General features: G+C 47.8%; 46 protein-coding genes, 1 tRNA gene and 2 pseudogenes (1 of these 49 running past the window's edge). 13 read left to right on the plus strand and 36 right to left on the minus strand.

Going from position 1 to position 57,671, the window contains the following annotated elements; all coding sequences use genetic code 11:
* Positions 1-16 precede the first annotated feature (16 nt).
* Positions 17-108, plus strand: a tRNA-OTHER gene (locus tag ACFOET_RS05595).
* Positions 109-167: 59 nt separating this feature from the next.
* On the opposite strand, the gene ACFOET_RS05600 is transcribed toward ACFOET_RS05595, so the two are convergent.
* The 7 genes from ACFOET_RS05600 to glmS all read right to left on the minus strand — a co-directional run bounded on the left by ACFOET_RS05600 (position 168) and on the right by glmS (position 9,149).
* Positions 168-764 carry an alpha-ketoglutarate-dependent dioxygenase AlkB family protein gene (locus tag ACFOET_RS05600; protein WP_379020433.1) on the minus strand — a complete coding sequence of 199 codons (597 nt, stop codon included), beginning with the start codon at positions 762-764 and terminating at the stop codon, positions 168-170.
* Between the two features lie 12 nt (positions 765-776).
* Complete coding sequence (locus ACFOET_RS05605; protein WP_379020435.1) at positions 777-1,490, minus strand: 2OG-Fe(II) oxygenase; 714 nt, start codon at positions 1,488-1,490, stop codon at positions 777-779.
* Between the two features lie 10 nt (positions 1,491-1,500).
* Complete coding sequence (locus ACFOET_RS05610) at positions 1,501-2,346, minus strand: bifunctional helix-turn-helix domain-containing protein/methylated-DNA--[protein]-cysteine S-methyltransferase (protein WP_379020437.1); 846 nt, start codon at positions 2,344-2,346, stop codon at positions 1,501-1,503.
* A gap of 119 nt (positions 2,347-2,465) precedes the next feature.
* A complete protein-coding gene (locus ACFOET_RS05615) occupies positions 2,466-4,259 on the minus strand; it encodes a chloride channel protein (RefSeq protein WP_379020439.1) in 1,794 nt (597 codons plus the stop codon).
* A 146-nt stretch (positions 4,260-4,405) separates the two neighbouring features.
* On the minus strand, positions 4,406-5,032 hold the full coding sequence (locus tag ACFOET_RS05620; protein WP_379020441.1) for a DinB family protein: 627 nt from the start codon (positions 5,030-5,032) through the stop codon (positions 4,406-4,408).
* An 84-nt stretch (positions 5,033-5,116) separates the two neighbouring features.
* Positions 5,117-7,297, minus strand: a complete 2,181-nt coding sequence (locus tag ACFOET_RS05625) for a DUF4954 family protein (RefSeq protein WP_379020443.1) — start codon at positions 7,295-7,297, stop codon at positions 5,117-5,119.
* 10 nt (positions 7,298-7,307) lie between these two features.
* Positions 7,308-9,149 (minus strand): glutamine--fructose-6-phosphate transaminase (isomerizing), encoded by a 1,842-nt coding sequence (glmS, locus tag ACFOET_RS05630; RefSeq protein WP_379020445.1) that lies wholly within the window; start codon positions 9,147-9,149, stop codon positions 7,308-7,310.
* A gap of 259 nt (positions 9,150-9,408) precedes the next feature.
* Between glmS and ACFOET_RS05635 the strand changes: the two genes are divergently transcribed.
* Positions 9,409-10,371, plus strand: a complete 963-nt coding sequence (locus ACFOET_RS05635) for an MraY family glycosyltransferase (RefSeq protein WP_379020447.1) — start codon at positions 9,409-9,411, stop codon at positions 10,369-10,371.
* A gap of 25 nt (positions 10,372-10,396) precedes the next feature.
* Here the strand turns inward: ACFOET_RS05635 and ACFOET_RS05640 are convergent, their stop codons facing one another.
* From ACFOET_RS05640 to ACFOET_RS05650, 3 genes are all read right to left on the minus strand, one after another.
* Positions 10,397-12,061 carry a capsule assembly Wzi family protein gene (locus ACFOET_RS05640; RefSeq protein WP_379020449.1) on the minus strand — a complete coding sequence of 555 codons (1,665 nt, stop codon included), beginning with the start codon at positions 12,059-12,061 and terminating at the stop codon, positions 10,397-10,399.
* A gap of 82 nt (positions 12,062-12,143) precedes the next feature.
* The gene (locus ACFOET_RS05645; RefSeq protein WP_379020451.1) at positions 12,144-13,055 is read right to left on the minus strand and encodes an NAD-dependent epimerase/dehydratase family protein; all 912 of its coding nucleotides are present in this window, start codon (positions 13,053-13,055) and stop codon (positions 12,144-12,146) included.
* Positions 13,056-13,059: 4 nt separating this feature from the next.
* Positions 13,060-14,307, minus strand: coding sequence for a glycosyltransferase family 4 protein (locus ACFOET_RS05650; RefSeq protein WP_379020453.1), 1,248 nt, complete (start codon positions 14,305-14,307; stop codon positions 13,060-13,062).
* A 130-nt stretch (positions 14,308-14,437) separates the two neighbouring features.
* Here ACFOET_RS05650 and ACFOET_RS05655 point away from each other — a divergent pair, with 130 nt between their 5' ends.
* Positions 14,438-16,408, plus strand: coding sequence for a right-handed parallel beta-helix repeat-containing protein (locus ACFOET_RS05655; RefSeq protein ID WP_379020455.1), 1,971 nt, complete (start codon positions 14,438-14,440; stop codon positions 16,406-16,408).
* A gap of 2 nt (positions 16,409-16,410) precedes the next feature.
* Here ACFOET_RS05655 and wecB read toward each other — a convergent pair whose 3' ends face one another.
* From wecB to ACFOET_RS05730, 15 genes and pseudogenes are all read right to left on the minus strand, one after another.
* Positions 16,411-17,481, minus strand: coding sequence for a non-hydrolyzing UDP-N-acetylglucosamine 2-epimerase (gene wecB / locus ACFOET_RS05660; protein WP_379020457.1), 1,071 nt, complete (start codon positions 17,479-17,481; stop codon positions 16,411-16,413).
* The gene (locus ACFOET_RS05665; protein ID WP_379020459.1) at positions 17,481-18,581 is read right to left on the minus strand and encodes a glycosyltransferase; all 1,101 of its coding nucleotides are present in this window, start codon (positions 18,579-18,581) and stop codon (positions 17,481-17,483) included. Before ACFOET_RS05665 ends, wecB begins: the two co-directional genes overlap by 1 nt.
* 21 nt (positions 18,582-18,602) lie before the next feature.
* Positions 18,603-19,730, minus strand: coding sequence for a glycosyltransferase family protein (locus tag ACFOET_RS05670; protein ID WP_379020461.1), 1,128 nt, complete (start codon positions 19,728-19,730; stop codon positions 18,603-18,605).
* Entirely contained in the window at positions 19,681-20,640 is a 960-nt protein-coding gene (locus ACFOET_RS05675; protein ID WP_379020463.1) for a hypothetical protein, read from the minus strand. The genes ACFOET_RS05670 and ACFOET_RS05675 overlap by 50 nt, the downstream gene beginning before the upstream one ends.
* Positions 20,641-21,094: 454 nt before the next feature.
* Positions 21,095-22,501, minus strand: a complete 1,407-nt coding sequence (locus tag ACFOET_RS05680; protein WP_379020465.1) for a polysaccharide deacetylase family protein — start codon at positions 22,499-22,501, stop codon at positions 21,095-21,097.
* Positions 22,498-22,659: pseudogene (locus ACFOET_RS05685) on the minus strand (DapH/DapD/GlmU-related protein); the annotation flags it as partial. The pseudogene ACFOET_RS05685 and the gene ACFOET_RS05680, both read right to left, overlap by 4 nt.
* Positions 22,660-22,746: 87 nt before the next feature.
* Positions 22,747-22,992 (minus strand): annotated as a pseudogene (locus tag ACFOET_RS05690) (hypothetical protein); the annotation flags it as partial.
* Positions 22,993-22,996: 4 nt separating this feature from the next.
* Positions 22,997-24,241 (minus strand): carboxylate--amine ligase, encoded by a 1,245-nt coding sequence (locus tag ACFOET_RS05695; protein ID WP_379020467.1) that lies wholly within the window; start codon positions 24,239-24,241, stop codon positions 22,997-22,999.
* A gap of 221 nt (positions 24,242-24,462) precedes the next feature.
* Complete coding sequence (locus ACFOET_RS05700; RefSeq protein WP_379020469.1) at positions 24,463-25,725, minus strand: lipopolysaccharide biosynthesis protein; 1,263 nt, start codon at positions 25,723-25,725, stop codon at positions 24,463-24,465.
* Positions 25,722-26,744 carry a Gfo/Idh/MocA family protein gene (locus tag ACFOET_RS05705; RefSeq protein ID WP_379020471.1) on the minus strand — a complete coding sequence of 341 codons (1,023 nt, stop codon included), beginning with the start codon at positions 26,742-26,744 and terminating at the stop codon, positions 25,722-25,724. Before ACFOET_RS05705 ends, ACFOET_RS05700 begins: the two co-directional genes overlap by 4 nt.
* The gene (locus ACFOET_RS05710; protein ID WP_379020473.1) at positions 26,745-27,329 is read right to left on the minus strand and encodes an acyltransferase; all 585 of its coding nucleotides are present in this window, start codon (positions 27,327-27,329) and stop codon (positions 26,745-26,747) included. It abuts the gene before it with no gap.
* Positions 27,313-28,458, minus strand: a complete 1,146-nt coding sequence (locus ACFOET_RS05715; RefSeq protein WP_379020475.1) for a DegT/DnrJ/EryC1/StrS family aminotransferase — start codon at positions 28,456-28,458, stop codon at positions 27,313-27,315. Before ACFOET_RS05715 ends, ACFOET_RS05710 begins: the two co-directional genes overlap by 17 nt.
* Positions 28,459-28,464: 6 nt before the next feature.
* The gene (lhgO, locus tag ACFOET_RS05720) at positions 28,465-29,667 is read right to left on the minus strand and encodes an L-2-hydroxyglutarate oxidase (protein ID WP_379020477.1); all 1,203 of its coding nucleotides are present in this window, start codon (positions 29,665-29,667) and stop codon (positions 28,465-28,467) included.
* Positions 29,668-29,684: 17 nt separating this feature from the next.
* Positions 29,685-31,004, minus strand: a complete 1,320-nt coding sequence (locus tag ACFOET_RS05725) for a nucleotide sugar dehydrogenase (protein ID WP_379020479.1) — start codon at positions 31,002-31,004, stop codon at positions 29,685-29,687.
* 152 nt (positions 31,005-31,156) lie between these two features.
* Positions 31,157-31,660, minus strand: coding sequence for an ArsR family transcriptional regulator (locus ACFOET_RS05730; RefSeq protein ID WP_379020481.1), 504 nt, complete (start codon positions 31,658-31,660; stop codon positions 31,157-31,159).
* Between the two features lie 149 nt (positions 31,661-31,809).
* On the opposite strand from ACFOET_RS05730, the gene ACFOET_RS05735 reads away from it, so the two are divergent.
* The 4 genes from ACFOET_RS05735 (at position 31,810) to ACFOET_RS05750 (ending at position 34,791) form a co-directional block, all read left to right on the plus strand.
* A complete protein-coding gene (locus tag ACFOET_RS05735) occupies positions 31,810-32,175 on the plus strand; it encodes a hypothetical protein (protein ID WP_379020483.1) in 366 nt (121 codons plus the stop codon).
* Between the two features lie 365 nt (positions 32,176-32,540).
* Complete coding sequence (locus ACFOET_RS05740; RefSeq protein ID WP_379020485.1) at positions 32,541-33,077, plus strand: cyclic nucleotide-binding domain-containing protein; 537 nt, start codon at positions 32,541-32,543, stop codon at positions 33,075-33,077.
* A gap of 227 nt (positions 33,078-33,304) precedes the next feature.
* Complete coding sequence (locus ACFOET_RS05745) at positions 33,305-34,291, plus strand: helix-turn-helix domain-containing protein (protein ID WP_379020487.1); 987 nt, start codon at positions 33,305-33,307, stop codon at positions 34,289-34,291.
* A gap of 161 nt (positions 34,292-34,452) precedes the next feature.
* Complete coding sequence (locus ACFOET_RS05750; RefSeq protein ID WP_379020488.1) at positions 34,453-34,791, plus strand: hypothetical protein; 339 nt, start codon at positions 34,453-34,455, stop codon at positions 34,789-34,791.
* A 66-nt stretch (positions 34,792-34,857) separates the two neighbouring features.
* Here the strand turns inward: ACFOET_RS05750 and ACFOET_RS05755 are convergent, their stop codons facing one another.
* The 4 genes from ACFOET_RS05755 to ACFOET_RS05770 form a co-directional block, all read right to left on the minus strand.
* Positions 34,858-36,156: a TlpA family protein disulfide reductase gene (locus ACFOET_RS05755; protein ID WP_379020490.1), complete on the minus strand. Its 1,299-nt coding sequence runs from the start codon at positions 36,154-36,156 to the stop codon at positions 34,858-34,860.
* Positions 36,156-36,650: a RagB/SusD family nutrient uptake outer membrane protein gene (locus tag ACFOET_RS05760; protein WP_379020492.1), complete on the minus strand. Its 495-nt coding sequence runs from the start codon at positions 36,648-36,650 to the stop codon at positions 36,156-36,158. Before ACFOET_RS05760 ends, ACFOET_RS05755 begins: the two co-directional genes overlap by 1 nt.
* 81 nt (positions 36,651-36,731) lie before the next feature.
* On the minus strand, positions 36,732-37,517 hold the full coding sequence (locus ACFOET_RS05765) for a RagB/SusD family nutrient uptake outer membrane protein (RefSeq protein ID WP_379020494.1): 786 nt from the start codon (positions 37,515-37,517) through the stop codon (positions 36,732-36,734).
* A gap of 11 nt (positions 37,518-37,528) precedes the next feature.
* Complete coding sequence (locus tag ACFOET_RS05770) at positions 37,529-40,438, minus strand: SusC/RagA family TonB-linked outer membrane protein (protein WP_379020496.1); 2,910 nt, start codon at positions 40,436-40,438, stop codon at positions 37,529-37,531.
* Between the two features lie 583 nt (positions 40,439-41,021).
* On the opposite strand from ACFOET_RS05770, the gene ACFOET_RS05775 reads away from it, so the two are divergent.
* A complete protein-coding gene (locus ACFOET_RS05775; RefSeq protein ID WP_379020498.1) occupies positions 41,022-41,675 on the plus strand; it encodes a hypothetical protein in 654 nt (217 codons plus the stop codon).
* Between the two features lie 431 nt (positions 41,676-42,106).
* Here the strand turns inward: ACFOET_RS05775 and ACFOET_RS05780 are convergent, their stop codons facing one another.
* The 5 genes from ACFOET_RS05780 to ACFOET_RS05800 form a co-directional block, all read right to left on the minus strand.
* Positions 42,107-43,801, minus strand: a complete 1,695-nt coding sequence (locus ACFOET_RS05780) for a glycoside hydrolase family 5 protein (RefSeq protein ID WP_379020500.1) — start codon at positions 43,799-43,801, stop codon at positions 42,107-42,109.
* Positions 43,802-43,821: 20 nt separating this feature from the next.
* Positions 43,822-45,309 (minus strand): RagB/SusD family nutrient uptake outer membrane protein, encoded by a 1,488-nt coding sequence (locus ACFOET_RS05785; protein ID WP_379020502.1) that lies wholly within the window; start codon positions 45,307-45,309, stop codon positions 43,822-43,824.
* 12 nt (positions 45,310-45,321) lie between these two features.
* On the minus strand, positions 45,322-48,729 hold the full coding sequence (locus tag ACFOET_RS05790; protein ID WP_379020504.1) for a TonB-dependent receptor: 3,408 nt from the start codon (positions 48,727-48,729) through the stop codon (positions 45,322-45,324).
* A 235-nt stretch (positions 48,730-48,964) separates the two neighbouring features.
* Entirely contained in the window at positions 48,965-50,152 is a 1,188-nt protein-coding gene (locus ACFOET_RS05795) for a FecR family protein (protein WP_379020506.1), read from the minus strand.
* A gap of 68 nt (positions 50,153-50,220) precedes the next feature.
* The gene (locus ACFOET_RS05800; RefSeq protein ID WP_379020508.1) at positions 50,221-50,817 is read right to left on the minus strand and encodes an RNA polymerase sigma factor; all 597 of its coding nucleotides are present in this window, start codon (positions 50,815-50,817) and stop codon (positions 50,221-50,223) included.
* Between the two features lie 452 nt (positions 50,818-51,269).
* Between ACFOET_RS05800 and ACFOET_RS05805 the strand changes: the two genes are divergently transcribed.
* From ACFOET_RS05805 to ACFOET_RS05825, 5 genes are read left to right on the plus strand one after another with little or no spacing between them, the layout of a single operon-like run.
* Positions 51,270-51,842: a hypothetical protein gene (locus ACFOET_RS05805; RefSeq protein WP_379020510.1), complete on the plus strand. Its 573-nt coding sequence runs from the start codon at positions 51,270-51,272 to the stop codon at positions 51,840-51,842.
* Entirely contained in the window at positions 51,839-52,516 is a 678-nt protein-coding gene (locus ACFOET_RS05810) for a hypothetical protein (RefSeq protein WP_379020512.1), read from the plus strand. The genes ACFOET_RS05805 and ACFOET_RS05810 overlap by 4 nt, the downstream gene beginning before the upstream one ends.
* On the plus strand, positions 52,456-53,307 hold the full coding sequence (locus ACFOET_RS05815) for a sensor histidine kinase (protein WP_379020514.1): 852 nt from the start codon (positions 52,456-52,458) through the stop codon (positions 53,305-53,307). The genes ACFOET_RS05810 and ACFOET_RS05815 overlap by 61 nt, the downstream gene beginning before the upstream one ends.
* Positions 53,283-53,996, plus strand: a complete 714-nt coding sequence (locus ACFOET_RS05820; RefSeq protein ID WP_379020516.1) for a response regulator — start codon at positions 53,283-53,285, stop codon at positions 53,994-53,996. Before ACFOET_RS05815 ends, ACFOET_RS05820 begins: the two co-directional genes overlap by 25 nt.
* A gap of 23 nt (positions 53,997-54,019) precedes the next feature.
* Positions 54,020-54,601 carry a Crp/Fnr family transcriptional regulator gene (locus ACFOET_RS05825; RefSeq protein ID WP_379020518.1) on the plus strand — a complete coding sequence of 194 codons (582 nt, stop codon included), beginning with the start codon at positions 54,020-54,022 and terminating at the stop codon, positions 54,599-54,601.
* Positions 54,602-54,737: 136 nt separating this feature from the next.
* On the opposite strand, the gene ACFOET_RS05830 is transcribed toward ACFOET_RS05825, so the two are convergent.
* Together ACFOET_RS05830 and ACFOET_RS05835 are read right to left on the minus strand one after the other, a co-directional pair.
* Complete coding sequence (locus tag ACFOET_RS05830) at positions 54,738-55,631, minus strand: PorP/SprF family type IX secretion system membrane protein (protein WP_379020520.1); 894 nt, start codon at positions 55,629-55,631, stop codon at positions 54,738-54,740.
* 161 nt (positions 55,632-55,792) lie between these two features.
* Positions 55,793-57,671, minus strand: partial view of an MBG domain-containing protein gene (locus tag ACFOET_RS05835; RefSeq protein WP_379020522.1) — the 3' portion only. The gene runs 6,056 nt beyond the window's last position; 1,879 of the gene's 7,935 nt are visible here — the last part of the coding sequence; its start codon lies off the right edge, out of view; the stop codon is at positions 55,793-55,795.

Below are 57,671 nucleotides of genomic sequence, written 5' to 3' on the forward strand. Positions count from 1 at the left end.
AATAAGTCGCTTTAATGGCCCTGTAGTTCAACGGATAGAATACCTGCCTGCCGGCAGGCAGGGAAGTTTCCTAAACTTTAGATATGGGTTCGATTCCCGTCGGGGTTAATAAAACAGGAAAAGCGATCTTAATCGCTTTTCCTGTTTTATTAGCGGCTAACCAACACTCACCTTTCCACAATCGTCCTGAATGTCAGGTTCACTCGCGGTGCGCTTATTTTTTTGGTCGGGGGCAATCTGTGGAGCCAATGCGTTTGTGTAGTGCCTTTCATTACCAACAGGCTTCCGTGCTCTAATAGCAGGTCAATCCGTTCTTTGCGCTGCTTGTGCTTAAAGGCAAACTTCCGTTGCGCTCCGAAACTCAACGAACCTATTGCGCCATCCTTTTTCAAATCGGTTTCTCCGTCGCTATGCCAAGCCATTCCCTCATCTCCGCTATGATAGAGATTAAGCAAACAGGAATTAAAGGTTTCGCCCGTTTCATTTTCGATCACCGTCTTTAGCTCAAGCAACTCATCGGTCCAGGGCAAAGCATACTTTGTCGTATTGGAATAGGTATATTCGTAAGGCTTTTCGCCATACCACGCGACTTTCCTTTTGGTAATTATCTTTCTACCGAAGATAATGGCTTCATCATTCCGCCAGTCGATCGTTTCCAGCAGCCTCTTCAGGTAAAAATCTGCCTGTTCGTTGGAGAATAGCTTGCCGTAATAATTTACAGTCCCATCATAAGGAAGCCAATTACTGTGTCTGTTACCGCTCATCGTATCATACCCTTAACTAATCGCATCGTGGAAGATAATACCCAACGTATGGCGCTCGCCCGATTTGACTTCACTCACTCCGTGTTTCATATTTACGCGGTAATAGCCTTTCGTTCCCCTTTCGGGTTTAAAGTTGGTTGTAAACATCAGCACATCGCCCTTCTTCGGCTTTAAAACAATTGCTTTGGATTGTGCCCTCGGAATTTGCTGTGTCAGCACCATTTCACCGCCTTCAAAGTCTTTGTCAGGCTCATTCAGCATTAAAACGATCTGGATTGGGAAAAAAACATCTCCGTATAAATCTTGGTGCAACATATTGAAACCACCTTGTCCATATTTCAAAATTAAAACAGTTGCTTTTTGCTGTCCGTTATTGTGGCACTGCTGCAATAATTCTGCGTGTTCCAATGGAAACTGCGTGTCCAAACCCAAGGCGCTGAACCAAGCGTTTGCAATCGGCGCAAGGTATGGATAGATGCCTGTTCTTATTGCCTGAATCAGGTCCGGAAGCGGATAGTCGAAATATTTGTATTCTCCCAGGCCAAACCGATACCGTGCCATCACTACCGTTTTCCGATATAGGCTTGAATTGCCGTAGTTGGCTATCAACGTTTCACAATGTTTGTCTGATAGCAAATTAGGTATACTGGCATAACCATGTTGGTGCATTCTTTCGGTAATGCTTTGCCAATCCGCACATGCTATCTTTTGGATTACATCTTGCATAGTTTTACGTTTAATTGCCGGAATGCATTTTTGCCCCCTCCCAACCAATGATGGCTGCCTTTCTTGTTGCCCCCCACATATAACCGCCGAACGCTCCTGATGATTGGATAACCCGGTGGCAAGGAATTAAAAAAGCAACAGGGTTACTTCCGATTGCCGTGCCGACTGCCCTCATTGCGTTCGGACTGCCGATTTTTTTTGCTATGCTGCCATAGGTTGCTAATTTTCCCATTGGTATTTTCAGCAGGCTTTCCCAGACCTTCAGCTGAAAATCGGTTCCTTTCAGGTGCAGTTTGATTTCGTGGAGTTTGCTCCAGTCGTTCTGGAAAATGAATAGCGCGTTTTGTTGCAACAGGTCCAATTTCCGTTGGAATTTCGCCTTTGGAAACGATGATACAAGGCAGCCCAGTGCCGTTTCATCCTCTTCAAATGCCATGTAGCAAATACCTTTCAACGTAGAAGCCACAATCAACGAACCAAATGGGCTTTCTGCAAAACTGTAGTTAATATGCAGGTTATTGCCCCCGTTTTTATATTCGGCAGGCGTCATTCCTTCAATATTCACAAACAAATCGTGCAAACGGCTTGTGCTTGATAGCCCAGTTTCAAACGCGGTGTCAAATAAGGTAGCCTGTTCTTCTTTCAGCATTCGCTTGGCGTATTCGACACTGGTATATTGCAGAAATTTTTTTGGGCTTACACCTGCCCATTCTGTAAATAACCGTTTAAAATGCGACGGACTAAGGTTTATCTTTTCCGCAACGGCATCTACACTCGGTTGCAGTCTGAAATTTTCTTTTATATAATCGATTGCCTCAGCAATCCGATGATAATTAATGTTTGCTTGTGTTTGCATCGCAGTCAATTTTATACCTACAAATGTCTGCAGTCGGTTGCAAATATAAAATCCGAAATGTGCTATTTTTAATGGGGACAAGCCTGCTTGGTAAACACGCCAATGGCTCTCGGCCCGCATTATTCCAGGTACGTGCCCTGGCGCATCAGCAGCGCCCGGTATTTGTTGAACACCGCTGATTTGGATACGAAGCCCATGTAGTTTCCGTCGCCGTCCACTACAGGGAGTATCCAGATGTCCTCCCTGTTCATCTTCTGCATCACGGCCTCCATGTTGGCATCCATCTGCACGATATCCACCGGCTTTTCCGCCAGCTCGCGCATGGTTTTCTCCTCCCGTTCCGGATATTCGCCGAGCAGGATCTCGAATAAGCGTTCGCTGTAGATGATTCCCAGCAGCTTGCCGTCCATATCTACCACGGGAAAGATATTCCGTTTGGTGTGGATGATGTCATGCCGCCGGTCAGTAGCCCGTTCATCGGGGCGCAGTATCGTAAAATTCCGTTCGAGCACATACCGCAGCTTCATCATGCTCAGCACCGTGCGGTCTTTGTCTTCATGGGTGAGCAGGTCGCCCTGTTCGGCCAGCACCTTGGTATAGATGGAGTACTTGAGGGCCGCCCGGTTGATCAGGTATGAGATGGCCGTCACTAGCATCAGCGGCACCATCAGCGCATAGCCACCCGTGATTTCCGCGATGAGGAAAATAGCCGTCAACGGCGCATGCATAATACCGGAGAGCGCGCCGGCCATGCCCGCTACCACAAAGTTGGGCACACTCAACTCGATCAGCCCCGTCTGGTTGATGCCATAAGCAAACGCAAAGCCCAGCAGTCCACCCATCACCAAGCTGGGGCCGAAGACGCCCCCATTCCCCCCACTGTTGAGGGTCACGAGCGATGCTAGCGACTTGGCAAACACCGTGATCACCGCATACACGACCACGAGTATACCGATGTGTCCGTAGCCAGCGAAGATGCTGTTGGCCAGCAACGCATCGTTGCGGCCGTCAAGGATCCGCTGAATGGTCAGGTAGCCTTCACCGTAAAGCGCAGGAAAAAGAAAGATCATCAGTCCGAGGCTCAGGCCACCTATGGCCACTCTCCGGTACGGATTTCCGATGCTGGCAAACATCCGTTTGACCCATGTACTTACCTTAGCAAAATAAATGGAAAAGCCGCCGATGGCAATTGCCAGCACGACGTAGAATAACAATGCCTGAAACTCCCAGTCTTCCGTAACGAGGTGAAACAGCGGTTCACTGTACAGCAACCTTGACACCACCGAGGCCGTAGCCGCAGCCATCAGCAGCGGGATAAACGCAGGGATGGAAAACTCCGGCAGCAGAATTTCAATGGCGAAGATCATTCCCGCTACGGGGCTATTGAACGCTCCCGCGATGCCTGCCGCAGCCCCACACGCCAGCAGCATGGTCACTTCCCGGTAGTTGAGCCCAAAAAACCGCCCCGCGTTGGCCCCGATCGCAGAGCCGCTGTAAGCAATGGGAGCTTCCAGCCCGGCCGACCCGCCGAAGCCCACCGTCAACGCGCTGGTAATGATCTGAGAATACACGTTGTGGGGTTCTATGCGGCTGGATTTGCGCGATATGGCATAGATGATCGGCGTCATGCCGTGATCAAACGTACCCTTCACGATAAACCGGCGCACATACAATACGCTCAACAGGATGCCGATAAGCGGAAAAAAAAGATACAGGTAGTACTTATATTCCCACTGCACATCCTCCTGCAAGAACGCCGCGATCGAATGGGTCAGCCCTTTGAGTATAGCTGCCGCGATGCCGCCGATGATGCCTACAATCACCGCTAAGATGACCAGGAAATTCCGGTTGGAAATCCGCTGCATGCGCCACTGGTTCAACCGGGTGATGATATGTTTACGGCGTTTGTTCATGCAAGACGATTCGATATTACTCCCGGAGCAATGCGGGAGGACGAAGCAACCAATCGGGTCAAAGGTACTATTTCCTTCGTAAAGATTGGTTGCAAAAAAAATGCAAGCGTAGGCTTGCATCGATCATAAAGGTATGGAAGGCCGCCTTATTTTGCCGGGAACTTCCGGTCTGCTTTGATCTCCTCAATCTGTAATGTATGCCGTGCGGTATGCGCCGGGATATACAACAAGGAATGAAAGCCATCTACCGGACCAAACGGCGAATCAGCAATCCGGTTGCGCAGGTCGTCCGAGGAAAGGCCGTCAATGTATCCAATCAGTTCCTTGCGTTGCTTGCGCAGGTCCTTGATGGCTGCGTCCGCATTGGTATACTTTCCGGCTTCCTTGGGCGCCAGTTCTCCCGGCGCCTGCGCCTTGAAGCTACGGTCGGTCATTCCCTTGATCACGTCATCGTCCGAAACGTTGATTTCGCTCCGCCGTTCGGGGTTCGGTGCCTGGCTGATGGTCTTTTTCGCATAGCCCAACAGTGCCTGTTCAGTCGCGATGATGTGTTCCAGGCATTGGCTGATGGACCACTTATCCGGCGCCGGCTGAAACCTCAGTTGCGCTCCGTTTAGTCCGTCGACCGCCCGCTGAAGGTCAGTCAGCGTCTGTTGGTAGTAATCAAGCAAAAATGCTTTGTCGCGCTGCCCAGCACCCACCGCCTGGTTTTGCGCCGTTACAGTACCGGTCGCCGCCGATACTGCAAACAGTAAGAATAATAACCGTTTCATCTTTTTTTTAAGCAAAGCTAACACATATTTGTCGACACCGGTGGTGCCATACACGACATTTTCAATGGGCATCTGAGACGTTAATTATACCATCGCTCTGACGGACGCATTGTACTGCTCATACTCAGCCTGCTGCTGCCTGATGAATGCATTGTCTTCCAGCCGCCCCACCACAGCATCCATCTCCTGTTCGTTTTCGTAGACCATGCGGCGGTACGGGTTGCTATAGTCCTTGGCGCGCGTCTTGTATATCTCGGTGCAGATCCACTGCTTGGTGGCCACACTTTCCTCAATGAGCTGCCGGATAAACGCTTGCGTCAGCTGCGACGTGTTCATTCCCTTAATTTCCAGCAGGGAGGCCAGTGCGTGCTCAAACTTACGGGCCGGGTATTGGTCGCTAAGTTGATGGTAGCGTTGGTGCACGGCGTTCCAGTCGTTGATCGCCCCCGAGCGGATGTCGTCCATCAGCGCGCCTACGTCCTCCTTGCGGATAAGCTGGCCGCCGATATTTTCGAATTCCTCCCGTTTGAGGCCACCCCCTTCAGAAAGGTGTTCAGCCTGCAGCTGTGCAAAGGAGTGCCTGTCGAAATACCACTTCAGCTGAGTTGCCGCATAGTATTCGATCATGCGGCGGTATGCCTGATAGCCCTCCCGCACTTTGATGAGCACCACTTTACGCTTTGAGTTTTCCACATTGTCGAGCAGAATCTCACGGCCCCGCAGGTCGATGGTATTGTCCGCCAATATTTCCCGGCCCCTGCGTGTCCAGTCTTCGATATCACCGCCTTCAGGATAGCACGCCCTGCCGGTAGCGGCTTCCATTTCCCGCAGCGCCGCAAACGCTTCATTGACCGTATCCGGTGCCAGCACATCATATTCAAAGTACTGGTTTTTAAGCGTACGCCGGTCGCGGCTGATGAATTTAGTATTGTTGCGCATCAGCGCATACATGTTGTACAGAAACCAATAAGCCGGGAGGATGACGAGGCGGTCGTTGGGCACGTCGTGGCTCACCATTGCAAAAGGCAGTCGGATATCGAGCTCGTGCATGAAGTCGCCCTTAACGATGAGTGTGTACGAGGCGAAGCGGGAGCTATGTTTGAGGCTCACGCACAGGCCGGGCCAAAAGCCACGGCCAGCCACGATTTCACCATCAGCGCCCCGCGAGTTGTGGTTGGAGCCCACGGTAGCCCCCGCGGCCATGTTGCTCTGCCCCATCACCAGTGATGCGCAGAGGAACGAATTATTGTGGTGCTGTTCATGGGCAGGAAAAATGAGCGAGTTAAGCACTTCGCAGCACGAGATGGTACTGTTATCGCCAAGAAACGAGTTGATGAGGCGCGCGCCGTATTTAAGCTGCGAAAAAGACGACAGGATAAACCGTACCGCCTTCACGCCGTAGAAGATGCGGCACCCATGGCCGATGATGCCGTTGACCAGCTCACACCCCTCACCGATCTGGGTAAACGCCCCGGCAATGGAGTTGACCGTCACGTTCTTCAGCTTATTCACCCCCTTGATATACGCATCTGTACCGATTTTGACATCCTTGATGATGTGCGAGTTTTTGATGACCGTACGATGGCCCACCACGCTGTAGTAGCCCCGGCGGGAATCGAACCTATCAAACGTAATGGCCCTGAAACGCTCCTGAAGCACACTGTCGTGGCGGTTGCGGGTCCACAGGTACACGTCCGAGGCCTGCATGCCATCAAAGGGCAGCACGGCGCGGCCGCCGTTCTCATTGCAGAGCTCCAGCTGGATGAGGCCACTTTCGGGGTCGCCGTCCTTCAGGATGCCATTGCCAAATTTCGCGTTGCTGCTCGTCTCCATCTCATTGATGTTGAAGAGCATCACCTCATCACCGATGATGAAATGCGCCAAGTAGCGCACGTTGTGAATGGCCGTGTGTCCGCCGATGTCGCAACTCACCACGACGCTGTTATAGATCCCGGTGGGCAGGTTCAAATCGCGGTAGTCCAGGTACTCCGCAGCCATGTCGCCGATACGCACGAAGCCGTAAAATTTGGATTGCTGGATCTGTTCGGGCAGGAAAGCGTCGGTCACCCATACGTCTGCCCAATTGGGCGAGTAGTTTCCGTTGCGGATGAGCCGTTCGATTTCCGCCTCATGAAGCGGCCTGTAGGCATACGCCGTCAGCTGCTGCCTGTTGCGTTGCGCATACTCATCCGGGCCCTCGGCGGCGAATTCCCGGGGGATGAACCCATATCCCAAACCATTCAATGGCATTCTACGTGGCGTCATCGTCGCAGTATTATTCAACGGTAACCGATTTGGCCAGGTTCCGTGGCTTGTCCACATCCAGTCCCCGTTCCACGCCGATGTAATACGCCAGCAGCTGCAGCGGGATGACGGAAAGCAGCGGTGCGACGATTTCATGCGCCTGCGGCACCACCATTACAGCTTCGGCAAGATCCGTTACGGTTTCATCCCCTTCGGTTACCACCGCCACCACCTTGCCCTTGCGGGCATTGATTTCCTGAATGTTACTCACAATTTTTTCATGATACGGGTCCTTTGTCGCCACGAACACCACCGGCAGCTGTTCGTCTACCAACGCTATCGGGCCGTGCTTCATCTCCGCTGCCGGATATCCCTCAGCGTGGATGTACGAAATTTCCTTCAGCTTCAACGCCCCTTCCAGGGCGATTGGGAAGTTATATCCGCGGCCGAGGTATAGGAAGTCCCGTGCATCTTCATAGCGGCGAGCAATGGTTTTGATGTGTTCAATCTGATTTTCCAATATCCATTCCACCTTAGCCGGTACGTCGTCCAGCTCGCGGAGCAGGGTACGGAACAATCCGGCGGAGATGGAGCCCCGTATTTCAGCAAGCTTCAGGGCGATCAGCTGAAGTACGGCCAGCTGCGCGGTAAACGCCTTGGTGCTGGCCACACCGATTTCCGGCCCGGCGTGCGTATACGCACCCGCATGGGCAATGCGGGCAATGGACGATCCCACCACGTTGACGATGCCGAAGATGGTAGCCCCCTGCTGCTTAGCGTTCTCCAGTGCCACGAGCGTATCGGCCGTTTCGCCGCTCTGCGAGATCGCCAGGATGACATCGTTGGGCGACACGATCGGGTTGCGGTACCGGTATTCCGAAGCATATTCCACCTCCACATTGAGGCGGCATAGCTCTTCGATCAGGTATTCGCCGATGAGGCCGGCGTGCCAGCTGGTACCGCAGGCCACGATGACGATGCGGCTGGCATCGCGCAGTTTGTCGGCGATACTGTCCAGGCCGCTCAGCGTGATCGAGTTTTGCTCTATATTGAGTCTGCCCCGCAGCGAGTCGCGGATGGTCTGCGGCTGCTCATGTATTTCTTTGAGCATGAAATGCTCAAAGTTCCCCTTTTCGATCGCTGCCAGTTCCAGGTCAAGCTTCTGTACAAAAGGGGTGATGCTTTCGTTGCCCAGGTTTTTAAGCACCAGCTCGTCCGGCCGCACAATGGCCAGCTCGTAGTCGTTGATATAAACCACCTCCTTGGTATAGGCCAGCATGGGCGAAGCATCCGAGCCAAGGAAATGCTCATTGCGCCCCACGCCGATGACCAGCGGGCTGCCCTTGCGTGCCGCGATGATCGTATCGGGATAGGCCTTATCGATGAGGAGGATGACGTAAGCGCCTGTGACCCGTTTCAGGGCGATGCGCACCGCTTCCTCGAGCGAACAACTGTTGTTGAGTTTGATGTCCTCGATAAAGTTGAGCAGCACCTCCGAGTCGGTGTCGCTGTTGAAGGCATATCCGTTGGCCAGCAGCTCATTTTTGAGCTGAGCATAGTTCTCGATAATGCCGTTGTGTATCAGGGCGATGTTTCCTGACGCGGAGGAATGCGGGTGTGCATTGCGGTCGGACGGCTCGCCGTGTGTCGCCCAGCGCGTGTGGCCGATGCCCGTAGTGGCTGCGAGCGGATGCCCGTTGGCAAACTCTTCCAACGCCGCCACCTTGCCCTGCTTTTTATATACATTGATACCGTTGCCGGTATGCAGTGCAACCCCTGCACTGTCATAGCCCCGGTATTCCAATTTTTTCAACCCTTCAATCAGGATGGGATAGGCTTGTTTTTGGCCTGTATAGCCGACAATTCCACACATAGCGTAGTATTTATTTATGGTGTACGGGCAAAAATAGTGTTTTTACAACTAATCAATCGATTGTGCGAAATTTTTTTAATTTTAACAATTCTTAACATTTACCGCTTTAAGAAATCGCGCAAGCTTCGTACTTTTGCAGCATTAACGTTTGTCTTTTCATAATTTAGGTTTATAATTGGTTAGTTAGAAAGCCCCGATTCTCCCCGTTTCGGGGCTTTTCTTGTCATATTGGTCCACCAAAAAAAGCTATATTTGCCCCATGATTTATGCGTTGATAGCCGCATTGCTTTTTGCCGCCATTTTGCTGTATTTCCGCATTGCTGACCGTTACAACATCATCGATAAGCCCAATCAGCGCAGCAGCCATACGCAGGTGACGATCCGTGGGGGAGGAGTGATTTTCTATTTCGGTGTCCTTGCCTGGTTCATCTGGAGCGGTGGCGTTTATCCTTTGTTTTTTGGTGGGCTCACGCTTATCGTGCTGATCAGCTTTCTTGATGACATGCTCACACTGTCCAACAGGCTGAGGATTATTATCCATTTAGTCGCCGTACTACTGCTTTTTGCGGAAGTGCAGCTGTTTTATTACTCATGGTATGTCATTCCCATTGCCTTGGTTTTGGTCATTGGCACCATCAACGCCTACAATTTCATGGATGGCATCAACGGCATCACCGCCATGAACAGCTTCGCCGTGCTGTGGCTGCTGTGGTTAGCCAACCGGGACCTTGGCTTTATCGACGATCGGCTGTTATATTGCACCGCGATAGCCAATGCCGTTTTCGCCTTCTTCAACTTCCGGCGGCGGGCCAAGTGCTTCGCAGGAGACGTTGGCAGCGTAGGCATGAGCTTCGTCCTGATCTTCGCGACCCTGAGCCTGATCCTCACCACCGGAAACCTTATTTATATTATGTTTTTTGCGGTGTATGGGGTAGACAGTGTGCTGACGATTATTTACCGACTGGCCAGGCGGGAAAATATTTTTCAGGCGCACCGGACGCACCTGTACCAATACCTGGCCAATGAGGCCGGCGGAAACCGGCTGGTGATCGCCACGTGTTATGGCATGTTGCAGGTAGGGGTGGGGATGCTGGTGGTCTCTGCCGCCAACTACGCGTCTGATACGCAAATCAAGGTATCGTTATGTGTTTTAATTTTGCTTACGCTGGCGTATATCGGGATCAGGCGGTACGTGTTGGATGGGTTATCGTTTAAAGCCTAATTTGAACCACCTCACTTCAACATTATTAAAATCGATACATCAGGCCAAATTGGAGATGTAAGTTGTTTATGTCCTGTGGGTCAATGGTCGACTCACCATTAGAATCAGTGACGACTCCATATTGATAATTGAATGCGTGGATGAACTGCAAATGTGCGTTGAAAACAAGCCGCTTGTAGTCCCATGTGCCAAACGCCGCGATACTGGCGTCCACCCAATTGCGATTGTAGTCCTGAATTATCCAAGTCGCAAAATCCTCATTGCGTACCAGGCGCTCAAACTGCACGCCAACTTGTTTTAGTCCACGTATCCAACTAAGGTCAACAGCCTGCACATTGCTGCCCGGCCCCATACCCGCTCCTAAAACCTGACCATAGTTAGTGTGGCCGTCACGCACTGTTCCGTGAACGTACCAAGAGCCAGATGAACGAATCCGTTTTGTATTTGTTACCGCCATTTGTGTCATTTCCGCGGCGACCTGGAGGTTACCGTCCCAAAAATTTTCTAGCGGAATCAGCTTGCGTAAACCGAGTGTATAGGCACGGGTATGATTTAGCTGCAATCGGAGATCCCGTCCATCATAAGCATGGTCGTTTCTAGCGAATTCGCCGTAGAATTCAATTTGTACTTTCGGTATCACGTAACGAAAGAAAAACGAGATCATTTGGTCCCGTGATATATTTTCATCCAAGGAGTCGGGCCCCATTTTACGGCTTGCCGTGAACGGCTCAAGGAAGGGCAGATATTTGTCAACGAAAGAGCCCTCCATTCCATCATTTGAGTTGTAAGTTCTGTTAAAGCCGAGGAAAAAGCCGGGAATCCAGCGTGGTTGATAGTTAACTGTAATTCCAGAAAAGTACCGACGACCCGCTGCCGTCGGACGATAATATCGCATATGCCGTGATGTGTCTCCAAGCAAAGAAGGTGGAAATCCAGATTTTGTCAACCGGCCAATTACGATTTGTCCTTCAAATGAACCGATGTAGGATCTTATAGGCTTTGAAGTATTTAACGTAATATGTGGAAATCCAGGAGCGGTGTTGCTCATCAATATTGAATTACGTTTCCCTGGACCCCACCAGAGGTTTTCTGTAGATAACCCGATGGATATGGGGTCCAGAGTAAGTCTAATGCTACTCTGCCCTAGGAATGCGTTCGAATAATTGCTGATTCCAAATCGCTCCGGTAAATCAATATTGTTCCCAAATTGCCTATACCATTGTTCATCCGGCCCATTTGGTCCCCCATATCCCTCATAAGTACTATTCCCTGACCAGACAATTTCAGGTTTAAATTGCACGCTGAGCCATCGGTACTTTGCATATATTCCCGCGCTTAAATAGGTTTGTATTCCCTTCGCTGGGATCATAGGGCCATCATTCCAACCATATGGGTAGGAGGTGTTCACTTGATTTTGCCATATGATCGGCAAGAGGCTTACCTCGCCGAACCCGTCGGAGGTTTTCCAAACTGTAGTGTGGTAGCCGGAGTTATCGTGAAACGAAGTGTCGTATTCATTGCTTAATGAGGCAAACGTCAGCGGGCGCACCATAAATGATATCGATGAATCCACGGCACCAAGTAATTGTCGCCTTCTATAAAAATCTTCATAAGGTGAGGAGTCTACTGGAACTGTTTGGCCCAATACTGCAGATCGATGCACGGTGAGTGACGTGAGTAAGGCAATCAAATATATTATCCGCATAACATGAACTTATTCAAGCATTAGAATCACAAAGAAAACAAAAAATATTCGATATGGCTGAAAACAGCTATTCAAGTGTCTCTGCAAGTTTGCTGAGAACAGGTGTCGGTTTCCAATTCAATATGGTTTGAGCTTTGGTATCATCGAACGTAAGTGATGAGGTCATTTTCAAAAGCTTGTTTGAGTTAATGGGAGATGGACTACCAATAATGTCTCCGGCCAGAGCTAATATTTTGGCGAACCAATAAGGGGTGCTTAACGGCTTTCGTTTATTGAGTGCTTGCGCAATAGTTTGCTCTAATTCTCCGAATGAGGGATGGTGGCCGTCGGTAATATTATAAATTCCACCTTTTTCGATAAGTACAGGCATTATTTTGGCGATGTCTTCCGCCCAAACTATACTTTTCCGCGCGTTGGCCTTGCTAATACTCAGGTACTTGCCTGATTTGATACCACTTATCATTGCGCCCAGATTACCCGGAGGGTTGGGGCCGGCCACAAGTGGAAGACGAAGGACACCGAGCGTGACGTCCCTTTCCTCGGCCCATTTTGTTATCCAGTTCTCTGCAAGGATTTTGCTATTTGCATATGGGCTTGCGCCGTTAAGAGGATGATCCTCTGTTATGTTTTGTCCTTCTTCTAAACCATATACAGCAACCGAACTAAGAAAAATGAAACTTGTAGGTAGTCTTCTTAGCTTTTCTAGAGCTAAACATAGATTTTTCGTGCCTTCAAAATTGACGCTGTAGAACTCTTGTTTTTCGGCCTGTGTTTTGGGTATACTATGAGCTCTACCCGCCGCATGTATGATTGTTTCAAAGTACAAATCTGGATCAAATACAAACGGACGTCGAATGTCAATTTTTAGTTTTGACCCGTTGTGCCCTAAAGACGTAACTTGGTATCCGAAATGTGATGTTAAGTGTTTATTGAGAATAGCTCCCAAAAACCCAGATGCCCCTGATAACAGTATTTCCACAATTCTAATTTTGTGTTTTTATATCGCTTTTTATCCCGTTTATGATACTGAGGAACTTACTCGCCGATTTTCGCCTATTCCCTTCGTTTTTTATGTAGACTTCCCCGTTTTCTCTGATCTTTTCTTTTTCCAAAGCCGGCATTCTTCTTGTGCTTTGTATTAAGCGAGCAAGCCCCACATCAGGAGCAACGTTGTCGGGCACTACCCAGCCGACTTTGTTGGTGCTGAGGATGAATCCAATTTCGCCTCCTATAGTTGACAAAACAGGCTTTCCTAAAGACATATAGTCGAACAGTTTGTTTGGTCTAGCGCCTTTAAAGACGTCATTATTTTCAAGAGAAATAATTCCGCAGTCTGCGGCGGCGGTGTATTTTATGATTTCCGTTTTCGGAACTGGCTCTAGAAAAATAACTTGTTGCAAATCATCTTTCTCCTTTATCTTTAATAAGTTCGGTTTGTCGGGCCCATCTCCAATCAAAACTATATACTCGTCCTTTCCCAAAAACTTCGCAGCCCTGACTACTGACTCTAAAGCGTTAGCATTTCCATGTGCCCCAGTGTATATAGCAACGTAAGCTTCTTTTGAAACTCCAATTTTCCTACGAACTTCATCAATTGTTTCTTTTGTTATTTCTATTTGTTTCTCGACCACAACGCCGTTGGGAATCAAATCTATTTTGTTAGACGATATTCCTTTTTTAGAAATGTAGTCTTTTTGATACTGTGTAAGCACAATTATGTGCTCCGCATTATTGTATAACGACGCTTCAATGTTAAATAAAAACTTAGCCATGCTACCCTGCTTCCGTTTGTTCATTGCTATCAACGATTCAGGCCACAAATCGCGAACCTCTAAGACAAATGGTACCTTGAAAAGTTTAGCGATTAATAATGCTACGTATGTCACAAAGATTTGAGGCGAGGAAGCAATTATTACATCCGGTTTTTTCTTAAAAAGTGCTTTGAGGGAGAATATTATTGAAAACGATAGCATATTAACTACCCTTTTCCAATTGTTTTTTTTATGGGGGAATGCCCAACACCATTTTATTGTAATTTCGGGATGATTGCGATCTATTTGCGTTCTCTCGTCTTTAGATAAATAGCGTCTCAGCGAATAATTAAAAGAAGATAGCCAAATTATTACATCAAGCGATTGGCTATTGACCCATTCGTCTATTAGTTCGAAATGACGAGTTATTCCAGGGAGACTGGTGGGCACCGCGTATTGATTAATCACCCATATTTTCATTTGCTTTATTTATTTAGTTTGCAGCTTGCATATAATAAGGTGTCGCAATATTACACATTTTATGATAAACGTTCCGCAGGCAAGACGACTCCGGTTATTTATTAATTTTAAAGGTTATTACAAGATTAGCATGGAAGTTGTTAGTCCATTTAAGGTTCAGTTATCTTTAGTAGTAATTGAAGATGTTATGAAGAAGGTTTACTTGTATCTCGTAGTTGGAAGTCTCTTATTAATTGTCTCGTTTTTTGCTTTAAATAGCATAGTTAATAAGCAAACCTCGACAGAAGGCATCGGTATAAATAAGGAGTCTAGCTTAAACCTCGATCCGAATCCAGCCCAAATAGCAAACGATCCTGACAGTGGAAGTAGCAGCATTGCTGTTGTGGACTCTGTTGTCATATTGTTTGATTCAAATGCAAATGACAGTGTGAGGTTTGTGTTAACTGATTCGTGGGAGGACGGGTCGTCAATGGATATTGGTGAAGTGGACAATATTATATACATATACAGGAACGGGAATTACTACCGGCGTAAATTCGACGGGCCGGTGTTGGTAAGTTTGTTTGGAGCCAAAGGAGATGGAAAAACAGATGATACAGAAGCAATTCAAAAAATGCTTGATAGTGATTACAAACATATCGCATTCGAAAAGAAAACTTATCTAGTTAGGAAGAACACGAAGCTCTCGGGTTTTCCAAACAACGATCAACCATGTCTGTTATTAATTAATAAGGACGGTACAATACTCGAAGGCAATGGGGCCACAATTAAGGTGCAAGAACATGCTCAAGGAATACTTGAGGTCCAAAAGAGCACGAATGTCAAGATTCGAAATTTGAATCTGGTTGGAGCAGGAAACTTTCCAAAATTGGACGGAAATACAGGTAGAGGAGAAAAAGGGACGGCAAAAGAAGGGTACTACACGTCGGGTTTTTGGGGCTACTATAAGAATAATTCGAATAACACATCATCGCAAAACAGGGGCGGATTTTCCGGTAGATTCCCTCAATTTGATGGACAAACTGGCGGAACCTGGGGAGTATGGAATGGCGGATATATCGGAAATGTCGCATATGGGCTACTAATACATAATGGCAGCCACGATGTTGTAATAGAAGGGTGTTCAGCCAAGTCTTTTAATTACGTAGGTATCGGTGTAGGCCATAATGGCGATTATTTTCCGAAAGATTTAGGATATAAAAAGTCTACAAACATCACATTTCGAAATTGCAAGGCTGAATCAAACTATTCCGCAGGCTTCCACTCCATGGATGTCGAAGGATTTATACTAGATAATTCGTTAGCTATAAATACCGGACATCCAAACGCATCAATCTCTGATAAACATGTCGACCCAGGTTATGGGTATACATCAAGAGGATCAAGGAAATACACGAACGGTGGAGTGGTTGAAGGTTCTCGGTTCGCAAATAACAGACGGAAAGGACTAGACGTACATGCAGGCAATAACATTACATTTAGAAATAACTCCGTTTCCGGTAGTTGGGTAGGGGGAGTGTTTGCGGCGTGGTCCAACAAAAGCCAGCCGGCCACAAATATTAAGATAGTCAATAATGCGATTGACAACTGTGGCGGTGGTCCTGGGAGTTTAGGTGCGATTTATGTAGGTGCGAGCGGCAGCGAATCGAAAGAGTTTCGAAAGTTGAACGCAATTATTGATAATAATAAAATTACAAACTACTCAAAATCTGGTATTTGGGTTAGATATGGGCACAGCGTTCAAATCCGCAATAACAAAATAGAAAATTCAAAAAAAGGAGCATCTGCAAACTTAGCGGGTATTTTAGTGCTCGGCCTAAATGAAAATGATAACGCGGAAGATGTGAATATAGTTAAAAACACTATCAAAGATAACACATCAAATATGCCTAGGGGTATTCAGCTCTCTATGACTCGATCGTCTACAATCGACGCCAATGTTATCGACTTTGAGAAAGATGCCAATGTAGGATTATATACTGTAAAGAGCTCCGGCTTGGAAGTAACGAATAACAAAGTATCTATAAAAGGAAAAGGTACAGCTATTGCTGTACCTGCGTCTGTAGGAAAAGTCTTATCTAATAGTGGCGATAAAAATTAAAATTAACCTTTGAGGTTCGAGTGTTCTAAGATTAAGGAAATGATTTGGGTTGCCGCTTGACCATTTCCGTACAACGTCGGGTGATGTACACCTACTTCTCTTTTCAATAAGATTGGAATTCGCGACAAATCGTCAAAACAAAGCACGTTCCAAGCGTCTGTTAGGGTTTCAGTCCATTCTGTCTCCGATCGGATGGTAATGCATGGTGTCTTTAGTATGTATGCTTCTTTTTGGAGGCCTCCCGAATCCGTGATCACGTGGGCAGCATCCATCAAATACTTAATGTTGTCAAAGTATGAAGCAGGTTCAATAAATTGGATGTTTGTATAGCTGTCGAATCTAATACCAAATGATTTACAAAGGTTTTTTGTCCGTGGGTGAATAGGAAAGACAACACGGTGGTCTGCTTGATTCAGAACGTCCAAAATCAGGTGCATTCTATTAGGTTCATCTGTGTTATAAGGTCTATGTATAGTTACGTAATAGTATGGTTCATGAAGTCTAGGTTCGACATTCGTAATGACGCTCTCCGCAAGCTTTACCGCGTCTGCCATAATATCGCCGGTGAAGAAAACGTTTTCCTCGATACCCTCCGTGGCAAGATTCTGAACTCCCCGTTCCGTAGAAGTAAAAAGCAGGCTTGACACATGGTCCGTAAGGATACGATTGATTTCTTCGGGCATCTCTTTATTAAAGCTTCTTAAACCAGCTTCCACGTGAATGACAGGAATGTTTAACTTTGATGCGACCAACGCGCCGGCCAACGTTGAATTTGTGTCTCCGTAAACCAAAACATAGTCCGGAGTTTCTTTAAGTAAAATCGGTTCGATCTCTTGTAACATCCTTCCCGTCTGCTCACCATGTTGGCCTCCGCCAGTGGCTAAAATATAGTCAGGTTTTCTGATTTTCAGTTGATCAAAAAAAACCTGACTCATATTTGAGTCATAGTGTTGGCCTGTGTGGATGGTTACAATATTGATTTTGTCTCTTGCTGCGAAATCAAAGGGTGCGTGCTTAATAAACTGCGGACGGGCACCAATAACAACTAGTATCTTAATTTTTCTATCTCCCATTACTGAATTATCGTTTGTTCATATATTTTGATCATTTGCTGGACATTGTCGGGCCAGTGGTATAGCTCTCTTACTCGATTGCGCCCAGCTCTCCCCATTTTTTCTCTGATCTCGGCATTCAGATATAGATATTCAATTGCTTTTGCCAAATCTTTTACGTTTTTAGGTTTCACCTTTATCCCGGTAATACCGTCTACTACGACCTCATTCAGTCCGCCGACACTACTCACAATGGTCGGTTTACACATAGCAGAAGCTTCTACAGCTGCAACGCCGAAGCTTTCGCTGTCTAAAATGGATGGGAATATTCCGACATCGATGTTGCTATAGTAGTAAGGTACTCGATGTTGCGGCACCGCGTTGATAAAGTCACAATATGTATCGACCTCTAATTCCTTAGCAAGGTTTTTTAGTGCCGATTCCTTACTGCCCTTCCCAACGATTAATAGTCTAACATCATTGCCCACTTGTCGTTGCTTAAAAATAGCAAAAGCTTGGATTAGGTAGTTGATCCCGTATTTGTCTTCAAGCGATTTGATTGTTCCTATGGTAAACACATGTTTGTCTCCGTCTCGAACATATTTCGTGGGGTCAAATAATTCTAAGTCTACACCGAATGGAGTTACTGTTATGTCTTTATCTGTGTATTTCCGAGTTTCAGTTGCCATTACGTGGCTTGTGGAAAGTATTTTGTCAGCAGCTTTTAGGTTGTAGATTAGTATACTTTTAAAGACGCTGTTTTTTTTCGGGAAGTCGTACACATCTGCTCCCCAAACGGAAACAATGAACGGCTTGAAGCCTGCGAGAGTGCCTAGTAGACCATAACTACTGGCATAATGGGCATGTAATAAATGCGGCTTAATCTCGTTTAAGCAACTTTTTAAGCTTGAAAGAGCAGTGATGTACTTTATCTTATCAAATATATTAGTCCGGCTTTGTGAAATTCCCGCGTGTTTGTGGGTAATGCCCAACTCCTTATAAACATTATGGTTGGCTGGAGATAAGCTCCATAAACTCACGTCGACTTGTTGCTTAGATAGAGCAACAATCCATTTGATGGTATGTGATGAATTTCCGTCTGCTATAATGAGAACTTTCATTTTTTCAATAGGGGATAGAACCTAATTATTCCGGTTTGTGACGGCTGATAAAGATAATGCGACCTCCGTCGCTCGGTTGTCCCATGTATTTGTCTGCGCCACATGAACCAGATTTTTTTGAAAATCTTTTAAGTTTGAATCAATGGGACCGAGTTTGGATGCTTCCATCCATTGCTTTATGTGTTCCTTACTGAATTTAATAGCCCAACCAATCGCACTTTTTTTTACAAAATTGCCCACAGCTGTATTCTCTACTGAAAGAACTGGTTTTAAGTAAGAAATATATTCAAACAACTTTGCGGGCATAGCGAATTGCCAGTACTCTGTCGGTTTAACGAACAGGCAACAGAGGTCACAGGTCTTATATAGATCGATTAGCTCATCACCCTTTTTGTGGACAACGCGGATGTTATCACTCCTATCAATTGTTTCACGCATCGGATTTTCTAGTTTCTGATAGTCGTCATGTCTGCAACAGATCGTAAATACGATGTGGGAGTATTCAACAACCTGTTTAATGAATAAGGTTAGGTCGTATATGTCTCCTCCAATCCCTCCCACGTATAATATCCGAATTGGATGACACCAAGTCGGCTCCGAAAATTGATTTTTCATTGACAGGGTGCCAGGGGGCAAACTGATCGTTTCTTTCTTTAACTCCGGTATGTATTTCTTCATTTTTAAGGATGGCAGAAACAATACGTCTACTAATTTTGTGTATTGAAGAATATCATACTTATAAAAAAATTTGGCTACTATCCTTTTCAAGGGGCTTGCCTGATCGTTGTAAAATTTGAACTTCCAATGGATGTCTCTATAAAAAAGGCCGATTCGGATATTGTGGTTCTTGCAATATCTCCAAAAACTAAAGTCCATTAACGGAAAAGTGGGGAAGTGGTGATGCTCAGTGAGCAACGTTGGCATAGTCGAACTTTCGGAATATACAAACTCATATTTAATACCCCCCTCTATATTGTCTTGGATTGTTTTAATTTGCTTTTTTCTTTCTTTCCCAACCCCCATTACAACATCAACTCGATATCCTATTTTCCTGAAAGCATCAAGCATCTTAAATGGACGAATTTGGCTTGCTGAAATTCTATTTGGATCTGGTTTGTACGGAAGGTGGAATATGATTCTTTTGTCCATAGCCTTTTATTAGTTGAAGATACTTCGATAAAAATATGATTAGCAGCAATACGGCTGACAGCATTAACATTATCGGATGGTATAGGTATTCGTTGAATCCACCACTTATCGCTCCTTTATAGGAAAAATAACAAAACAAGCCCAAGAACACGGGAGTCTTTTTCATCCTCAGAAAGAATATATACATGGACTGGATTAGAAAACCTACATATAACGGTGATGCTAGTAGGCCGAATTTTCCGAAGTTTGCCCAAGCCTCTGCAATAAATAGTGAATTCATAACTCCTGCTGTACCCTCCTCGACTGCTTCTGGGTTGTACCGCTCCATTAATATTCTTGCGGATCGTTCCGACCGCTCAATTCCTAATAAATCGGTAAGCTGTGCAAAGCTACTGAAGCCCAAGAAGTCATGATGCTGAGGAAATGTCTCAAAACTAAAATATATTCCTGCACTTTGACTTAACAGTATTCGTCCTGGGATACCAAAACTCAGACTAAACAAAATATTCGATTCAGACGGGCTAAGAAATGAGTACATTAACAAAAGCATAGTAATGAGTCCCGCACCTGAATAAATCAGCGTAAACCTCTTTATTTGCCCTTTTTCGTACACTCTAAAAAAGAGAAATCCTATCAGATATAATACCACAGGAGCTTTTGCCATATTGTACGTCAATATCAATATCGACAGAATGAATGTGCCCCAAAACCAAATTCGATCTCTAAGGCGTCGGGTCATCCGATAATAACCATATGCAATATATGATATGATTGGCGTCAAAAGGAGCCCGAAAACATTACGAAATATTGGGTTTCCTTTGAATTCTCTTCCGACTTCCTCCCTTAGTCCCGCTAATAACAGAGCGTCACCACCTTTTACCAGTTCAATAATGGGGATTTCTCGCATCATGATGTAGGTGTATACAACAGATAAGGCGCACATTGTGGTGACTAAGTAGAGTGGAAACCGGACAAATGAGTCAGTATTAGATGTATATGGAGTGATTCTTTGCGCAACATACTTCTTAAATAACATTCTAGTGTTAGCGGCGAATATTTTATTGGCAAGCAGCATACCTAAAGGCAGCATTAACATTGTATACAGAATTGCCCAGTAACCCATTTGTCTCGGTGCCTCGCTCGATAATTTACTTATTTGATAGTGATTATCAACGGAGTAAACTACTAGGATGGCTGAAAAAAAACACTGTAGGATAACGTTGTAGTACGCAATCCAAGAGATCATGTTCAATTTCAAAGGATTTAATGTGCCTGCCGCATTTTTGAATAGAGTAATGGCCCCTATTAAAACTATGATGCCTACTACAAGGTACATGGATCTATCTTATTTGTGTAAGGCGCTGTCAGAACCTTTCGCTAACGATTTCTTCCAAAATATTGAAACATCTTTGATCGTGAAAAAATGAATTGTGCCAGAGTAATATAAAATTTCCTTTATAAAAATAGCATTGTTTCATCAAATGTTTGAAAGTTTTAATTGCTTCTCCTGTATAGCCTAAATTCATGTAGTTTGATGAAATTACAGTTGTTTCCATGGCTATAAGTGGGCGTTCTTTTATTTTTAGCTTCGCTCTATTCTTTAAATCATACATGGTATACTCATAACAAGTACCGCACCTGAATCCGACGTGATCGGCATAAGATAATGTCGAATCGTACTGTAAGTTAGCGCTATCCAAATGCGTGATGGTTTCAGGCGTTCGGTATCTTAGATAATGCTGTCTGACTCCAATATGACTTTGCTTGATATCAAGTCGCTGTAGTTTGTCGGTCAAAATTGTTGCTTCTTTTTGCGTTTGTTTCTGATTTAAGTATGTGTTATAGCTGGAATGTAGCCCTATTTCATGACCTCTATGGTGAATGTCCAACATAAGTTTCTCGATCATTGGATTGTCCAGCGTATAATTGCCGTCAATTTGGCCAGCGGTATGGTCACATATAAAATAAAAGGCCATTCCGGTGTTGTTCTTCTCTGCTAACCTCATGAGATAGTTAAACGTGTTGTGAGAATCCGCTCTCCACCCGTGTTTTTTGACATTAAAAAACTCTTTCACGTTTCTCACACTCGTTCGAAAGTCCAACGAATTGATTAGATTGCTCGTAATTTTTCTGGCAAGAAGCCTATAATTTTCGTTAATCGGATTAAACGGCCAATCAACGTCGCAGGTCAACGTTATTCGAAACGATTGCTTTTTTCTACTTAACCTTGAATTTGGATCAGAGATTAGTTGCCATAGTATTTCTACGTATTCGTTTACAATAGGCCGCGTTAAAAAGCTAGCTTTGTAGGCGACGGAAGATTTGCTTGGAAAGCGGTCATGGCTGTCTCGATCATCGACCACCATTTCTTCATAACGACTTAGCATAAAAAATATACTGCCAAATAGATCGATGCCACATGAAATATTGCTTTCATCATTGCGAACTATGTAGGCTTCACCAAATAGAACATTGATGTCTGAAAAAGGCAGCGATTCTGTAAGGAAGGTCCTATTCAGATGAAGAACTTTTAACGGCATTTTGGGGAGAGTGTCGTCAGAAAGCCATTTTACCGAGGCATTTCGAAAGAAGGTGTCGTTGAGTTCTATATCCTTACGGGGGCCCGGAGCATCTATACTAATGGTGGTTTTATCACTGATTGAATCATCGAAACGCACCGTATAATCTAGGCCTAAAAATTCAGAGAGTACGACTTCGAAAACGTAATTCTTCTCAGGGACGCACGTCTTACTTGTTTCAATGATGATCATCTTCTAAATTTTATGATCTTTGCTGGGTTCCCAACAACTATTGCGTTCTCGGGTACATCTTTGGTTACTACTGCTCCGGCGCCTACCACGGCTCCGCTACCTATGGAAACTCCCATGAGTATTGTCGCGTTAGCACCAATCCAAACATCGTTTCCTATATTGACAGGGCGACGGATCGATTCTTGACTACACATTGGAATGCCGTTTAGTATCGTCCCATGATTTCGTGACCAGATCACTGTTTTCGGACCAATCATCACATCGTCTCCGATGTATATTTCACCGGATAGATGACAATCTGCATTAATGTAAAAGTTGTTTCCAATGACTATTAAGGGATCTCCTACTATCCGAGAATAAGGCTCTATTACGGCTCTACCCTTGAACTTTGTGTTGGTTAGGATGGTATTGTTATGTATAACAATACCCTTCGTTTTCATTTTAAAACGGTAAACCCGTTGCCTTATAAGATTAATTATAGTCTTGGGCATAATACTAAGTCCTTTTTATAAGTCTTTTAGTTTTATTGACGATAAAATTCTTAATACTAGCTAGTGAAACCGTAATATCGTCCGGACTAAACTCAGCTTTTACAAGCTTCTGACAAGCTAGACTATTTTTCCATTGTTTTAAGCCCATGTGCCAGAGCGGGAAGTGCTTTTTATAATTATTGATACAATTGTCGAAATCCTCCAAGTATTTGACATACTTCACCTCTCCATTTTTTAAATGTTTGCAGTTGTGTTTTCCGTCATAGTCAGCTTTGAGCAAATCTGTGTAAGCCAACCAAGGTAGACTAACGCCGCAGGCTGGCGTAATTCCAATCCATGACCATGATCTTGGGTTTATCTCGATCAAGTAGTACACTCCTGTCATTTCATGTCTTTTATATTCAAACTCTGCAATTCCCTTATACTTTAGTTCTTTTACAATTTTGGCGGTATTTTCTATTAATCTATCAGGGACTTGGTAAACCTCTCCTACGATGCAATCCCCATATTCTGCAGGATACCCCCTTACTTTTCTTCCTGTAAATGTACCTATTAAATCGCTATGTACGTCAGCATATACGCCCACAGTAAACATTTGATCAGAAACGCCCATAATAAGCTGTTGAAATATCAGAAATGGTAGGTAGTCCTTTTCCTTTGTTAGAAAAGTCTCTAGAGCACGCTTATCGTAGATTTTTGTTAGTCTCAAACGGTCTAATTCGGTCTCAAGCAACTTAGCGTCCAAGCCGTGGTCCGACGAACTGCGCCTAGCGTTCGGCTTTGCAATAATGGGAAAATCAATATCAAGACATTTCATCACTTGAGACAAGGTGTATGTACGCGGCGTTAAATAGCTGTTACGATTACCCAGTTCATAAAACTTTTGTTTGTCAAGGACCAATTCTACAACCTCTTGGTTTGAAACGCAAGGTATACTCACCGCGGAAAGTGCTGTTTTGTTCCTCGCAATGGCCTGCGCCCAAATGTCATTTGTCGGGAATAGAACCGGTTTTTCCTTCTCTTTTTTACATAGTTCGTATAGTTGATCTATAAATCTTGATTCATAGCCAGCTGGATCGGCGCATTTGACGTACTTGGCGTACCGCGAATACGTGCCAATAGACCGGCTACAATCCATAGCAATACATGATACCCCGCGTCTGCCAAGCTCTTGTATGATACTGAGTCCATTGAAGTTGCAATTAAAAACTATTGCCTTATTCGTTCCATTTTGAGAGTTAAACTTCATGCGAATTAGCTAATGACTTTTAAAGATATTCTATGTTCTGTGCTTACTGTTTCATCTATATGCTATTATACCATTTAATGCCTTTCCCACCTCACCAAAACGCATTTCAAATCGTATCTAAATTCTATGAGTCAATAAGCAAACATATCGGTTATGGCGACCATTGACTAGCTTCTCAAAATTGCCACAGTATTTTTCATCTCTATCCACCTGTCAATGGGTTACAATAATTTTTTTGACACTAAGTACAATACCAACAGAAGACAGCTATACACTACGCTACCTAGAGACATATACAAAAATAAGAAGTGTGATATGCTAAACTTATAAACATACGATATTGTAAAGGAAACGATGTTTGCCGAAAAAAGCACTATTTGCAGAATTAACGCGAGTCCCTGTTTTTCGAAGGCTCCGGTAACCAGACTCAAAGGCCCATAAACAGTCCTTATAAAAAAAAGAGGTAATAAAATTTTTGAATAGGTTCCTGCCACACGCCATGCTTCGCCAAACATAAGCGCAAATAAGTCTTCAATAACAAAAAACAAAACAGTGAATACTGGCATGCAGATAATTAGCAGTTTTTTCAGTGTCGATAAAAACTCCTTGGAAGCCGCTTTACCTTCCTTATAGCGATCAGCACAAATTTGGTAGAATAATTGTCCCATATTGTTGCTTATTAGCGATAAGGGAACATTTAGATATCGGTAACCATAAGAGTAGTATCCTAGCTGCTTAATACCATATAGATTCGAAATGAAAAAAGTATTTATATTAACAGATAAATTATTAATTAGTATACCCCAGACAGAAATCAAAGGAAATTTTTTATAACGCTTAGCATTTTGAACGATGGTGCTTCTTGTCACCTTTTTAAATTCGCTGCGATGCGACATAAAATGTCTTATCATTTTATAATTTCCAAATAAGGCAGAGAAGAAACTTCCTAAAATCAGGCCAACGTAATTGATCCCTGCCAAACCAAAACCCAACTGTAACCCTGCATTTGACACAGACCTAATGATGTTTGATCCTGCTATGGTCTTATATTTCTTGAATCGGAGAGAAAAGTAATTTAAAGCGTTATATAGTCCTCCTAGAAACGCCGCGAAAGGGACTAGATACAGCCAGCTTCCCAACCCGTCCCCTCCAATCAGGATTAATATTGGCTGCTTAAACAAAATAAAAACGACGAAGAGAAGTAAGGAGACCGCAAAGGCAACGATCATGGAAAGAAAAGCCAAGCTAATGGCGTCTGCATCTTCTTTGGGTAAGGGGATTGCAAACTCGTACCTAAGATTAATCGCAGAGACGAAAACAAAGACCATGGCATTAAAGATAGCCAATATCCCAAAATCTTCAGGGGTGAATAACCGCACTAGGAATACGCTCGCTAGCAAGGGAACTATTTGAGCCAAAACCGACCCCGAAAAAAGCGTAGCAAAATTCCTGTTAAAATCCGACTTTAGTATGTTCTTGATCAATGCTTTCCCGCGTATATTCGCTCAATAATGTCTACGACCTTCAGTCCTTCCAACGCATTGGTGCTTATAGCGGCCTTTCCGTTTAGAACGTCGACAACATTTTCGATGACGTAGTGATGATTGGCAGCCGACCCTTTATAAGCCCCATAGTCGTTGCCGGGATTTGTCGGAGGAAGTACCAGCATCTCATAATCCTTGATGTTGCAGGTCTCTACCTTATCCATATATTGCCCTCCGATTTTGACCGATCCGTTTTCGGCAATAATGGTCATGGAGCTTTCCAGATTCTGATTCCAGACAGAAGTGGAATAATTCAGCGAACCCATACCTCCGTTTACAAAATCAAAGTTCACAAATCCGCTGTCTTCAAAATCCGTCAAGTCCTGATGGTTGAAGTCATTGAATTTGCCTTGTATATTTGTGATGTCGCCAAATAGCCAATACATGATATCAATGAAGTGTGAAAATTGGGTAAAGAGCGTACCGCCGTCCAGGTCCTTCTTACCGTGCCAGCTTTCAGGTTTGTAGTAGCGGTTGTCGCGGTTCCAATAGCAATTAAGCTGTACCATATAGATTTTGCCTAATCGCCCGCTTTCAATCAGGTCCTTGATCCAAACCGATGGCGGCGAGTAGCGGTTCTGCATGACGGCAAATACTTGCCGGTGAACTTGCAGTGCTTTAAAAATGACCTTCTCTGCATCCTGCCTGGTGAGCGCCATTGGTTTTTCCACCACGATGTGCTTGCGCGCTTCCAGGCATTTCATTGCCTGTTCCGCATGGAAGCCATTGGGGGAGGCAATATTAACAACGTCAACGTCAATTCCGGAGTTCAGGAACTCATCAAGGGAATTAAAGAATGGTACACGATATTCGTCAATTCCTAATTGCGATTTATCCTTAATGTCAATAAGTGCGACAAGCTCGCTTTCTTCATTGCGGGTGATCATTTCGGCGTGGCGCTTTCCGATGTGGCCGCAGCCGATAACAGCAAATTTGACTTTTCGATTCAGTGGTGTCATTTATTTGATTCGTTGTACTTGGTTATCTTTTAGCTCGTATTCCTGTTGTGATTCCGGACATATTGCCCGATTGCTTTCATCGAATCGCAGACGGTGACCGTATTCGCTCACCCAGCCGATCTGGCGGGCAGGGTTGCCGACGACCAGTGCATATGGGGGTACGTTTTTCGTTACGACAGCGCCGGCTCCAATGAAAGCGTATGCGCCGATATCATGTCCACAAACGATCGTCGCATTTGCGCCGATAGAAGCGCCTTTGCCTACGTGCGTTTTGGCATATTGGCCGCGGCGGTTAATTGCGCTGCGCGGGTTCGTTACGTTGGTAAATACCATGGAGGGACCGAGAAAGACATCGTCATCACAGGTCACACCCTCATAGATTGACACGTTGTTCTGTACTTTCACGTTCACGCCCAGAGTCACCCCTAGAGACACGACTACGTTTTGACCAATGTTACACCGTTCGCCGATTTTGCAATTGGGCATAATGTGCGAAAAATGCCAAATTTTGGTGCCAGCACCAATTTCCGCCCCTTCGTCAATGACGGCGGTTGGGTGTGCGGAATAGTTATTGGTTGTTTCCATACGCAAAGAAGTCCTTTATTTGTTCGATGATGTAATCCTGGGTTTCAAGCTCCATTTCAGTGTGAATAGGCAATGAAAGCACGTTCTTGCAGAGTTGTTCTGAGACGGGGAAATCGCCTTCATTATACCCATATTGCCGATATGCCTGTTGAAGGTGTACGGGAATGGGGTAGTACACCATAGTGGGGACGCCGCGTTCCTGTAAAAATGCTTTTAAGGCATCCCGTCTTCCGTCTGCTATTTGGCAGGTGTATTGGTTGTAGACATGAGTGGAGTACGGAGCCTGCTTAGGCGTTGTTAATCCTTCAATGTCGGCGAGTGCAATGTCATACTTTTGCGCAACTGTGCGTCGTGCGTCAGCGTATCTACTAAGATATTTTATTTTAACGTTCAAAACCGCGGCCTGTACAGTGTCCAGCCGGGAGTTTACTCCAATCGACTCATGGTGGTATTTTTGCCGTTGACCGTGATTGGCAATCATATGAGCGCGTTGTGCCAACTCCGCATCGTTGGTCAGAAGCGCACCGCCGTCACCGAAACATCCAAGGTTTTTGGAAGGGAAGAATGAGGTGGTGCCTATCGTACCTACCGTTCCAGCAAACTGCTTCCGACCGTCAGCAAAGATGTATTCCGCACCCATTGCTTGGGCGGTATCTTCAATAACGGCAACATCGTGCTTGCCGGCAATAGCATTGATAGCCTCCATGTTAGAGCACTGCCCGAATAGGTGAACTGGTACAATGCCTACTGTTTTTTCGGTGATCGTTGCCTCCAGCTGCTCATAATCGAGTTCAAAGGTGTCTGGCTGGACATCGATGAATTTGGGAGTGAGGCCTAATAACGCAATGACTTCTACTGTGGCAATGTAAGTGAACGCGGGTACGATGACTTCGCCACCGGGCTTAAACCCGAGGGCCATCATGGCAATCTGTAAAGCGTCCGTGCCATTACCGCAGGTCACGGCATGGTTCACTTGGTTGAATGATTTGAGCGATTCAATGAATGTTTTGACCTGAGGGCCGTTAATATATGCTGTTTCCGACACAGCTGACAGAAGCGCTTGGTCAATTTCTTCTTTTATACGAAGATATTGGCCTTTCAGATCAACCATCTGTATTTTTTTATCCATAAATCTCTAATTAGCGATAAGCTGGTTTGTGATATAATTCCCGATAGATAAACAGGACGTGGCCGCTGGTGACGGGGCGTTGCGTACATGGACTACGTTACCTGCCTTGCTGATGTCAAAATCATCGATAAGATTGCCCTTGCGGTCGCAAGCCTGCGCCCGCACACCCGCGTCTCCGGGAACAAGATCTGACTCCTGTATCTCTGGGAGCAAACGCTGCAGCGCTTTAGTAAAGGCCGACTTGGACAACGACCGATAGATTTCTCCCATGCCGGTCTTACCATACTTGGCAACGATTTTCCAAAAACCTGGCCATGCAAAAGTATCGAAGGTGTCTGTCAAACTGAGGTTAGTGAAGCGGTAGCCTTCCCTTTTGAACGCTAAAACGGCATTCGGGCCGGCTTCAACGCCTCCCTGGATCATTCTTGTGAAATGCACGCCAAGGAAAGGGAACTTCGGGTCTGGAACCGGATAAACTAAGTTTTTGACCAGGTGCTCCTTTTCGGGCTTAAGCTTATAGTATTCGCCACGAAAGGGAATGATGCGCAGGTCGTCCGCGTTTCCGGTGCTGAATGCAACACGATCGGAGTGCAGGCCTGCACACGTCACAGCCCGGGTGGCTGTGTAGCTTTGCTTATCGGTTTCCAGGTATACAGAGCCGTGTTCTGTAAGGATATTGACTACAGTTTCTAAAAATGCGATTTCCCCACCCGCTTCCGTGATCAGGTTTTGCAGCCGTCGCGCCATAGCAGGATAGTCTATGATGCCGGTTTGGGGCACGTGTATAGCCGCTATACCCGCGGCGTGAGGCTCATAGGCTTTGATTTCTTCTTTTGAAAGGAACTTAAGCTGTTTCAACCCATTTTCTACGCCGCGGTTGAAAATATTGTGCAATACGGGGACTTCTTCTTTTGAAGTGGCTATGATCAGCTTTCCGCAGAGGTCATAGGGAATGCCTTGTTCTTTAGCAAAGTTGAGCAAATGCTTATAGCCTGCAATGCAGTTCTGCGCTTTGAGGCTGCCCGGCTTGTAGTAGATGCCGCTATGGATGACGCCGCTGTTGTGTCCGGACTGATGAGCTGCTACAGAGGCTTCTTTTTCAATAATCAATAAGCGAGAGGTTGGATGTCGCTTTAAAAATTGATACGCTGTTGCCAACCCGACCAAACCGGCTCCAACGATAATGCAGTCATATTGCTTTGTAATCATCGGGTCTTATTTTGGTACTATAACCTCCCATCCACTAAATCCCTACTCAAACATGCCTTAGTATCGAAGATGACACCGTTGTTGCGTTTTACCTTTTGGTAGTCGAACTTCAAAAATTCATTATGGGCAACAGCGACCACAATAGCATCATATACCACGTTTTTATCGACTTCATTGAGAATATCCAAACCGTACTCGTGTTTTACCTCCCCTGCATCGGCCCATGGATCATAGATGTCCACACTCAGACCAAACTGAGCTAGTTCATGATAGATATCCACCACACGGGTATTCCGTATATCCGGGCAGTTTTCCTTGAATGTAATGCCCATAATCAACGCCCGTGAGTCTTTGATCTTGTGGTCTTTCTGAATCATGAGTTTGACAACCTTGTCAGCGACGAAAGCGCCCATCTGATCATTCACCCGGCGACCAGATAGGATGACCTGCGGGTGATAGCCCAGAGATTGGGCTTTATGAGCTAAATAATAAGGATCCACCCCGATACAATGGCCGCCTACCAGACCCGGCTGGTATTTCAAAAAATTCCATTTGGTACCTGCTGCTTCAATGACGTCATGGGTATCAATACCGATGCGGTCAAATATGAGTGAAAGCTCATTAACAAACGAAATGTTGACATCCCGCTGAGCGTTTTCGATGGCTTTCGAAGCCTCAGCAACTTTGATGCTTGGTGCCTTGTGCGTACCCGCCGCGATGATGGAACGGTAAAGATCATCCACACGGTCTGCTATCTCAGCTGTCGAACCACTGGTCACTTTCTTGATCTTGGTGAGCGTATTGATTTTGTCGCCCGGGTTGATGCGTTCCGGAGAGTATCCGGCGAAGAAATCTTTGTTAAACTGAAGCCCTGAAACACGCTCCAATACCGGCACACAGTCTTCTTCGGTACAGCCCGGGTACACCGTAGACTCGTAAATAACAATGTCACCCACCTTCAAAACCCGACCTAACATTTCGGACGCCTTGATCAGTGGTGTCAGGTCAGGCGCCTTAAACTGATCGATGGGAGTCGGTACGGTGACAATGTAGGTGTTGTACGAACGGAGATCTTCGACATTTGCAGAAAAAGAAAGCCCTATGGTCTGCTTCTTTTCTTGCTTCAACGACATTGCAGCTTTAAGATCTTTAATGCTGGCCTCTTGTGTCCGGTCTTTGCCCGCCTGCAATTCGCTGACGCGCTGTGTGTTGATATCAAAACCCAACACATCGTACTTTTTGCCAAATTCGATCGCTAATGGCAAACCTACATACCCCAAGCCGATAATGGCGATACGGGCATTTTCTACGGTTTTTGATGAAGATTGGTCGCTCATCTATTTCGGTGTTTATCTATAAACGGTGTTTTTGCGGTTACAATATGCCGACTTGCTAATTCAATGATTTATTCAAGTCGTTTTTCTGTTTTTTCACGGCAAATCGAGCAACAAAAGTACTCATTTTTTTGAAAGTTGCAAATTCGTCTTGCTTATTGCTCATATAACACCAGTCCACTTTTCATTTTTCGATCGCTCAACGTGAATTTAACTTTCCGGTCAATAACCCCTTCCACTTTGGGTGCCAATTGCTCCAGGTAGTCAGCGTTGAGCGCTTTTCCTACAATGGTGACCTCAATGGTGCCGCTGTCGCGCCCCTCGGCATAGTCTCCCGTAAGCACCACCTGCTCTACCTCTCCCATGCGGCTGAGCACGGTCTCCACGATGCGGTCCAGCCCCAAATATTTATGTACGATATCCTGCAGCGCACTGAACAACGGGTGCTTCACATTGGCGCGGTACGATACGCGGTTCTGCTGGGCTTCCTTTTCGAGATAACCGGCTTCGGAAAGGTTGTTAAGCTCCTTGCGGATGGCGTTGGTAGATTCGTTGAACTCTTCTGCTAACCCCCGCATATGCCCCCTGTTGGCGGCATTGATGAAAAATTTCACCAGCAGACGCAGACGTGTTTTGGAGGTAATGAGCGAGTCAAGCATGCGGACAATCGTATAATGAGCAACAAAAGTACTCTTTTTTGTTAAATGAACGAAAAGCTTGTCATTTTCTTGTTGCAGTTCAGCGTCTTTGTGATATCTTTGGTACTGATTTCAATCAACGCATTTATACAGTCAACTAGCTAAAAAATATGTCCATTTCCAAATGGCCGGTGCTGGCCATCGTTGTCAGCTCGCTCGCTTTGCTTCCTTCGGAAAAGGTCTTTCCCGAAGCTGTGTCGGCGTCGCCCGATGTATTAACCACCGAAGTGTCCTTAAACGTGTATGCACAGGAAACCCTGGAAAGTGTCCTTTTCCGGCTGCATACCATCACGCGCTGCCCAATGCTGTGGGATGCCCGCATGTTGGCGGATTGCCGGGCCAAACCGGCGACCTACCGACTGGTCCCATTGAAAACAATATTGGCGGAACAGCTGGAAGGCACACCGATCCGATACGAGTTGAAGAAAAAGAAGCTCGTTTTTTACCGCGCGAAAACCGCCTCCGTGGTCAACTGACCTCCCTACCGCCGTAGCGGAAAACATGCTTCGAGCACCTCTTGCAGTGGAATGCCGGTGGCTGCTCCGCCGCAAGCGGTGAAAAGCCGCCCTGTGTACGGGGCGCTTTTCTCTTTACCGATTTGCGCAGAAAATTGCAGCCGCGCAAACCGTTAATTTGCAATTTGTACCTTGGCAATACGATGGCGCCGCATCATCAAGTGGCCGAAAATGATACTGCTGTCTACTCGACAGCGTTTTTCCGATGCTTCGGCAAGCCGACTCGTCCGGCATAAAATGTACACGAAAGTGAATACCCGCCTATAGGAAATGTTTTGCATTTTTATAGTCCGCAATTAAACTGTTAACTGGCAAAATCTAACAATATGGAAACACACGTATCTATTTTACACCGCAAACTGGTCTTGCTTGGCATTACTCCGGCTGCCTGGCAGGCATTGTCAGAAGCCGTCGTCAAAGTAACGCGGCCTAAAGGGCGCTCGTTGCCTTACTTGATGGGCGACTTCTTTTTTGTAACCGACGGGTTGCTCAAACAGGAATACGTAATCAACAACACCCCGGCGATCGAACGTTTTTTAGACAATGGAACACCATGCTTCATCACCTGGTCAGACCAGCAGCAGGACTTCGAAGCACTGGAAGACTCCGTATTGCTGAAAATCACGGCCGCGGACCTGCGCGGTCTTAAACAAGCGCACCCCCTGTTAAATGCGATGTTCAATCAGCTATACGCCGAGTGGATGGAGCTGCTGAAGAAGCGCCTTGAACTGCTCCAAGGGCTGAAAAAAGAGCGTGCCGCAGCGTTCCGGTCTGCCTTCCCGGGCCTGGCCAGCCGCATTGCCAAAAAAGACCTGGCCCGGTACCTTGCTATCAGCCCCGGCTACCTGAGTGGGAATCTATAGCGTGCATCACCACTTCGGCAACTTTAGATTTACGAAGCCAATACTTCAAAATTCTGAAGCGCACATCCCCGATTTCGGAGATTCGCCCAGCGCGATCACACCTAATTTAGCATTCAGGAAAAATTAATAAATGTTTAACCGTGACTGCCGTGCCAGCCCGGTTTTCCGACACTGCTTTACTGCCGGACGCCCCACGGGGCGCCGGTTTTTTGGGTCTATATGCACGTATGCAGCTTCCCTTTCGCCTTCATATTGCCTCCCACTATCCCCACGCGAACGAATCGCAGCGGCTACCGGCTGACTGCAGCTACCGCATCGCTTATGCAACGGCGAGGTGCTGGCGCGGCGACGGGTGGTGGGTAGCCGAGCAATGGCATGATGCACGGCATGCCTATCCCTATCTCATCGAGGTGTACACCACGAAAAGGCTCCGTTTCACCGTGGAATGCCTGCGGGAAGATCTCCATTGGCTCTATACCATGGCCGGAGCATTCCGGTTAGGCCGGCAAACCAATGCTGACCATTTATGGCTCTACGCCGATGAACACACCCAGGTATTGGCCACCGAGGGCCACTATGAAATACAGCTGGAATCCGGCCGTCACCTGCTTTTCGGGTTTGTGGTGGAGCAGGGCTGGCCACGGCGGTATGCAGCTACCTCGCTTGCTTACCTATATGCGTTTGAGCGCGATGGCGGCCGCACCTGCCGCAGCACCCCCCATCTTCCCATTACCCCTGCTATGCGCGCACAGTTGCTGTCACTGGCCACCATCCCTCCGCAGGAGGGAATGGTACAGGATGCGGCCATCTATCGCCCCGTTGCCCAACTTACCCAGCTCACGCGGGATGCACACGAGGGCGCCGGGGCGCACGCAGCGCGGTCATTTCAGCTGGCCCAAGCCGTACGTGGCTACCTTCGCGACGCGGCCAAAAACGCGGGCCGCCCGCCCGCCATCACACAACTTGCCGCGCACTTTCATGTGACGCCCGATTATCTCAGCCGCGTCCATCGCATGCATTATGGTCAAAACCTGCAAAGCTACTTGATGCGCCTGCGCCTCAACGAAGCCTTCCGGCTGTTGACTGAAGAAGGGCTAACCGCATCAGCGGTGGCCTACCGTTTGGAGTTTACCGATCTATCGGCGTTTGGCAAGCTTTTCCGCAAGCAATTTAAAAAGACGCCGAGCTCCGTGCGGAAAAAACACCGTTATTGACTACCGCTTTTTGTCTTTACGCGCTTTGAGATACACATGCAGTTAGGAAAAATGAAGTTCAGTATTGGCAAAAAACACGTTGACCTAAAAGGTCGGATTTATACCACGTTTTGGCCGGATATCTACCAACAGCGGGGGCGAATGAAGGGTATTTTTGCTGTATGATTATCAATTATGTGTTTACAGGCATTTTTGCCGCCGCGATGCTGGTACCAGGTACAGGGCAGCGCGAAGTCACTAAGGCTGGAGAAGAGCCCGTGGTGAAGGAACATGAAACAGTGAAAGGAGAGGAACCAATGTACTGGTATCAGACGAATGAAGCCGGAACACATACAGATGGTAGCACTCCATTTTTCGGCACGCGTAGCCAAGCCTTGCAAGCTGGTTGTAGCGAGGACGCTGGCATCGTATGCCTTTACGGGTCAGATCAACCCGATCTGCCTGCAAATACGCCGGTGGGAACACCTACAGCGGACCAAGCAATTTTCAAAGCAAACTAAGCGAGATTACCTTTTGCGTTTCTGGTAGAGGGGTGCTGTTGTAGGCATCCCTTTTTCATTATCTAGTTATGGATCTCTCAAAACCAGGACATCCAATCGCCTCGTTTCTCTCACCAAATCTAAGCCATATCGTCTTAGTTCAAATTGAAATCCCTCTTCGGTAGGGTTGTCTAGTGATTCTCCGGAAAAGGAAATGTCCACATTTCCGTGATAGTCAGTCTCGTCGAAAAAAGGCATCGATGAAAAGTGTTCGAGAGTCACACCGAAGGATCGTGAAAACCAAGAGAAGTCGCCATTCAGGTAATGGCGTATGCTATCCATTTTCTCGCTCCTCGGGTCTTGCGCAAAAAAAGTATTGAGGGTAGGGCCTCCTTTCGAAGCCAAGCGATCTACACTATCGACCCGTACAAGAACCAAACAGTCAACAGATCTTTTCTCTATTGAAGCCCGTAGCGGGAAATACCGTTCGAAATCCGTCTTTACCGCATCAAATATTTTGCCTTCCCATGAGTCGGGTACTCTGCATTGATAGTGGTAGTGATGGCGGTCCATCCAGTCATCCAAAGAGCTATTCCTTAGTTCGGGCGGCTTTGAATAACGCGTTTTATCCCTTGCTTCAAGTTGGGTGCGTTGGGGTTGAAACGGATCAAAACGAATGTTCCCCAACCGGGAATAAAGAAACTGATAAAGCACTTGTACACTTCCCGAGAGAGTAATGCAGTTCGAGGTCAACGGCTTGATAAGCCATAAATTCTTAGTTGAATTGTGCCTTACCAAGTAAGACCCAAAGGCGATATCAGATTGGAAAGCGGTATCAAGCAACGTCTCCCGGATCGAAGTCGTCACGGTATTCCGAACAGAAAAATGTTGCTTCGCGATAGCCATAGTGAGCTTTTCCTCCGTGACTTCATCACGCCTCGTTAGGTGTCTGACCACCCCGTCACTATCGATCCATACATAGTATGGTACACCAACGTGGGGAAATAGTTGATGGAGTACTGTGTCACCCGTAACGAAGGGGATGTTGGGTCGATGCACGAATGTACGGGTATCGAAAAAGGTTGCCGTCTGTGCTAGCCCTAAAGAACTGACCGCTAAAAACTGCACGTTCTCGGAAAATTCACATTGTAGGCTATCAACTTTGGGAAAGGCCTTTAGGCAAGGCAGACAAGTTGTGTTCCAGAAATCGAGGATTACCAGCCTTCCACGTAAATCGGAGAAGCACAATGTGTCTGTATCATGGTTGTAGACGTTTCGCAACACGAAGTCGGGCACAGTGTCGCCGATGCTCAACTCTTTGTATTGAGCATACCCGGTATTAAGAAGAAGTAATAGCGAAGCTATTATAGAAACGAGATTTTTCATCAATAATCAGGGTTTTGTGTCAAATAAGGGTTATAACGTATTTGGTCTTCAGGGATCGGGAAAAGTGCTGAGCTGGATGCCCAATGTGGCTTTATTGAAGTCATCGCGCTATCAAGGATACCCCATCGTTTCAGATCACACCACCTATGCCCCCATTCTGCAAAAAGCTCCCTTTGTCGCTCCTCCTGTATTGCAGAATGCAGGGCGTCGTCATCGGCAGCTGACGGGGGAATGCCCGCACGTCTACGGACGGTGTTTAGGTCGTCTCGGGCTCCCGACGGGTTTCCCGATCGTAGTCGAGCCTCTGCTCGAATAAGGTAAAGTTCGGCCAATCTTAAAACAACGAGGTTTTCCAAGCGTTCACCGAAGGCCTGTGCCCTGTATTTCGATGCATAACCCACTCGTATCGGACCATTTCCCGCATCCCCTATCCAATGTTCCATGCGAAGGTCTTCCGAACTGAAGCGCGCAAGCAGTTCTTCGGTTATGGCCAAAATCGGTAGTGAGTTCGCGTTTGGCGGCAAAAGTACGCCCGCTTCAGGGTTATTTCCAGTTCCGTTACGGGGCGCAATTTCCTAGATTGTTTCCGCACTATTTATACGAAATGTCTTGGAAAGATCGTTTTCCAGCGTGTAGCTACCGGATTGGATAACCTCGTTCGCGCCCAGTAAGGCATTTTCGTAATTTCCTAATAGGAGTTGAAGGCGGGCCAATAATGTTGTTGCCGCCCATTTGTTGGGTCGGATTTTTCCTGATGTCGCATAGGATTCGGGGAGCCGCATTTCCGCGTCCAGTAGGTCAGCGAGCACTTGATCAACGACAAGCGATTTGTCAGTCCGTCCCATAAGCATGTTCTGTTTGTAATCCGTTGTTAAGATAAGCGGGACATCCCCGAACAAGTGGACCATATAATAGTAGTGGAACGCCCTCACAAATTTCATTTCGCCCAATACGATGCTTTGGATAGCGGTAAGCGAAGGGTTTCCCAGTTGTTCGATAATACTGTTGCAGTGGTAGATTGTTCGGTATGCCGCAGCCCAAAGCTGGCTGGATATGGCCGAGTTGTCTGGTGACAGCGTATTTAAATAGAACGGGCTGTAAGTGTCGTGCTGGTTTACTGGGCGTAATTCGTCAACCGCTAATCCGGAATATACGGTAAGTCCCCCATTACCGATTCCCAATGACGTCGATCGCATTTGTATATATACGCCGTTAACAGCGGAAAGTGCCGCTTGCTCATCTGCAAACACGTGTTTTGATTCAATCAATTGGGGAGAGAGGTCAATGGCCAGAAACGATTCGCAGGCCATGTGCATTATAGAAATCCCAACAGCGGATATAAGAACAGTTATACTTTTCATGGTGTTACAGTTTATAAAGTCATATCGATGCTGAAAGCCCATGTTCTCAGCGGCGACAAGGCATAAAGGTTTTGATTTTCCGGGTCGGCACCTTCATAATTTGTCATTGTGAATAGATTTTGGCCTTGTATCGAAAGCCTGCATCGGCTAAATCCAATGCGGCCGGTCAATCGATCCGGCAAGGTATATGAAAAAGCGAGACTCCGTAACCTGACGAAAGAAGCATCGGATATAATAGCATTGGAGCTGGCCAAGCGCGAGGCACTGAAGTAGGCATCGCCGGTGGTGGCTGTAAAGCGCTGCACGGGAGCCTGGTCGCCAGGTTGTTCCCATCGGCGAAGTACCAACGTAGGTTGGTTCGCATAGCCATATCCGGGAACATTGCTTCCGAGGCTGAATAGGTAGTTGTATCCGTCCTGTTTTTTGAAATCAAGCGTGAATGTCAACTCGAATCGTCTGTGGTAAAAGCTGTTATTAAAACCACCAAACAAGTAAATGTCTTTAGATGAGGGGAACACCAGATCCGCGTTGTTGTATACGCCATTTTCATCCACGTCTTGGTAGCGGTAGATACCAGTCTCGGTATCCACACCAAGGTACTGGTAACGTAGCCTTGTAGTCAAAGATCGGCCAACGACGAATTGTTTACTATAACTCGAGCTAGCCAGATCCGGGAACGTCAGTAATCTATTTTTCGGGAGGGTGAGGTTTACGGATGAGGACCAGCCGAAAATGGATCCTGATCCGACATTGAAACCGAGTGAAACTTCCCACCCAGCGTTTAAGATAGTTGCGGGCAAGTTTTGTACAACCGATCCGAACCCTGTCTGTTGCGGAAGCGTATATTGGATTAACTGATTGTCTGATGTGTTACGGAAATAGTTCAGGTCTATGCGTATGTTGTTATTCAAAAAGCGCGTTTCCAAGGCGAATTCGAGCTTTCTATTTCTTTCCCATGAGAAATTCGGATTGAAAAGCGCGGTGGGGTTCAACGAGGGTTGCCCCTCATAGGTGTATGATGTGGGTGACCACAGATCGAGGTAACGGTAGTCACCAATTTGGTCGTTTCCGGTAACACCATAGCTTGCACGCAACTTCCCGAAATTTAGAATACCGGATAAAGCGATAAATTGTTCGCTCGAGAAAATCCATGCGGCCCCGGCAGCCCAGAAGAAAGCATATCTGCTGGCCGGCCCAAAGCGGCTTGAGCCGTCCCTTCTCCCCGTGAGATTAAAAATATAACGGTCGTTCAGCGTGAAGTTTAACCGGGTGTATGCACCTTGATACCGATATTGTACAGACGAATTTGATGAGACGATGTTGCCGGCAGCGGTTACGGAACCCAACAGTGCATCACCGCTGTAATTTGTGCCGTATGTGGTGGCGGAAGATTGTTCCTGATCTTGCCACGTCGCACCGATCAAAGCTGAAACCACTCCCAGATTCATCTCTTTTTCATAAGAAAGCTGAGGTTCAACAATCCATCCCACCGTCTTGCCGTTCGCAAAATTGGCGCTCGGCTTGACTGTTGAATAGTGGTCTAACGATGCTGTAGGGCTACGGCTATGTTCGTCATTGGTGGTCAGATTGAATCCCGCATTTGTCTGCAATGCAAAATCTTCGTTAAATTGATATGCCAACGAAAGATTCCCAATGAAGTTCCAGTAGGTTGCTTGGTATCGGCGCTCGGCATGGGCAAGCGGGTTGGCGTTTATCATCCCTAAGTTCCGATAGGGTACTCCGTTATTATCCCAGGCAAGTGTTCCGTCCTCGTTGTAGAGACGAAGGTATGGGGAAGAATTGAGGTATCTTGTCAAATCCTGCACCGGGAGGTGGTTATCAGACCGGTTGATGGTCAAAGAAGTGTTGGCTTTAAATTTCCCGTGGCTGTCTTCCACCGAGCCGCGGCTTTGCAAACCGAAACGGCGGTTGGCCACAGATCTATTGAATACGGTTGATTCATCGTGGTATGATGCTGAGATTAAGTAACTCGATAGTAGGCTACCACCAGTTACAGACAGTTGCATGTCGTTGTACATGGCGTTACGGGGGTACAGCAGCTTATTGAAATTGGTGTACCTGGAGGTGTCCCAACCCGTCAGGTCTTGCGCATTGGAAGCGTCGGGCATCAAGCCATCATTGGTGAATGCTTCCCTTCTCATGGCAAGGTATTGTGGACCAGTAAGCATGCCCACGGTACGGGTTGGATTGCTCAAGCCTGTCCGATAAATTGCGTTGATAGAGAATTGCTCTCCTAAACCTTTTTTCGTGGTAATGAGCACGACGCCGTTTGCCCCCCGCGACCCATATATCGCAGTGGCGTCGGCGTCTTTTAAGATTTCTATGGACGCAATGTCCGAAGGATTAAGCAGGCTAAGTGGACTGAAACCAGCTGCTCTGGGGTTGTCCGTTGTTTCGTTTGTAGGGTTAGTCAGTCGGTTGAGTGGGGATTGACCCTGTAAAAAAGGTACACCGTCGATGATGTATAAGGGATCGCTCCCATTCAGCAGGCTGTTTTGCCCACGTATGCGTAATGTGATATTCCCTCCCGGAATTCCGGTTTGCTGTGTTACTTCCACTCCCGTTACCTGCCCGTGCATGGATGCCAACACGTTGCCTACAGGCTGGCGGGAGACCGTTTTGGCATCGATTCTGCCAATGCTACCCGTGCGGCTACGGTCAGTGACGGTATAATACCCCGCATTGACTTCCACTTCTTCGATTTGGAGTGTATCTTTGAAAATATCCAACGTGTCCCTACCCAAAGCGGCAGCCGCCACTGAAGTCTCCGCGGCAGCCTGCGCGCGGGCTTCCAAACACATGGTCGTTAGCAGCAAGGCAATGCTTGCTACATATATGGTGGTGGTAGTTTTTGGTTTCGGTTTGGGCAAAAGCTTGCCCGTTGCGTAGTTGAAGCGCATTTTTCATAATCGTTAGTGTTAGAAAAGGGATTGGTTAATCCGGTAGGTTTAATTTGAGACTGCGATACAGATTAAACAGGCGACTTGATGAGGCTCTTGTAAAGATTTTTGGTTGAAAATGGCCGGTTAAGAAGCGAGTAAAAACAAAGAAATCCCCGCAACTTGCTGTTTGGCAAGGCCGAAGGCGGGCTTTGTATGTTGGTTCGGGTGGTCATTGCTCGCTATATCAGCGAGTCTCACTTAAAAAGAGGGGGCACTTCGCTCCGCCTTATTCGTAGGGTCCGAAACCTTTGAGCTTGGCTGAAACGATAGCGCCCACATTCTTAATGCTACAAAGGTAGCATATTAAGAGATGCAGGCATAATCTATCGCTCTCACTGCTCAAGGAAAAGTTTCGGACTTACGAAAGTGAGACTCTTTAATTATACCGTTTATCTACAATATTTACCTGACTAATTTAAATCCAATAAATTATCCATAACAACTTTCATAATGCAATTATACAAACAATATACCAAATTAACAAAAAAAATCGCTCACTTTTTCGAGTTGAAAAAACTTCACAATTAAGGTTGATTTATGCATGGAAAATAAATCAACTGAAAAGAAGAAAAAACAAGAAAATCCGCAGCATTACAAACTCAGAAAAGCCATTGGAAATGCCTTTCAAAAACTCAGAAAGAATGCAGGATATACCAGTTCTGAAAAATTTGCAAATGCAAAAAAACTAAATCGAGGAATGTACGGAAGGTATGAAGCTGGCTCGGTCGGCATGAAGATAACCACGCTACTTGATAACGCAGTCGCCCACGGCCTGACTGACGAAGATGTTTTCAATAAAGACTTTCTCGCCCTTGGGCGGTCCGATGAGGAAAATGCGCTGACTGAAAAGAGCATCAACCACCTTGTTGACCAACTTCGACACCAAGTAAAATTAGTATCGAGCGAAGCGAAAGCATATAGCTTAGACGACAATGACATCAAAGACTTGCACAACATGCTTGTAGCGGGTTGGTCTCCATTATCTAAGCGTGAGTTATTCAAGAAAATCGGCCTCAACTCCAAGACACCGCGTTTCGAAAACATACTGGAAATTCTCAAGGGGGCGGGATGGATGACAATGACGAACTTGAAGAACCTGAACGATCCAGGACAAAAATATTATACCACCCAAGTCGGAAAGGATGCGCTGGCTGCATACGAACCCTCAGCGGCCCGGCCGGACCCGTTGCCATAAAAAAAGCCGCACCCGAATCGGATATGGCCCAGCATCAATCAGCCATAACACGAGCTACCGCTATTTCTTATCCTTGGCGAGGCCAGCGCGGACTTTCTCGACAAATTCTTCCGATACAGTAGCGTAATTAGCAATTTCGACCATCGTCAATAGTACGGATGTTACTTTGTTGGCCGAGCAATAAATCATATGTACTCCTTACTGTATCTTTTATGTCCGATGGTAATCCGTTAAAAACCTCTGTGCGATGTGCTCCGGCAGGGCCGACCGGAAGTAGTGAAATAAGATTACATCAGCAATTCGGAGTATGTTACACCAAACATGGCAGCAAACAAAACATTAATAGGCTAAACTGGCGATTATTGCGTTAAATCAGTTCAAACACTAAACCCACGGACGAGTAAACCTCATCCGCGGGCTGCTATTATTTATTATTTTATAATTGCAATATGGTCTAAGTGCAAAACGGCACCCACAAGGTCTTCATTGCCTTCAACAGCAAACTCCAACCTGTTGATAGCCCTCCATGTGAAAGCACCGATAGGTTCATGGTAACCATTACTGACTGCCCCTGTTTCACCGAAATCACTCAACGGGATGGTAAATACGGTCCACTCATCTTGATCGCTGTAAGCAGCATCGGTAAGTGTAACTGCATTACGCCATGGCAAATGCCCTTCCTTGTACTGCACGAACCGAACCTGCAAATTTGCCTTATCAGGACTTTTGATGGCGAAACGCAATTTGTAGTCAGCATCATACTGTGCTTCCAAATCAAAGGTTGGCCATATACTGATCCCTATAGATGACCACTGATCCCCGATTTGCCAGCGAATACTTTTCAAACCTTCATATGATATGGATTCGTCAGCGAAATTGAGACTTCCCGAAGGCTCATGGCTTTCATTAGTCATCCCGCCGGAAAGCTCATCGGTATAAATTGAAACGTTTGGAGGGCCATCGCTATTATAGGTCGGCGGCACATTCAAACCCAATGCCTCCAAAAGAGGTACATTGAGATCAACGTCGAAACGATATTGCTCTCCTGGCACGAATAAGCCAAATGAATTGTGGTAATCCCATGTGGTCCATGCAATATCATGTTCTTCAAAATAGGTCCTGACAACTTCATACCACTGACATCGATCTGTATTCTTTGCATTGTTCATCAACACTCCAAATTCTCCGCAAAACAAACGGACATTCCTTGCTTTGGCAAAACTGATGGCCTTATCGAGCTGGTTTTTAAGCGCGCCAATAGTGCCTTCTACCGCGTAACTATCATATAGGGCACCAAATGATGTACCCACTAACGCTGGCGGCACTGCAGGCATGGTGGCTGCATTATAGGGGAAGGGAACGTTACCTGATACTTCCAACGATGGGTTAGTCCAACTGGCCCCCTGATGGGTAAACAGGAATGGATCGTAAAAGTGGAAGGTATAGATGAGGTTGGGATCGTCATATTCCGGGAGGTGCGCCAACGCTTCAATGCCATTGGCATCGGCCCCTCCGACAATGATGGTATGTGTACTATCAATAGCGCGGATGGCGCTGATCATCCGTCCCTGCATAGCTGGCCACTCCGTTGCCATGTAATTGCCATCCGGCTCGTTAAACAGCTCATAGTGAATCAGCGCTGACCGGTCTTTGCAGTGGACAGCGATTTGCTCCCACACCTTGGTTATCTGCTGTTCGCCATAAGCTTGGGGAAAGGGAGTGGAGCTAAAGTAGGAATGATTGTCAATGATCAAGTGCAACCCTACCTCCTCAGCCAAATCCAGGGCATAATCCAATTTTTCAAAAAACACCTCGCTCAGTGCATAATCCGGTGCTGGGCCGGTCATACGGAAAAACCGGACCGGTACACGGACCACGTCTACACCCAAGCTCTTGATTTGCTCGAAGTCTGTCTTCTTATAGACCGTTTTACCAATGTCTTCCGCGCTATTCGCCAAAAACCAATCAGATAAATTTACTCCCTTGCTGAACGGCATATCTAGTGGGTCTGGCTGCTCATTTGGCACCTTTGGTTCGGGAGTAGGCTCTGCTGAAACCTTGTCCTTGCAGGAAAAACAGTGCACTAATAAAATAAAACTTATATAATGGATGATTTTAATGATCATGATGTCGTTGTCTTAGATGGTTAATAATTGGAATTTTGATGAATTTTACCTTTGCCCTCAATAATCACTCGCTGTGGCAGCGGCATACGGGTAAACCATTCTTGCGCCGTGGTGGAACCTTTCTCCAGCGCATAGGCTCTGTACTTCCCATGCCTGATGAGATCTTCCCTGCGCAATCCTTCAAACCAGAACTCGTGTCCTCGCTCAAGTAATATATCATCCAGGAAGCCCTGAACGCCGCTGGTTGCGTACCGGGATAGCTCATAAGGGTCTATTCCAGCCCTTACACGTATCTGGTTTAATAGCTGAACCGCCTCATCGGTGACGATACCTTCGGATCTTACAATCGCTTCTGCCAGCAGCGTTAGTACGTCTGCATACCGGTATACGATCCAATCTATGGAGCTATCCTCACCAATGGCTCCCGGATCTTCGCCATATTTTACCGGTATGGCTCCTCTAGTGAGCGCATTGCCCGGATTGCTTTTGCTGTATTGCACACCGTCTGTACCGTGATAACTTCCTACCAACACGTTTAAACGCTGGTCTGTGGGATCAAAGGTTTCATAGAACCGCCATGGGACGCGGTAGCCGTTCCACTTGACAATATTGGGATTGTCGGTAGGATATGACCCAGGCAACACATGGGCCAACCAAAGCTGAGCGTTGGTGCGATCGCAAGTGGCTGCGAAAATGATTTCGCGGTTCCGCTGGTTTTCGTACGTAAAGATATCGGCATAACTGGAATTCACCAGCCCATAATTATACCGAGCATCAGTGAGTTCCCGGCCCATCGAAACGGCGTCATCCCAGCGCGATTCCAGCATATACAATTTGAGGATCAAGGTGTTGACCAAACCTTTGGTAAAGCGACCATAATCACTGTTATCATAGCTGTAAGGCAATACCGCAGCAGCCTCCTGTAGATCCCTTTCGATATGCGCTACCATGTCTTCATCCGTAGGCCTGGGGATAACGTCTGTCGATAGCGGGTCCTGAAGTTGATCGATGTGCGCGACAGGGACCGGGCCAAACCAACTGTACAGGAGGTATCCCATAAAGCCCCTGGCGGCTTTTACTTCTGCTATCGCTTGGCTTTTCCGATCGGCGTTAATGTCTGCGCGTTCGAGTAGGTCCAACACCATAGTAAACCGATTGAGATCTCGCAGGTAATCATAAAACTTGGTTACTAATACTGTCTCTGGGTTCCAGTTTTGGTATATCGCAGCATTCCACATGCCATTATCCCACAGACAATCGCCAATATCAGTAGACATGTCGCCAATGACTTGGTACCCGTCGTTATTGACCGTAAATATACCGTTATACCAGTTAGAGCGGAACGGCACGTAACAGCTCACAACGAGTGCCTCGACGTCGCGCTCGGTTTTGGGGAAATCTGTGGGGTTGATCACACCGGACACTTGCATGTCAAGTTTGGTGCACGCGGCGAGCAGGCAAGCCAGCACCAGTCCTATCCCTATATTTTGGAAATAATTAGTTTTCATCGCTTCTACAAGTTAGAATCGGATATCAATGCCAGCCGAAAACGTGCGCACATTAGGGTATGCTACGTCTGAGTTGTCGGTTTCAGGATCGATACCGCGATAGTTGGTAAATATAAAGGGGTTATTCACGTCTACGTAGATGCGTATATTGGATATACCCCGGTTTACTTTTTGGTTATAACCCAGCGTAAGATTTCTGACCCGGATAAACGATACGTTGTCCATGAAATAATCGCCATGGCCATACATATTGGTCATTTGGGTATAGCCCGGTCGGGTGGCTCCCTGGTTATCACTGCGCCACACCTCTTTTATACTGACCGGCAGGTTATGGTCGCCAATCAAGTTAGAACCACCCAGCGCCCATGAATCGAGGTAGGTCATGTCCATCAAGCGATTAATTGTTCCGTACACGTAGGCCGTAAAATCCCACTGCTTGTAGCGCAAGGTATTTGACAACCCCACGAGATAGGCTGGATCCCAAGAGCCGTAAAACACCTTATCAGCGTCGTCGATCCGCCCATCGGGCACACCGGTTTTGATGGGCACACCGCGCTCATCCACCATCAGGTTGCCGCTTTGGTCTCGCTGGTAGGAATCGATATCGCGTATATAAATCTGTCCTGGCCGGGACCCCGGCATATGGGGTACTTCCTGTCCGGCCTGTATAAGGCCATCAGTGAGGTACCCATAACCTGCCCGCAGTGGATCATGGTATCTTTCAAATGACGTAGGTACCCAAGAATATGCCCTTTCCTTCCATGTATCGCGATACAATGAAAACGTGCCGGTGGTGGTCCAACTGAAAGTTTCGCTTTCCAGGTTTTGCGAATTGATGGTGAGCTCAAAGCCCTTGCTCTGTGTTGTGCCGATGTTGTCTGCCAGGCTTGAGACGGGAAAATAACTGATAAGCTGACGGTGAAACAGCAGGTCAACAATCTGCCGCCGATAGTATTCAGCTGTTATACTCACCTTGTTAAAAAGCGCTAAATCCAAACCAAAGTTCCATTCTTTCGTAGTTTCCCAAGTCAACCGCGGATTGCCGATCTGACCAATCGTAACGCCCCTTTGGGCTGTGCCCCCAAACAGATATTCTGCCGTAGAGCTATAGTAGTCTAAGGCACCGTTGCCAATATTCGAGTTGCCGGTTTCCCCGTAGCCTATGCGGACTTTCCCTTCATTGATGAGATGTCGCAATCCTTTCATGAAGGACTCATCGGAAAATCGCCATGCGCCGGATATGGAAGGAAAATATCCCCATTGGTGCCCGGGGGCTAAATTTGATGCTCCATCGGAACGGAAATTGACCGTGAGAAGGTAGCGGTCTTGATACGCATAATTCAGCCGTCCGAAAAATGATGCAATGGTGCTCCGGTTTCTCCAAGACCCTACGCTTGGCCGGGGGAACTCGCCGGCGCCGAGGTTATCAAATCCGTAACCATCGGTGACAAAGTTCCGGTTGCCCGCCGAAAGCCCTTCCCCGTCGAACCGCTGGTACGAATGCCCCACCAATGCACCGAGTTTGTGTTTGCCGAACTCCTCATGATAGGCTGCGGTAATTTCCATAAGGTAGTCGCGATTATCATATTGGTTAATGGACGCTTCGCCGTTGGCGTTACGGCCGTACAGCGTTGACTTCGGAAGATAGGAAGACCGCTTCCGAAACTTCCGGTCGACACCCGTGTTTACTTTTAACGTCAGTTGCCGCAATGGCCGGTATTCGGCAAAATACATGGCCAGAAGGCGTTCATCCACACTCTTATCTGTGATTTCCAGCAAGGATGCCGGATTCGGAATCATGGGGCGAACCTGGCTAAGCGTATACTCGCCCCGCTCATCCTTAATCGGCAATAATGGACTGAATTCCACAGCCGAGCGGATAATACCGGCATATTCATTTGCACCGCTCCCAAGCGGAATGTTGTTGAAGGCATTGCGATTAATCAATACACTAGCCCCCATCTTCAGTTGATCGGCAATACGTTGATCGACATTTATACGTGCGTTGACACGGTTCATGTCGTTAGATTTGATTACCCCGTCTTGGTCGAAGTAGCCCAATGACAGTTGGTATTGGGTAGCCTCGCTCCCACCGTTGATAGACAGGTTGTGTTGTTGCTGCCCTGAGCGGCGGGTGATCGCGCCAAGCCAATCGGTATTGTACATTGGATCACTGATTTGTTCGGCAGTGTACTGAGGTGCCGGCGGACCAAACGTAAAATCGGCCAATGTACGTGGCCCATACGGATGTATGTGGTTATCGATCAAGAAGCGTTCATAGATATAGCTATTTGCCTCGGTCATGAACTCGCTGGCACTAAGCATCCGGTAGTTGTCGGCGAGACGCTGTTGGGAAATTGATGCCGAATAGGCAACTGTTGGCTTCCCTACCTTGCCCCGTTTTGTGGTAATGATAATGACACCGTGGCCGGCACGAGCACCGTAGATGGCGGTTGCACTGGCATCTTTCAATACGTCAATCGATTCGATATCATTGGGATTTAACGAGCTCAAGATAAAATCTTTGCTCCCACCGTCATAGCGGTTGCCGCTACCAGGTTCGCCCGACGAAGTGATCGGAAAGCCGTCGATAACAATTAAGGGCTCGTTTCCGGCGCCCACGGAAGTCGCCCCTCGGATGTTGATGGCGGTATAACCACCGGGTTGGGCACTTACCATATTGGCCTGCAATCCCGCAGCTGCACCGGCCAGCAAATGACTGATGGTGGATGTGGTGGTAACCGGTGCATCATCCAATCGAATACTGGAAACGGCGCCAGTCAGATCGCGCTTCTTCTGTGTCCCATATCCGACTACCACGACCTCCTCCAGGCCTGCTGGACTCGCTTCAAGTATAATGGTACCGACATCGGCCTTTATCGCTACGGTGCGTGTCAGGTAACCTATATACGAAAGTTCTAAAGTAGCATCTTCCGGTACCGCTTTCAGAAAGAAAGTACCGTTATCATCAGATTTTGTCTGGATGGCAGTACGCTGTCCTCCTGCAGTGAGCACCCGGGCCGTTGCACCGACGAGCACACCACCCATCGCGTCTGTCACCGCACCTTGCACGTCCACGAGCTCCTGCCTAGGCACAGCTTCTGTTGGCCGGGCAACCGGCTTTTTACGCTCGCGTATCAAGATTGTTTTTTCGTTGATGGCCCACTCAAGATCCTGACTTACTAAGATCGCAGCAAGCGCTTCTTCCAATGTGGCGTCTACAAGCGAAACGCTCACAGGCAACGTGTTCTTAAGGTGGGTAGACCGATAAAACACGGTGTACCCGGTTTGCGCCTTTATCTCCTCAAAAATGACGGGCAACGACGCGTTCTTCTTTTTCAACGTGATTTTCTGGGCATAGCTATCTATTGCAGAAACCTGTAAAACTACCATGGTCACCAATAAAAAACTTAGCTTCATAACCCGCAAAAAATGGTTAAAACAGTTTAACATTTGCTTATGATTTCTCAACCTACTTTCGGTCTGCGTTTGTGCTTGTACACATACACAGATTTACCTAAGTTTGTTGAATCTGGTTATTACATAATTCAGTTTACATTGCATTGTGATGGAGCCAGATAAGACCGGGAGTGTTGGTAGCGCTTCCGGTTATCTTCTTTACCCCCAACCCATCGGTGGGAGCACTCCGCTGTGTCTAGTCGGCTTTCGAAATAATAATCCTCCTTTCTTTAATGGTATAAGTAAGGTCTCCGGCAAACGCAAGGTTATTCAATACGCCGGAGACATTTTCATAACGGGAAAAACTGCCGGTGTACAGCTCTTCTTTGTTTACGCCTTGATATTCGATTTCTACATCATACCAACGAGCTACTCGTTGCATTATATTTTCGAGGGTCTCATCTTCAAATATGAACATCCCATCTTTCCAGGCTGTAAAAAGAACCGGATTGACGGCATGAACGTGCATAGTACCACCGGTACTAACGCTTTGCTGGCCGGCTGTAAGCGTTGTAGTGCTGCCATCAGCCAGTACACTTACCTGACCTTCGACCAAGGTGGTCATCACAGCAGCTTCGTCGGCATACGCGGAAACATTAAACTCCGTTCCCTTAACCTCAACGGAGTGGCCTTTGGAAACAACTTTGAAAGGCACCTTATGCAATTCTTTATGCGGCCCGACTGACGACGTCAATCCCCTGACAGCAAAATATGCTTCTCCTTCTAAATAGACAGTCCTTTCGTGGCCGTTGAAGTTGTTGGGGTATGTTAAGGTGGAGGACGCGTTGAGCCAAACCTTGCTGCTATCGGGAAGGGTGACTTGATAAGTGCCCCCTTTTGGCGTGGTGAGTTGTAATGAAAGGCTTGGATTACTGATTACGCGACTCCCATCGGTGTAGGTCACCTCGTTTCCGATCACGATCTCTCCCCGAGCTCCATCCAACACGATCGTACGGCCATCGGATAACGTGAGTGTTGCCCGGTTGCCGCCGGGGGGGATATCACCCGTATGGTCGCTAACAAGCGCCGGCTGCGTGGCTGGCGCACCGTAGTACCGATAGATACCAAATGAGACGCTTAAGACAATTAAGATTGACGCCGCAACGTAAGGCCAATATGATAGCTGGAACCGTCTGCGTTGTCGGCGGGCTTGTAAGGCTGCATGAATAGCCTGATCTGTTTGGTGGACAACGCGCCTAACCGAATCTTCGTCGGTTTGTGACACCACAGCATCGTTCGCAAGATAATCCTCGACAAGTTGCTCAAGGGTGTTCCCGGATCGCTCTACCTGGAAAAAAGCTAAGATTTCTTTTAATTCCTCGGCGGTGTAATCTCCATTGAGATACTTTTCGAATAGTTTCCGATAGTCCTTCTCTCCCATCATGGTGATACGTTTGTATAGATATACCCGTGGCCCGGAAAAACTATGACAGTATATTTGATTTTTTTTACCTATTCGTGCATCAGGGATAAAGCGACGGTCATAACAGCGCAAAGAGTGGGGTTTAAGATGCTGGAAAGGCGCTGCATGGCGCGATAGATATGTTGGTTGATAGCGGCAGGTGAAATATTCAACAGCTCACTGATTTCTTTGTAGCTTTTTCCTTCAATTTTATGGAGGATGAAAACCTGGCGCTGACGCTGAGGGAGCTGCTGAAGTGCGTGCTGAACTAACGAGACGTTTTCTTCGCGGGTAATAAATGCTTCAATTGGGTTTTCGCTGACCGGAGATTGCCGTAACAAGTGCTGCATCAGCCGCTCGTCTTGGTGAGCCCGACGTATAATGTCGCTGACTTCATTGCGGGCCAACCGATATAAAAATGCCGGAAATGAAAGTTCAGGATTAATATAGGCGCGCTTTTCCCATATTTTCATAAAAATTTCTTGCAACGCATCCTGAGCCAAGTCTTCTGACTTCAGCAACGTGAGTAACTTAACTGCGATCCGCTTTTTATATCGGTTATAAAGCGAGAGAAAAGCACAATGGTCCCCTCGTCGCAACCGTCGAAGCAACGCACGCTCGTCTGAAGGATCTGAAGATGACGTCATATAGGATATCCTACAAATAAAAGCCATTTATCTCGGAATTGCAACAATGCCGTTGAAAGCGAACTTGGGCAAAAGTATGGGCTTTCGCACAACGTAGGTCTTTCGGATACCTTCATCGCAGCTACTGCATTAACATATGAATTGGAATTGCGCATATATCTAACTATAAAACAGGTTTTTATGGTACTACGACACAGGTACGAGACATCCAATTGCAAAAAAGTGACGGAAACCCAAGCTGCCAAAATTTCTTGTCGCCGTTTTGTACCGCGGCGAAGCCGAGGTACAGCATCGCCAAGCTGCCAAAATGTTGCTCCATTTAATTAGCAGCTTGTTTTCAACGACCCGCTAAACTCACCAAACAAAAATAAAATATGCACGAAAGTGAATAGGTGTGTATTAGAAATGTTTTGCACTTTTATGCCATCGATTTAACATTATAAAACAACGTTATGACCCGAACACTATTAACCTTAGCACCGTTATTTGCTTTGTTAATTACATCCGCATGTATCGGAAATGGCCAGCACAACCAAGCCTATGCAGCCCCAACGGAAAAACACCTCCGCGATTCGGTATTTGTGCCCTTCGAAGAGGCCCTGCGTATGGTGGCCAACTATGCGCCACATGCCGGCTATGTCGTAGATGAACACGGAGACACCACTTCCAATACACGTGCCGCATGGTTTAGCGTCGAGCAGCTTGAAGCCCTCTTGAATCGAATTAAGGCAGATGGAGGAGACGGCATCCGCTTTTACCTGGGTACCTACAGCGACCACTACCCCGATGGAATCGCAGCGCATATTCCACCACGCGAGTACTGGGGCCGAAATACGCTGCTCCTGGTACCCACGCGCCCCGTCACCGGCCCTGATGGGCACGTTTTCCATCAAGACTACCACAGCGATCACCCCGACTCACTGGCTGCCGACGGCGTGCAGGTAACGGCCGACATCGAAAACGATGCGAGCATGTGTCCGCCTAATTGTCCCGGCGCAGGCTTAATCCAACCGCCTCTTCCATGAGCAACCTGGTTACCTATTATACACTCATTGAGGCGGGCTGCCTTATTGCAGCCCTGATTTTCCTTAGGCATGAGCAGGGCAGCGTTTGGGGTATTCAGCGTTGGTACCTGTGCCTTGTATTGCTGGGCGAACTATGCGCTTTGTATTGTATATGGGTATTGGGCCATCCGTCCAACCAATGGATACACAACCTCATGATACCTGCCATCGCCCTGTTCGTAGGCCAGATGACCTTTGCCGCCGTGGCCGAGCTCGACGGCACGCGACGTTCATGGCTGTATGCATGGTGGGGTATAGTAGCAGCAGTATATTTAACTGAGGCGGCAATAAATGGCGGCTTGCCCGAGTACCTGCGGTACACCCGGCTTTTCGTCAATGTGAGCATCAGTGCCGGTTGTTTTTACTATTTTATCCGGCTTATGCGCACCAACACCGCCCGAGATTTGAGAACGTTGCCTGAATTCTGGTGGATTTATGGCACCAGCTGCTTCTTTTTTGGGCAGAGCATCGCTAACCACTACGTCCAGCTATTGGCCGTGACCAAGACGACCATCGCCGGTGCCTCGTTGCATATGATCCTTTATATTATTTTGATCAGCTTACTATACGGATTATGGAGTTATGCCTTCTACTTGCGCAGCAAACGCCGCAGCTTGGCCATCAGTTCCTCATAGTACTCCTACTCTTTATGGTAGCCGTACCGTCCTTGCTGGCCTTCTTTGCAATTCGCCAGCACGGACAACGCAGACGGTATGAAGAGGAGGCCGCGCGGATGCGGGCAATAGCGGAAGCGGACGCTGAGCGACTGCGCATAGAGGCGGAAAACGACCGGCTGCGGGCCGCACTGAAGGCGGCGCAGGAGGAGACTGAACGAATCGGCCGCCAACTGCACGACGGAGTAGGCTACCAGGTGACCCTCCTGCGATCGGAACTGCACCTCCTCAAGGAATATCCAGAAGAGTTCAATGCGGAGGTCGCTGCTAAACTATGCGACGACATGAATCTAATCAGCAGCGAAATACGCGACCTCTCACATACGTACTCGGGGCACACCTTCAGGACCTTCGGCCTGGTTGATGCCATCGAGAGGGAGATTGAACGGATCGGTAAGACCAGCAACCTGGCCATTGAGGTGGCGATCGAAGGATATAAAGACGGTTGCTTGACCTACGAGAATACCGAGCATCTGTATTACATGTTTTTGGAAGCGGTGCAAAACGTCCAAAAACATGCCAATGCTTCGAAATTGGTAGTTTCCCTTTCAACAGAGAACCAGCAGGTATGCCTGAATATTTACGATGACGGTTGCGGATTTGAGCCGAGGCAAACCATAGGGCTGGGTCTGAGGAACATCGAGTTTCGGGCCATAGTGGCCGAAGGCAATGCCGCAATTCTTTCCGTGCCGGGCCGTGGCACCACCATCACCATAAGTGTACCAATATGCCTAGGAGAGACATACGCGTAGCTTTGGTGGATGACAAGGAGCTCTTCTACGTTGCCCTGCAGCGCAAGCTAAAACACATCGCCGGGGCACGATCGGTGTTTTATGCCAATAGCCGGAAAGCGCTACGGCAGAAGCTCGACACCTGCTCGCCACTACCCGACATCGTTCTAATGGATATTCAGCTAGCCGTAGACGAAAACGGATTTGAGTGTACCCAATGGTTGCGCGAGCACTACCCTCAGATCCGTGTGGTGGGCTATTCAGATTATCCCCACGCCGAGACCATTCAGCGGTTGATCAATTGCGGAGCCAGGGCATTCATCGAAAAAGGGCTGGGCGCTGAATCGCTAAGGATGGCGCTATTTGATGTGCACGAATCGGGCTATCACTTTAACCAATTCATTCCCGACGATGTTTTTCTGGAGGCTGCCCAGCGCTTGGTGCTGGATGATCCAGCAAAAATTACAGGTACACTGCAGCAAATCATGATGCTTTGCGCCACAGATCTCACTGCTGCGCAGATCGGAGAGGTCGTCTTTCTTGGAGAGCGCGCGGTTAAGAATTACATCGGCCACCTTTGCCGCTATTTTGGCGTCAAAACGACCAAGGCCATGGTGGCCCAGGCGTTCTGGCAGGGACTCATGCCGAACAGGATGCCCGACCAGCTCCGCGAAACCATAGCCAAGGTAAAAGCAACGATAAAAGAATAACAGCTAACCAAATTCACAAACACATGCATACTGAATTTCAAACTTTACACCGCAAACTCGCCACGCTTGGCATCACCCCCGCCGAGTGGCAGGCAGTGTCAGAAACTGTCGTAAAGGTTGAGCGGCTCAAAGGGCACTCGCTGCCGTACCTGCGGGGCGATTTTTTTTTCGTGAGCGAGGGGTTGCTCAAGCAAACGTACGTATTGAACGGCGCTCCCGTCGTCGAACGCTTCTTGCACGAAGGAACATCCTGCTTCATCACTTGGACAGACCACCAGGATATTGAGGTGCTGGAAGACGCTGTCCTGCTAAAAATCTCGAACGCCGACTTGCGCCACCTCAAACACACACATCCCGTACTGAATATAATGTTCGTGCAGCTATACGCCGAGTGGATGGAGATGCTGAAAAAACGCCTTGAACTGGTCCTAGAATTAAAGGAAGATCGCGTTGCTGCATTCCAGGCCGCCTTTCCGGGTCTGGGCAGCCGCTTATCAAAAATAGACCTGGCTCGCTACCTTGATATTAAAACCGGGTATGTAAGTGGTGTTATAAACGATAGAATTTTAGCAAATAATTCAACAAAAAGAAACCCGTTACCTTAGAGATAACGGGAATCCGCCCCAATGGGATTAGGGGCTATCAACCTAAACCTGAGACAAAGGTAAAGACTACGATGGAATCTACCAAATCTTTGTTGAATTTTTTTTTGAGGCGCAGGCTCTGCGATCATACACCAACCTAAAGCAGCATTGCCTCCCTGCCAAACCGGTATTGGATACCGATCTCATGGGTGGTGTTACTGATGCGCCGGTTCAGCGGCTGGTTGCCCGGGTTGAACTGGTAGCTGTAGCCCACACCGAAGCCCGAGAAGTTGAACTGTGCAATGCCGGCTACCTCTCCGTAGCTGCGCACGTTTGCACCGATGCCGAACACACGCTTGATGAACACCAGCGCTGAAGCCTCCGCCTGCGGACGCAGGTTCTCCGCATACGTCACCAGCAGCCCAGGCCGCACATGGAAGTCCCCGCCCAGGCCGAACAGCGCCCCAGCCGTCAGGTGGTACAGGTTCCGGAAATTGTAGCGGCTGTCGCTGTCTACACCCAGGCTCCCAAGCATCAGACGCGGCAGCGATAGCCCCACGTAGTAACGCTCCGGACGGAACAGCATAACCCCGAAGCCGATCAGCGCGTCCGTCTCACGGATGTCTTCCCGGAAGGCAGGGTCCAACGGGTCCAGCTGCGAGAAACGCCCGTCGAGGTAGCTCACGCCGGCATTCAGCGACAGCCCCACGTATTCCGTCTCCGATATCCGCACACGCTTGGCGAAAAACGCCGAGGCCTCCGTCAGCTTCTCCACCGCAAGGCTCTCGTGCCGCACGTTAACGCCCGCTGTGGCGCCGAAACCTTCCAAACCAAAATGTCCGCTACCCCAGAAGACGGTGGGCGCACCATCCATGCCCACCCACTGCCGGCGGCCGATCACCGACACCTCCCCGCCCATGCTCATCAGACTCGCCGACGGGTTGACAACCGTGCGAAGCTGACCGTACTGGGTGTGCGTCAGCGCATGCTGCGCATGTGCCGCCGCAACTACCGAAAACACCCCGGCCAATGCTAATGCTATGTGTTTCATGTTTCCTGTTTTTCGCTAATCTAAATATCTTATATGATCACTATTATTGTCTCCAACCATCACCCCTCTCTTCAAACGGTTTTTATGCCCGTTGCGGCCACCGCCTTGCCTACCGGATCGAACTGCCCCTGATCCAGACGTGGAACAATGGCATAACCCGCTCAATACCGCAGCACAAAGTACCCTTTCCGGTATCCCGTACTGCCGCCCGTGCCAAGCTCCACCACGTAGAAGTACGTGCCGGCCGGAAGCCGCTGCTGACCCGTGCCGATGCCGCGGAAAGCCACCCGGTCGTTGTCGTAGCCCGAGGCCTCCCAAACCACCGTGCCGTTGCGGCTGATCACCGTCACCCGGTTGACCGGATGGTCACGGATGCCCTCGATCATCAGGAATTCGTTGACGCCGTCGCCGTTGGGCGACACCGCCGGATGCACCCGCACCGGAAAGTCCAGGGACGGGTCGGTGACCCTCACGGTCACCGTAACCGGTGCTGCCGCCTCGTGATTACCATCGCCCGCCTGCGTAGCGGTGATGCGGACCGTGCCCAGGCGGTGGATGTGCAGCACCGTGCCCTCCATCGTAGCCACCTGTTCGTCATCGATGCTAAGGCTCACGGGAAGCCCGCTGCTGGCAGAAACATCCAGCTGGATGGTGCCCGCATCGCGGCTCACCTCTGCCGGCGCGTTGATGGTAATCAACTGCTGTGCTTTGCCAACTGTCAGCACCTGGCTTATCTCCGGATGGTTTGCATAGTTGCCGTTTTCCGGAACCGTGGCGGTGATCGTCGCGCTGCCTGCACCAACGATGCGGATGCGGCCGTTTGCCAAGACCTCCGCCACCAATGGATCACTGCTCGCGTACCGTATTTCCTCACCGCTGCTGGCCGCGGCACCCGCGGCGAAGTCCGCAGCGCCGTAGGTTTTCTCCGGCAATACCGGGAAGGTAAGCGTCCGCATTGCCGGTGTTATCCGAAGCGCCGCCGCAAGCACCAGCGTCTCATAATTGCTGCCACTTATGGTGGCCGCCACCTCCTGCGTGCCCGCGTCCGTGCGGCTGTTGTTCGCGTAGCTCACCGCAGTGCCCTCAGGCAATGTACCTTCGACCGCAAGCGATTTTGCCGTACCGTCGTAAACAAAGCTGCCATCGCTTAGCGTAATGCCGGTGATGGCGGCAGGCGTGATTGTCAGCGCTGCACCTATGAACGTGATATCGTAATTAGTGCCCGCAGACAGCGTACCCCGGGTGATCGCATACGTACCCACACCCTCGCCCGGCTCCCGCTCCGGCGCGCCCGTGAATGCGTCACCATCCACCAAAGCCGAGGACACCGTGTAGGTAAGCTCCGGATCGGCACTGCCGTACGCCTTTGTCCGGTTTTGTGCTGTGACCGTCAGTTCAAGCGGCGTCACCGTCAGCACCGCCGTCAGTACCAGCGGCTCGTAGTTGCTGCCGCTGATGGTGGCCACAACCTCCTGCGTGCCCGCGTCCGTGCGGCTGTTGTTTTCATAACTTACCACTGTGCCGGCCGGCAGGTTGCCCATGATGGCTAGCGATTTGGCCGTGCCGTCGTATACGAAGCTGCCATCGTTTAGCGTAATGCCGGTGATGGCAGCAGGCGTGATTGTCAGCGCTGCACCTATGAACGTGATATCGTAATTGGAACCCGCCGATAGCGTACCCCGGGTGATCGCATACATACCCACGCCCTCGCCCGGCTCCCGCTCCGGCGCGCCCGTGAATGCGTCACCATCCACCAAAGCCGAGGACACCGTGTAGGTAAGCTCCGGATCGGCACTGCCATAAGTCTTTGTCCGGTTCTGTGCTGTGACCGTCAATTCAAGCGGCGTCACCGTCAGCGCCGCCGTCAGTACCAGCGTCTCGTAGTTGCTGCCGCTGATGGTGGCCACAACCTCCTGCGTGCCCGCGTCCGTGCGGCTGTTGTTTTCATAACTTACCGCCGTGCCGGCCGGCAGGTTGCCCGTGATGGCTAGCGATTTGGCCGTGCCGTCGTATACGAAGCTGCCATCGTTTAGCGTAATG

Source organism: Parapedobacter deserti (assembly GCF_042646065.1).
Taxonomy (GTDB): Bacteria; Bacteroidota; Bacteroidia; order Sphingobacteriales; family Sphingobacteriaceae; genus Parapedobacter; species Parapedobacter deserti.

What these genes read in the sequence shown, in the direction of transcription:
- ACFOET_RS05600 (WP_379020433.1), bottom strand. Translation starts at nt 764, where the DNA reads ATGAGCGGTAACAGACACAGTAATTGGCTTCCTTATGATGGGACTGTA.
- ACFOET_RS05605 (WP_379020435.1), bottom strand. Translation starts at nt 1,490, where the DNA reads ATGCAAGATGTAATCCAAAAGATAGCATGTGCGGATTGGCAAAGCATT.
- ACFOET_RS05610 (WP_379020437.1), bottom strand. Translation starts at nt 2,346, where the DNA reads ATGCAAACACAAGCAAACATTAATTATCATCGGATTGCTGAGGCAATC.
- ACFOET_RS05615 (WP_379020439.1), bottom strand. Translation starts at nt 4,259, where the DNA reads ATGAACAAACGCCGTAAACATATCATCACCCGGTTGAACCAGTGGCGC.
- ACFOET_RS05620 (WP_379020441.1), bottom strand. Translation starts at nt 5,032, where the DNA reads ATGAAACGGTTATTATTCTTACTGTTTGCAGTATCGGCGGCGACCGGT.
- ACFOET_RS05625 (WP_379020443.1), bottom strand. Translation starts at nt 7,297, where the DNA reads ATGACGCCACGTAGAATGCCATTGAATGGTTTGGGATATGGGTTCATC.
- glmS (WP_379020445.1), bottom strand. Translation starts at nt 9,149, where the DNA reads ATGTGTGGAATTGTCGGCTATACAGGCCAAAAACAAGCCTATCCCATC.
- ACFOET_RS05635 (WP_379020447.1), top strand. Translation starts at nt 9,409, where the DNA reads ATGATTTATGCGTTGATAGCCGCATTGCTTTTTGCCGCCATTTTGCTG.
- ACFOET_RS05650 (WP_379020453.1), bottom strand. Translation starts at nt 14,307, where the DNA reads ATGAAAATATGGGTGATTAATCAATACGCGGTGCCCACCAGTCTCCCT.
- ACFOET_RS05655 (WP_379020455.1), top strand. Translation starts at nt 14,438, where the DNA reads ATGGAAGTTGTTAGTCCATTTAAGGTTCAGTTATCTTTAGTAGTAATT.
- wecB (WP_379020457.1), bottom strand. Translation starts at nt 17,481, where the DNA reads ATGGGAGATAGAAAAATTAAGATACTAGTTGTTATTGGTGCCCGTCCG.
- ACFOET_RS05665 (WP_379020459.1), bottom strand. Translation starts at nt 18,581, where the DNA reads ATGAAAGTTCTCATTATAGCAGACGGAAATTCATCACATACCATCAAA.
- ACFOET_RS05670 (WP_379020461.1), bottom strand. Translation starts at nt 19,730, where the DNA reads ATGGACAAAAGAATCATATTCCACCTTCCGTACAAACCAGATCCAAAT.
- ACFOET_RS05675 (WP_379020463.1), bottom strand. Translation starts at nt 20,640, where the DNA reads ATGATGCGAGAAATCCCCATTATTGAACTGGTAAAAGGTGGTGACGCT.
- ACFOET_RS05680 (WP_379020465.1), bottom strand. Translation starts at nt 22,501, where the DNA reads ATGATCATCATTGAAACAAGTAAGACGTGCGTCCCTGAGAAGAATTAC.
- ACFOET_RS05695 (WP_379020467.1), bottom strand. Translation starts at nt 24,241, where the DNA reads ATGAAGTTTAACTCTCAAAATGGAACGAATAAGGCAATAGTTTTTAAT.
- ACFOET_RS05705 (WP_379020471.1), bottom strand. Translation starts at nt 26,744, where the DNA reads ATGACACCACTGAATCGAAAAGTCAAATTTGCTGTTATCGGCTGCGGC.
- ACFOET_RS05710 (WP_379020473.1), bottom strand. Translation starts at nt 27,329, where the DNA reads ATGGAAACAACCAATAACTATTCCGCACACCCAACCGCCGTCATTGAC.
- ACFOET_RS05715 (WP_379020475.1), bottom strand. Translation starts at nt 28,458, where the DNA reads ATGGATAAAAAAATACAGATGGTTGATCTGAAAGGCCAATATCTTCGT.
- lhgO (WP_379020477.1), bottom strand. Translation starts at nt 29,667, where the DNA reads ATGATTACAAAGCAATATGACTGCATTATCGTTGGAGCCGGTTTGGTC.
- ACFOET_RS05725 (WP_379020479.1), bottom strand. Translation starts at nt 31,004, where the DNA reads ATGAGCGACCAATCTTCATCAAAAACCGTAGAAAATGCCCGTATCGCC.
- ACFOET_RS05730 (WP_379020481.1), bottom strand. Translation starts at nt 31,660, where the DNA reads ATGCTTGACTCGCTCATTACCTCCAAAACACGTCTGCGTCTGCTGGTG.
- ACFOET_RS05735 (WP_379020483.1), top strand. Translation starts at nt 31,810, where the DNA reads ATGTCCATTTCCAAATGGCCGGTGCTGGCCATCGTTGTCAGCTCGCTC.
- ACFOET_RS05740 (WP_379020485.1), top strand. Translation starts at nt 32,541, where the DNA reads ATGGAAACACACGTATCTATTTTACACCGCAAACTGGTCTTGCTTGGC.
- ACFOET_RS05745 (WP_379020487.1), top strand. Translation starts at nt 33,305, where the DNA reads ATGCAGCTTCCCTTTCGCCTTCATATTGCCTCCCACTATCCCCACGCG.
- ACFOET_RS05750 (WP_379020488.1), top strand. Translation starts at nt 34,453, where the DNA reads ATGATTATCAATTATGTGTTTACAGGCATTTTTGCCGCCGCGATGCTG.
- ACFOET_RS05755 (WP_379020490.1), bottom strand. Translation starts at nt 36,156, where the DNA reads ATGAAAAATCTCGTTTCTATAATAGCTTCGCTATTACTTCTTCTTAAT.
- ACFOET_RS05765 (WP_379020494.1), bottom strand. Translation starts at nt 37,517, where the DNA reads ATGAAAAGTATAACTGTTCTTATATCCGCTGTTGGGATTTCTATAATG.
- ACFOET_RS05770 (WP_379020496.1), bottom strand. Translation starts at nt 40,438, where the DNA reads ATGCGCTTCAACTACGCAACGGGCAAGCTTTTGCCCAAACCGAAACCA.
- ACFOET_RS05775 (WP_379020498.1), top strand. Translation starts at nt 41,022, where the DNA reads ATGGAAAATAAATCAACTGAAAAGAAGAAAAAACAAGAAAATCCGCAG.
- ACFOET_RS05780 (WP_379020500.1), bottom strand. Translation starts at nt 43,801, where the DNA reads ATGATCATTAAAATCATCCATTATATAAGTTTTATTTTATTAGTGCAC.
- ACFOET_RS05785 (WP_379020502.1), bottom strand. Translation starts at nt 45,309, where the DNA reads ATGAAAACTAATTATTTCCAAAATATAGGGATAGGACTGGTGCTGGCT.
- ACFOET_RS05790 (WP_379020504.1), bottom strand. Translation starts at nt 48,729, where the DNA reads ATGAAGCTAAGTTTTTTATTGGTGACCATGGTAGTTTTACAGGTTTCT.
- ACFOET_RS05795 (WP_379020506.1), bottom strand. Translation starts at nt 50,152, where the DNA reads ATGATGGGAGAGAAGGACTATCGGAAACTATTCGAAAAGTATCTCAAT.
- ACFOET_RS05800 (WP_379020508.1), bottom strand. Translation starts at nt 50,817, where the DNA reads ATGACGTCATCTTCAGATCCTTCAGACGAGCGTGCGTTGCTTCGACGG.
- ACFOET_RS05805 (WP_379020510.1), top strand. Translation starts at nt 51,270, where the DNA reads ATGACCCGAACACTATTAACCTTAGCACCGTTATTTGCTTTGTTAATT.
- ACFOET_RS05810 (WP_379020512.1), top strand. Translation starts at nt 51,839, where the DNA reads ATGAGCAACCTGGTTACCTATTATACACTCATTGAGGCGGGCTGCCTT.
- ACFOET_RS05815 (WP_379020514.1), top strand. Translation starts at nt 52,456, where the DNA reads ATGGAGTTATGCCTTCTACTTGCGCAGCAAACGCCGCAGCTTGGCCAT.
- ACFOET_RS05820 (WP_379020516.1), top strand. Translation starts at nt 53,283, where the DNA reads ATGCCTAGGAGAGACATACGCGTAGCTTTGGTGGATGACAAGGAGCTC.
- ACFOET_RS05825 (WP_379020518.1), top strand. Translation starts at nt 54,020, where the DNA reads ATGCATACTGAATTTCAAACTTTACACCGCAAACTCGCCACGCTTGGC.
- ACFOET_RS05830 (WP_379020520.1), bottom strand. Translation starts at nt 55,631, where the DNA reads ATGAAACACATAGCATTAGCATTGGCCGGGGTGTTTTCGGTAGTTGCG.